Raw genomic sequence first — 55,344 nt, 5'->3', positions numbered from 1 at the left:
ATCGCCGATCGTGAACACGCTCCTGCCCGCCTCGATCGTCGGCAGCCTGCCCAAGCCCTCCTGGCTCGCGCAGCCGGAGACCCTCTGGTCTCCCTGGAAACTGGAGGGCGAGGCACTGGCCGAGGGCAGGCAGGATGCGCTGCGCATCGCCGTCCAGGAGCAGCGACTCGCGGGCCTCGACATCATCAGCGACGGGGAGCAGACCCGTCAGCACTTCGTCACGACCTTCATCGAGCATCTGTCCGGCGTCGACTTCGACCAGCGGGAGACAGCCCGGATCCGCGACCGCTACGACGCCAGCGTGCCGACGGTCGTCGGTGCCGTGGGCCGGGAGAAGCCCGTGTTCGTGGAGGACGCGAAGTTCCTCCGCCAGCAGACCGATCAGCCGATCAAGTGGGCACTGCCCGGTCCGATGACGATGATCGACACGCTCTACGACCGCCACTACAAGAGCCGCGAGAAGCTGGCCTGGGAGTTCGCGACGATCCTCAACCAGGAGGCGAGGGAACTCGAGGCGGCGGGCGTCGACATCATCCAGTTCGACGAGCCGGCTTTCAACGTGTTCTTCGACGACGTGCGGGACTGGGGAGTCGCGGCACTCGAGAGGGCGGCCGAGGGACTGCGCGCGGAAACCGTGGTGCACATCTGCTACGGCTACGGGATCAAGGCGAACACCGACTGGAAGGCGACGCTCGGGGCGGAGTGGCGGCAGTACGAGACGTCGTTCCCGCTGCTGCAGCGCTCGAGCATCGACACCATCTCGCTGGAGAGCCACCACTCCCACGTTCCCCTCGACCTCGTCGAGCTCATCCGGGGCAAGAAGGTCATGCTCGGAGCCATCGACGTCGCCAGCCAGACGATCGAGACCCCGGAAGAGGTCGCGGACACTCTCCGCAATGCTCTCCGCTTCGTCGATGCCGACAAGCTCGTGCCGAGCACGAACTGCGGTTTGGCGCCGTTGCCGCGTGACGTCGCCCGCGGCAAACTGCGCGCGCTCACCGCGGGCGCTGCTCTTCTTCGCGAAGAGCTCGGTGCCGTCGACAGCTGACTGCCGCTAGCACCCGTCGGATGAGCGGGCAAGGGGCGCGGGGATACGGCCCACGTGGCGTAGAACGGCAGTATGCGAGCGATCCTGTATGGCGGCGAGGTGTTCCTGACCGGCGACGACATCGCGGATGCCCTGCTGGCGTACGGACGTGCGCTGGGGGAGGACGAGCGCGCGGAGATCATCGAGATACCGGTGCGGGAGCAGGACGGCACCGTCGTGTCGGCGAAGTTCCTGATCGGTCCGGCCAGCCAGATCGTGGCGAAGGCGATCAGCAGCAGCGCACCGGAGTTGAAGGATCCCGAACTGGTCCGTCACCTGCAGGCGCTCACCCGCGGCGTCGAGTCTCCGTCGGGGCCGCCCCTGGACCCACCCGAAACCCCGGAGTACGAACTCGGCTGAAGGTGTCACTGCGGCCGTGTAGCGGCCGCTCCATACGCTGTCACCATCCGAGGAGGGCGAGTGCGCCCGTCGCCGCGACGGCGATCAGACTCGTCCACAAGACGATCGCGACGACCTGCCACAGAATCACCCAGCGTCTGCTGACGCCGGATCCCACGAAGAACGCGGCCGTCAGCATCGTGGGAAGGGCAAGCGGAGCCAGGATGCTCGCGCCGGGAACGCCGAAGCGCACCAGCCAGCGTCGAAGCCTGGCCCGTCCTTTGGTCTTCCGTGAGGGCTTCTCCGGATCCCCGTCTCCCGGCGAAGTTCCGCCGGCATCCGTCCCCGAGCCTGCGCCGCCGACGAGCGAGGGCTCGAGACGATGCGCTTCGGTCCGAGCGGCTTTCCGCGCCACGACGCCCTCTCGTACGCGCGAGCCGAGGAAGACCACTCCGATCACGCACAGGATGTTCCCCGCCGCTCCCGCGACGGCGGCGACGATCGGGTCGATGCCCGCGAGGATGCCGAGGCCGGCGGCGCCCTCACCCTCGATGTAGGGGATCGCGCCCGCCAGCATGACGAGAAGCGGCTGCAGGAACTCCGGAAGCTGGTCGATGGCGTTCTGCAGCCATTCGTAGGGGTTGTCCACCATGGCGGTCTCTCTTTCTCTGTTCAGGCGCGGGCTCTTCAGCGCGGGCTCGCGGCCGCGGGGTGCGAGAAGCAGTACAGACCCTGTTCACAGCACAGGGTCAAGCGCCTCGGAAGACCGACTGCGGGGTATTGACCCTGTTGTGAGAACAGGGTCTTGAATGGGGTGGAACGCCGCGGCCGAGGCCCGGCCATGAACGTCGACAGAAGGGATGGGCGATGCCCTGGAGCACGAGTGAACTCGCCGAGCTGGCGGGGACGACCGTGAACACGGTGCGTCACTACCACCGCTCCGGCCTGCTCGAGGAGCCGGAGCGGATGTCGAACGGCTACAAGCAGTACCGCGCCCGACACCTCGTCCGGCTGCTGCAGATCCGCCGGCTCCGCGACCTCGGCGTCCCGTTGGCCCAGATCGAGTCGGTCGGCGCCGGCGGTGACACCCCGAAAGCGGCGCTGCTGGCGATCGATGCCGATCTCGCCGCGAGCATCGAGCGGTTGCAGCGTGCCCGGGCAGAGATCCGCGCCATCGTCGACGGAACGTCCACGACCGACCTGCCCGCGGGCTTCGAGGACGTCGCGGGAAGGCTGTCGACGCCCGAGCGGTCGCTCATGCTCGTGTACGAGCAGCTCTACGATCCGGCGGCGATGGCGGATCTGCGCACGATGGTCGAGACCGAATCCGACGACGGGAGTGCGGAGTTCGAAGCACTCCCGGTCGATGCGGACGAAGAGACCCGTCAACGCATCGCCGAGATGTTCGCGCCGGTGATCGCGCAGCACCTCACCGACTACCCCTGGCTCATTGACCAGAGCGAGCACCTGTCGAAGGGGGCGCACGTCACGGCGCAGGCATTCTTTGAGACCTTCACCGAGCTGTACAACGAGGCGCAACTCGACGTCCTCGGCCGAGCATCCGTGCTCGCGCGGGAGCAGGCGTCGGGGTCGCGCTCCTCACCGAGCGCCGATGCCGCACACGATGCCGCACGCGATGCCGCACACGACGAAAGAGAGTGACCATGACGGACCAGCGCGATGCCCGATCCACGGACGATTCCGCGAGCCCGCACCTCGGTGACCCCCTGTTCGTCGAAGACGTGATGCTCCTGCTCTTCCAACCCGACTCGGGCTCGATCGCGGGGGAGAACATCCTCTTCTATGTGCTCGGCGGCGCCGCTCTGGGCGACCTGGCGCTGCAGGAGCGGATCGAGGTGCGCAAAGAGGGCGCGCTCACGAACCGCATCCACGCGCTCGAATCCCACGCTGCGCCCGACGAGGTGCTCGCGCCCGCGCTCGAGTACATCGAACAGAAGCCGCGGGATGTGCAGACGGTGCTCGCGGCGATCGGCCCGAACCTCCGCGCGCCGGTCCTCGATCGCCTCGTGGAGCGCGGCGACCTCACGAGAGAACAGGGCAGATCGCTCGGCATCTTCCCGACCACGAAGCTCGCCCTGGGAAGCGACCGACGCGCCGCGCTGATCGAGCGGGTGCGCTCCGTCCTCACGGACGGCGAGACACCCGACACCCGGACTGCCGCGAGCATCGCCCTCCTCTCCGCGAGCGGAACACTGCCGCAGTTCAACGGTGAGATCCCGTGGAGCGGAGACGTCTACACCCGCGCCAAGACGATCGAGCGTGGCGACTGGGGTGCGGCCGCAGCCGCGGAGGCCGTGACCCGCACGATGAGCGCCGTCCTCTCGAACGCCCTCATCGCCGCCTTCGCGCTCCCCAGGACGTGAGGCGTCGGCTCACGGCTCACGGCGCACGGCGCTCGGCTGAGCCGTAATGACCTCAGTCGAACTCGTGCAGGTCGGAGGTCATGTCGCCGCCGGCGTCTCCGGTGTTCACTGTGCCCTTTGGCTCGAACAGGATCGCGTGCACCTCGTCCGTCGCCTTCGGGCAGTGCTCGACTCCGCGCGGCACGACGAACACGTCGTTCGGGTTCAGCACGACATCCCGATCACGCAGCTGGATCGTCAGCTGGCCGCTCACGACCATGAACAGCTCGTCGGTGTCGGGGTGGGTGTGCCAGACGAATTCACCCTGCAGCTTGACCACCTTGACGTCGTAGTCGTTGATGCTGGTGAGTCGATGCGGCTGCCAGTGCTCGTCGATGGTGGAGAGGGCTTCGAGCACGTTGCGAACATCGTCTGCCATACGTCTCAGCGTAGTCGCGGCACCTATTGACGGCGTTCCCGATGGCCGCGGCGGCGACGACGTGAGGGGCTGACGACGTCCTGCAGGCGCTGCCGCTCGCGTGCGTCCGTCGCGCGCTGCGCTCGGCGATCAGCCCATGCTCGAACAGTCTCGTCCACGTCACGCGGCATGGTCACCAGTGGCGGGCCATCGGACAGGTCGTATCGGGCGCGGATGACTCGTCGGTTGAATTCCTCGACCTCGCGGCGAACCTCGTTCTCGCCCGAACATAGGTCGAGTCGCGCGTCGAGCGCCGCGTCGTCCTTGCGAAGCTGGATCGATGACGGCAGTACGACGAAGCCCTCTCTCCGCATGAGCCTCTTGAACCACCAATCCGAGTCGTGGCTGTCGGAGAGATCGATCGGGTGGCCGCTGCCGGGGAGGTCGTCGAACTCGCCGCGCTCGATCGCACGACGGATCTGAAGGTCCGCGAGCAGGGCGATGGCGACCTCGGTGTCGATCGGCATCGCATACGGGTTGAAGAAGGCAGCGGGCTGTTGGCGGTACGTCATCGCGTCCTCCCCGTCTTTTGCAGGTCAACTGTATTATGTCATCTGTATTGGAAAGGATGACGGATGCCCAAACAGGTGGACCACGGAGAGCGGCGGCAGCAGATCGCGCACGCTCTCTGGAAGGTCGTCGACGAGCAGGGGTGGGGGCGGGCGACGATGCGGGTGGTGGCGCAGGAGGCCGGAGTCTCGCTCGGGCAGCTCCAGCACTATTTCTCATCGCGCCGCGAGATGCTCACCTTCGCCCGGCAGCTCGCGGCCGAAGGGACGGCCGATCGCGTCGCTCGGGCCTCGAGTTCTCTACCGCGCGCGCCGCATACCCGGGAGGCTCTGGAGATTGCCCTGATCGAGTTACTCCCTCTCCGGGCCGACTCCCGCGCGACGAGTCGCCTGCACGCCGCCTTCGTTCTCGAGGCGCTGCACGACCCGCAGCTGCACGACCAGGCGCGAACCGGCTTGCAGGCCGGACGTGACGGGATCGAACGGATCATCCGGAGCGCGATCGAAGACGGCTCGATCGCGGGCGAGCGCGACGCGGTCGTCGAGACCGATCTGCTGCTCTCGTTGAGCGGCCTCGCGCCCCTGCTTGATCTCGGCGTGATCACTGCGGATGCTGCTCGCACGGCGATCCGCGTCCATCTGGATCGGCTCTTCTCCGCCGGGTGAATGGTTGACGCCCAACTCATCCATCGTGATACTTAGGTGCATGCCTAAGTATCACGATCGGATCGATGCCGTGCTCCGCGCTCTCGCGGACCCCACGCGTCGCGCCATCGTGGAACGGCTGGCGAAATCGCCCGCTGTCGTCTCCGATCTCGCGGCTCCGTTCGACATGGCATTGCCGTCGTTCATGCAGCACCTGAGCGTGCTCGAGGGCGCCGGGGTCGTGACGTCGGAGAAGCTCGGGCGGGTGCGCACCGTGAGCCTGCGACCGGGCGCCCTGGACGTGCTGCACCTGTGGCTCGGCGAGCAGCGCACGCCCGCGGAGCACCAGGCCGACCGCCTCGGCATCCACCTCGCTCGCCCGGCCCCGAAGGAGAACTGACATGACCCGTGTCCGCCTGGACCTGTTCACCTCGCTGGACGGCTACACGCCGTCGGACGCGACCCCCGAGAATCCGATGGGCGAGGACTGGGCGCGCCTCACCGCCGCGTACGCCGCCACCCGCACGTTCCGCCGGAACATCTTCGGCGACGCCAGCGGCGCGGGCACGACCGGCATCGACGACCGCTATGCGGCGGCGTTCTTCGACGGCGTCGGCTCCGAGATCATGGGTGCCGGCATGTTCGGACTCCATTCCTTCCCCGACGATCCGGAATGGAAGGGCTGGTGGGGCGACACGCCCCCGTTCGGCACCGCGGTCTACGTGCTCACTCACAGTGCACCCCGCGCGCCGCTTCCGATGAACGGCGGAACCACCTTCCACTTCCGCGACGCCCCGATTGAAGAGGTGCTCGCCGAGGCGAAGGAGGCCGCCGGCGGCCTCGACGTGCGGGTCGGCGGAGGGTACCGAACAGCGCGGGACTTCCTGCGCGCGGGCCTGGTCGACGACCTGCACCTGATGGTCACCCCGATCTTCCTCGGACGCGGGCATCGGCTGTGGGACGATCTGGTCGGCTTCGAGCACACCCACGAGGTGACGAGCGAGGTCGCCGAGAGCGGTGTGATCCACGTCACCCTGGCTCGATAGGAGGCGGCGATGACGATCGAACGCCGACTCGCGCACTCCGGATTCACCCTGACCCGCGACTACCCCGCGCCCCTCGACCGCGTCTGGGCCGCGTTCGCCGACGAGGACAGCAAGCGGAGCTGGTGGGGCGACGCCGACCGAATCCGCACCCGGGAGTGGGTGTTCGACTTCCGGGTCGGCGGACGCGATATCGACGAGGGCAAGTTCCACGGCGGGCCCGTCTCGCGATACGAGGCGACGTACACCGACATCGTCGAGCACGTCCGCATCGTCACGACATACGACATGTGGCTCGACGGGGCGCACATGTCGACGTCCGTGGCTTCCCTGGAGTTCGAGCCGATCGATGCCGGTACGCGCTTCACGCACACGGAGCATGGCGTCTTCTTCGACCAGTTCTGGGCGGACGGGCAGGGTCGTGAGGCGGGGACGCGCGGTCTCCTCGACGCGCTGGGCCGCCACCTCGCATGATCGCGAGGCGGCGGGACGGGATCAGCGGATGAGCAGTGCCACCACGGCGATGATGGCGGCGATCGCCACGACCAGCGCAGCCCAGCCCGCCCAGCTCTCCCGGGGAGGGCGTCCCAGCGCTGCGGGCGTGCCCAGCCGGACGCGGATGGCGTCCGCTTCGGCTTCGAGCTCCTCCTCGCCGTAGTCCGGGGGGAGTGTGGCGAGCGTCCCGCGCAGTCTCTCCCGCGCGATCACCTCGAGGGCGGCCTGGATCTCGGCCAGCCGGCGCTCCAGCTCCGCCCGCTCCCCCCGCTCCGGGGGAGGGTCCTCGCGGTGCTCTTGGTCGCTCACCGGGTCAGCCGTCGGTCTCAGCGCCCCGCGAGCAGCTGATCCCGCACCTGGCGACGCAGCACCTTGCCGATGAGCGACCGGGGCAGGTCGTCGACGGCGGTGATGCGGCGCGGCACCTTGTAGGGCGTGAGCCGGGTGCGGCAGAAGTCGCGCAGCGCATCCACATCGAGGGCGGCGCCCTCGCGGAGCACGACCGCGGCGGCGACATCCTCTCCACCGTGGGGTCTCGGAAGCCCGACGACGGCCGCGGCGGTGACATCCGGGTGCGCGACGAGCGCGTCCTCCACCTCGCTGGGCGACACGTTGAAGCCGCCCGTGATGATGAGCTCCTTGAGGCGGTCGACGATGCTCACGAACCCGTCGGTCGAGACCTCGGCGATGTCCCCGGTGCGGAGCCAGCCGTCGGCCAGCAGCGCATCCGCCGTCTCACCCGGACGCCCCCAATAGCCCTGGAAGACCTGCGGGCCGCGGATGAGGAGCTCCCCGCGCTCGCCGGCCGGCTTGTCGACGTCCGTGTCCTCCGGGTCGACGACGCGGATCTCCGTGCTCGGGAAGGGCACGCCGACGGTGCCCGGGCGACGGGTCGGCCCCATCGGATTGCCGAGCGCCACCGGCGAGCTCTCGGTCATGCCGTAGCCCTCGACGAGCAGGCCCCCGGTCGCCTCTTCCCACGGCTGCACCGTGGCGATCGGAAGGCTCATCGCGCCGGAGATCGCGAAGCGCACCGTCGAGAGGTCGATGGTGCCACGCGCGGCCGCTCGTGCCAGCGCGTCGTAGATGGGCGGTACGGCAGGGAGGAAGGTGGGCGGGGTCGAGCGCGCCGCCGCCGTGACCAGCCCCAGATCGAACGCGGGGAACAGGACGAGCCGTGCGCCGATGCTCATCGCGAACGTGAGGCACAGCGTCATGCCGTAGGCGTGGAACAACGGCAGCACGCCGTAGAACGTCTCCTGTCCGTCGACGAGGCCTGGCACCCACGCTTGTCCCTGCATCGCATTGGCCCGAAGGTTCGAGTGGGTGAGGATCGCCCCCTTCGGGACGCCCGTCGTGCCGCTCGTGTACTGCAGCAGCGCGGTGTCGTCCAACGCGGGACCGGGCACGCGCCGGGAGAGATGTCGGTGGTCGACCAGGCTCTTCCAGGAGACGAGATGTCGTGCCTTCGGTGTGCCGGTCAGCTTCGCCCTCGCCTCACGCGCCTTGGGCAGCGGCAGGCGGAGCGCCACGCGCTTCGACAGCGGCATCGCTGCGGTGATGTCGACGCTCACGATGTGCTCGACCTTGAGATCGGCGGGAAAACCGGCGACCATGTCGGCGGCCTTGTCCCACACGATGGCGACCCGCGCACCGTGATCCTCGAACTGGTGTCGCAACTCGCGGGGTGTGTAGAGAGGGTTGTGCTCGACCACGATCGCACCGAGGCGGAGGGTCGCGTAGAAGGCCACGACGTGCTGCGGGCAGTTGGGCAGCACCAGCGCGACCCGGTCGCCCTTGCCGACCCCGAGCCGCCGCAGACCCTCCGCTGCGCGCGCGACCTGATCTCCGAGGTCCCGGTACGTCGTGACCGCCCCGAAGAAATCGAGTGCCGGACGCCGGCCGAACGCCTTCACGCTCGCCGACAGCATCTGGGGCAGGGTCTGCGTCGGTTCGTCGATCTCTGCGGGGACGCCCGCCGCGTACGAGTCGAGCCAGGGTCGCGATTCCAGGGGATGGGCGCTCATGAGTCCATCCTGCCCGGGAACGACGTCGTCCGCGGTCCCACTTGCAGGACCGATTCACGGATGTCGGGAGATCCGACGGCGATTCGTCCTGCAACCGTGAAACCGTCCTGCATCTGTACCCGAAGGCGACGAACCACGGGCATTTTCGCAGGCCGCCCGCCAGGTGTCCACCACTATCGGGCCTCCTCGTTCGTTGGAAGACTCGGCGCATGGTGTTCATCGGATTCCACGCCTCGCACGAGCAGATCCCGCCGAGCGCGCTCCTCGACGCCGTGATCGGTGCCGAGGGTGCCGGTTTCGACGGGGCGATGTGCTCCGACCACCTCGCGCCGTGGACTCCGGGCCAAGGCGAGTCCGGGTTCGCGCTGAGCTGGATCGCGGCAGCGCTCGCGCGCACGCGGTTCTCGATCGGCATGGTCAATGCGCCGGGGCAGCGATACCACCCGGTGATGATCGCGCAGGCCTTCGCGACCCTGGAGGAGATGTTCCCCGGACGATTCTGGGCGGCGATGGGGAGCGGCGAAGCCGTCAACGAGCACGTGACCGGAGAAGGATGGCCGCCGAAGCCCGTCCGCAACGAACGCCTGCGGGAGAGCGTCGACGTGATCCGGCGTCTGATGGACGGCGAAGAGGTCGACCACGACGGCCTCGTGCGCGTGCATCGAGCCAGGGTCTGGAGCCGGCCGGCAGAGCCACCGCCGCTGTTCGCGACCGCGGTGAGCGCCGAGACCGCCGCCTGGGCGGCGTCGTGGGCGGATGGCCTCGCGACGGTCATCCAAGATCCGGCGGCCCTGCACCGCGTCGTGCGGAGTTACCGCGACGCGGGCGGCACGGGCCCCTGCATCCTGCAGGTGCATCTCAGCCTGGCTCAGAGTGACGACGCCGCGTTCGCGATCGCCCGCGAGGAGTGGAAGAACGGCCTGCTCTCGCCCCCGGTCACCTGGGATCTCGAGCAGCCGGAGGACTTCGAGGCCGCCGTGGCAGGGCTCGACGAGCAGGGGCTGCGGAAGTCCGTCCTGATCGACCATGACGCGTCGTCGCTGGCCGGCCGCATCGCCGACCTGGCGGGGATCGGCTTCGACCGCGTGTATCTGCACCACGTCGGCACCGACCAGTCGCGGTTCCTCGAGGTCGCGGCATCCGAACTGATCCCCGACCTGAAGGAGCGACTGTGAAGATCACCGACACCAGCGACCTGTGGTGGAAGACCGCCGTGGTCTACTGCCTCGATGTCGAGACCTTCCTCGACTCCGACGGCGACGGCGTCGGCGACCTGCAGGGGCTCGCGCGGCGGATCGACTACCTCTCGCAACTGGGTGTGACCTGCCTCTGGCTGATGCCGTTCTACCCGACGCCGGATCGCGACGATGGCTACGACGTCAGCGACTTCTACGGAGTCGACCCCCGCCTCGGCACCCACGGCGACCTCGTCGAGGTGATCCGCACCGCACGCGACCGCGGGATGCGGGTGATCGTCGACCTGGTGATCAACCACACATCCGACCGGCATCCCTGGTTCCTCGCCGCCAAGCGCAGCGTCGACTCGCCGTACCGCGACTATTACGTGTGGCGCAGCGACCCGCCTCCGAAAGGGCAGAAGAACGCGGTGTTCCCCGGGCAGGCGAACGGCATCTGGGGAAAGGACGAGAAATCCGGCCAGTGGTACCAGCACAGCTTCTACGAACACCAGCCCGACCTCAACATCGCGAACCCGCGCGTGCGCGACGAGATCGCGAAGGTCATCGGATTCTGGCTGCAGCTGGGCATCTCCGGTTTCCGGGTCGATGCGGTGCCGTTCCTGCTGGAGATCCCGGAGGGGGCCGACATCCCCGAGCCGCACGACCTGCTGCGCGACATCCGTCGCTTCCTGCAGCGTCGGTCGAGCGAAGCCATCCTGCTGGGAGAGGTGAACCTGCCGTACGAGGAGCAGCTGAAGTACTTCGGGGGCGATGAGGGTGACGAGCTCACCATGCAGTTCGACTTCGTGGGGATGCAGGCGCTGTACCTGTCGTTCGCCCGCAAGGATCCTGCCCCGCTGATCGCCGCGCTGCGTGCGCGCCCCGCACTCGGATCGGAGGTGCAGTGGGCGAACTTCCTGCGCAACCACGACGAGCTGACCCTCGACAAGCTCGGCGACGCCGAACGGCAGGAGGTGTTCGAGGCCTTCGCCCCGGACGAACGGCAGCGCGTGTTCGGGCGAGGGATCACACGCCGTCTCCCGCCCATGTTCGAAGGCGATCCGCGCCGGATCCGCATGGCGTACAGCCTGCTCTTCACGCTGCCCGGCACTCCCGTGCTGTTCTACGGCGAGGAGATCGGCATGGGCGAGAACATCGAGATCGCCGGCCGTGAATCCGTGCGCACCCCGATGCAGTGGTCCACGGACCGCAACGGAGGATTCTCGGATGCCGCGCCCCGGCGGCTCGTCTCCCCGCCGCCCGCGGACGGCTACGCGCCGGAGCACGTCAACGTGGCCGACCAGCTCGAGGACAGCGGGTCGCTGTTGTCCTTCATCCGTGCCCTCACCTCGCGCTACCGCATCTCGCCGGAGCTGGGGTGGGGCACGCTCGAGGTGATCGATCAGCCTGCCGAGTCTCTCCTGGTGCACTCGCTCGCCGCCGACGTCGGTCGTGTCATCGCGGTGCACAACTTCGCCGAGGTGCCGGTGACGACGACCTTCTCGCTGTCCGACGAGCCCGAGGGCGCGACCCTCCTCGACCTTCTCGAGCCCTCGCATCTGCCGCTCGGCCCCGGTGGCACGGCCGAGCTCGAAGTACCGGCCTACGGGTATCGGTGGCTTCGCGTCTCGCGGCCCGGCGACGGACGAGTGATCTGACGGGCGAGACGAGGCCTACGAGCGGAATGCCTCGGCAGCCGGGCGGGGCTCGCGACCCCGGGGCTGCGACGGTCGTGGTCCGGCACTCGTGGCTTCGGGGATCTCGAGCGTGACGGGGTCGCCGGCCCGGAGGTCCACCCGGTCGTCGAAGTGACCGACGGTCACCGATGGCCCATCCTTCAGCAGGTACGTCGCCGTGTTCGCGGTGACGTCCACGCGGAGGGTCTGTCCGTGGATGCGCACGCCGAAGCTCAGTCGGCTCACGCGCTTCGGCAGTCGCGGGGCGAATCGCAACCCGTCGTCGGAGTCCCGCATGCCCGCGAAGCCGGCGGTGATCGCCGTCCACACTCCCGCCAGCGCCGCGATGTGCGGGCCTTCGCTCGCGTTCTCGTGGAGGTCGTCGAGGTCGAGGGTGGCGGCTTCCGCGAGGTAGTCGTATGCGAGGTCGAGGTGCCCGACTTCGGCGGCGATGATCGCCTGGACGGCGGCGGAGAGCGAGGAGTCGCGCACGGTGATCGCCTCGTAGTAGGCGAAGGCCCGCTCCTTCTCGCGCGTCGTGAAAGCCTCATGCGCGAAGAACAGCGCGAGGACGAGATCGGCCTGCTTCACGACCTGCTTCCGGTACAGGTCGAAGTAGGGGAAGTGCTCTTGCAGCGGGTACTGCTCGGGGGTCGTGTTCTCGAGATCCCACAGGTCCTGGTCCGTGAAGCCGGCGGACTGCGGGTGCACTCCACGAATCTCGTCGAAGGGTATCGACATCGCCGCGGCCGCGCTCAGCCAGTCGTCGAGCTCCGCTTCGTCGACGCCGAGTGTGCGGGCGACCTCCGGATGCCGCCGGGCGGAAGCCGCGGCGCCTCGGAGGTTCAGACGGGCCATGAGGTTCGTGTACACGTTGTCGTCGGCGACCGCGGAGTACTCGTCGGGTCCGGTAACGCCGTCGATGTGGAAGGCGCCGGCCGCGTCCCGACGGCCGAGCGACATCCACAGCCGAGCGGTCTCGACGAGCATCTCGAGGCCCGCCTCGCGTTCGAAGGCGTGGTCGCCCGTCGCGCGCACGTAGTGGAGCACGGCGCCGGCGATGTCGGCGTTGATGTGGAATGCGGCGGTGCTCGCCGGCCAGTACCCCGAACTCTCCCTGCCGTCGATCGTGCGCCAGGGGAACGTCGCGCCGCGGAGGTGCAGCTGCTCCGCCCGCTCGCGCGCATGGGGGAGTGTCGAATGCCGCCACCGGAGCGCCTGTTCGGCTGCATGCGGCGCGGTGGAGGTGAGAACGGGCAGCACGAACGCCTCGAAGTCCCAGAAGGTGTGCCCCTCGTATCCGGAACCGGTCAGGCCCTTGCCGGGAACCGACCGGAGTTCGGCTCGGACGGATGCCTGGAAGACCTGGAAGAGCGCGTACCGCACCGCCTGCTGCAGTCGCGGCTCGCCCTCGACCTCCACATCGGCGCATGCCCAGTACTCGTCCAGGCGCGCGCGCTGCTCGTCCACGAGTCGGTCCCAGCCGGCGCGCCCGGCATCGGCCACGGCCGCCTCGGTGCGATCCCGCAGTGCGGAGGCAGAAGTCGTCGACGACCAGTCGTGGCCGACGAGCTTGATCAGCTCGACATGCTCGCCGGGCGCGAGGACGACGCGGACGGTGGTGCGCGAGAGGTCCGGAGACGCTTCGGTGACCAGGGTCGGCGGGAAGGGACCGGACGCAGTCGCGGAATGGTCCATGCTGACTGCGACCGACAGACCGCTCTCCCTCGTCCGGTGGATGAGGGTCGCGGCAGTGCCGATCACGGCGGCATCGACGCCGACCAGCGGCGCCGTGAGCAGTTCCTGCACGCGCGGGTCGGAGTGGGTGATCGGGAGCGGCTCATTCGGCAGTGCTTCGGACTGGATCGTGATCGCGATCTCGTGGGAGACGGCGTGCACGCGGTAGCGCACGGCGGCGATCGAGCGGCGCGAGAACGAGACGATGCGGGTGGACTCGACCCGGATGTGCCGGTCGGTCGGCGAGATCCACTCGGCTCCGCGGTGCACGGTGCCGTCCCGGAGGTCGAGGTTCCGCCGGTGGTGGAGGAGCTCACCCCGCTGCACGTCGAACGGCTCATCATCGACCAGGAGACGGATGATCTGCCCGTTCGGCACGTTGATCACGGTCTGGCCGGACTGGGGATAGCCGTATCCCTCTTCCGCGTAGGGCATCGGGTGCTCCTCGAACACGCCGTTCAGATAGCTGCCGGCGACCCCGCGTGGATCGCCCTCGTCGAGGTTGCCCCGCCAGCCGACGTGTCCGTTCGACAACCCGAAGACCGACTCGTCATGCGCGAGACGCGCGGGATCCAGCCCCTCCCGTGCGATGCTCCACGGTGCGACCTCGAAGCGCGGACCGGCAGAACTGCGGGATCCGATGTCGTTCATATGAGCCCTTCGACGACGACCATTCGTTACCGACGATATCGGCGGCGGCCGCTTCCCCGGCCCTTCGTGGCCGGTTCCGGAGATCTGATCCCGGGCGTCGCGAGCACGTGCGTGTCAAGCCCGCTTCGTTCCGCGGCCGTCTCGGGCAGAGTCGTCGTCAGCCGCCGCAAGAGCTGCGCGGCGGGAGGGACACCATGTCGGATGATCGAGCGCGCGACCCCGCAGACGTCCCGGTCGACCGTCCCCTGGACTCGTGGCTGGAGGCTCTCGGCCGCCCCACCGGCTCCCCGGGCGGCGGCGCGGCATCCGGAGTGATGCTCGGTATCGCGGCGTCGCTGATGGGCATGGTCGCGGGCTACACCTCAGACAGCGCTGACGCCGAGGAATCCGCGGACAGGCTGGCCCGTCGACGGAGCGAGGCACTGCAGGCCGTCGAGGAGGACGGCATCGTGTCGGCGCGCTTCGGAGCCGCGTTGGCCCTGCCCGCAGACGACCCCGATCGTGATCACCGCGTCGGAGTGGCCGCGATCGAAGCTGCGGAATCGGTCGCGAAGCTCGGCACGATCGGGCTGACGCTCCTCACCGAGGCGCGGCTGCTCGCCGTGATCGGCAACCCTTCCCTCGCCGTGGACCTCGCGGTCGCCGTCGAAGCGCTCGGAGCCGGACTGTCGGGCGCGTCTCTGAATCTTCGCGCGAACCTCAAGCTCGCTCGCGATCATCACGCTCCCGCATCGCGGATGGCCGACCTCGATCCGAACATCGTTCGTCTCTCCGACGCCGGGCGGATCATCGCGCAGCTGGCCGAGGAGCTCTCGTCGCGCCTGGATTGAGAGGCGCGCGGAAGCCCTTCACCCGACGAACAGCAGGATGATCGAGAGCGCGACCGCCGCCGCACCGACGCTGGCGAGGGTGACCCCGAGCACCTGAACGGCATGGAGAAGGGGACGGCGGGGTTCGAAGCGCATCAGTTTCGGATGGTGCTCGCTGACGAACGCGTCGACCTCTTCCCGTCCCTGCCAGTGACCGGATTCGTCCGCCCGGAGCGGGCGCTCCCAGAAGTCTCCGGCGGTGAACCAACGGGCCCGTGATCGACCGTCCTCCTCGAGGATGAAAACCTCTTGTGGCAGCCAGCGCCCATCGTGCACCTTCACCAGCAGGACGATGAGCAGGAGGGGGAGACCGATCCCGAGGCCGATCCACGAGAGGATCTCGGCGATGGTCCCCACCGCATCGGCAGCATTCATGGCCGGCTCCGTTCTCCTGAGAAAACAGTACCGGGGGCTTGCGGCCTCCGATCTCTCCAGTACCCGTGCTGGAGAGGTGCACTCTGCGCCGCTCGGCGATGACCCGGCAGTATAATATGTCTCAAAAGACATTTTCTTGAAGGGTGGCGATATGACCAACGCATCAGTACTCGTGCGTGCCGCCAGAAAGAGCCGCGGCCTCACCCAGCGTGATCTCGCGCAACGAGCCAACGTCGACCAGGGCAGAGTCTCGCGGGTGGAAGGCGGTCGCGAGGCCGAGTTCAGCACCATCGAACGGTTTCTCGGCGGCGCCGGCCACCGGCTGTATTCCGCGCCCACCCGGCGGGATGACGCGGCGACCATCGCCGCGACGATCCGCGGTTATCTTCGGGCCGGCGACAAGTACAGCGCTCTCCGTGAACTCATCCAGCTGAACGACAACCTGGTCGCCGAGCATGGACTCGTTCGTGGCATTCTCGGCCTCGCTGAGCCGGAGCCGACCGGCGACCGTGCCTGGGATGCTGCCCTCGCAGCCCTCGTGGATCTCCGTCTCAGGGAAGAAGGGATTCCCGCGCCCGCATGGGTTGACGCCCCGAAACGACGCCTCGCGGTGCCGCGTACCCTCGATGTCGATCCTGCAGACCCGACCCCGTCACCCGTGGATGTACCAGTTGAGTTCTTCCAACGCGGCGTCCTCGTCTGGCGTGACACGCTCGCGAGCGTCTGATGGGCGACGCGCTGAATCGCGACGACATCCTCTCCGGGCTTCGGGAGCTCGTAGGGGAGCTTCACGCAGCGGGTGAATCTGCCGGCATCCGTCTCGTCGGCGGTGCCGCGCTTGCCATCAGATACTTCAACAGGCGCACCACCGGCGACCTCGACTCTCTTCACATCCAGCCAGGAAGCGATGACGCCGTTCTCGCAGCGGCCTCACGCGTCGGCGATCGACGGGACTGGAGCGATGGCTGGTTCAATTTCGCCGTGGAACATGCGGATTCCGTGCCAACGTTCGGTCGGCCAGTGGAGTGGGAGACGATCTACGACCGAGCAGGTGTCGTCATCCAAGTCGCTTCGAAGGAGGCGCTCCTCGCGATGAAACTCCGGGCCAACCGGCCGGGACGCGATGTGGACGACATCCGTCAGCTTCTCTCCCTCTGCGGGATCGCGGAGGTGGAGGAGGCAGAGGAGCTTTACGGAGACTTCTACCCCGGTGACGGGCTCACCGATCGCGCCATGGCCATGGTCCAGCGGATTCTTGACGGCGGACTGCCGATGCGAGTGCCGTCCGCCGGCGCGATCGTCATCTGACGTCAGGGTGCTGCCGCGTCGCCTCCCGATCGGGTCTCTTCCCACGAGTTGCGGAGGCGGGGATGGTTCCGGCTCGTGTCAAGGCCCGGGCCTCGAGCGCGCCGAGACCGTATCGTGGGCCTTCGCCGCCCGATACCCGACGGGCGTCAGGAGGATTCGACGATGACCGATGACTCGCTTCCTACCGAAGCGCTGCTCGATGGGCGCTATCAGCTGCACGAGTGCGTCGGGCAGGGCGGGATGGCGCGCGTGTATCGCGCGGACGACGTCCTCCTCGGTCGCACGGTGGCGATCAAGATGCTGCGCGATGAGATGGACGATGCGCAGCCCCCCAGCCGTGCGCGCAGCGAGATGACGGTCCTCGCTTCCCTCAACCACCCCGGCCTGGTCACGCTGTACGACGCTCTGCTCGTTCCGGGGCGCGCCGAATACCTGGTGATGGAGTTCGTCGACGGGCCGACGCTGTCCGCCCGCATCGCCCAGGGGCCGATGGCGCCGCCGGAGGTCGCCCGGCTCGCTGCCGACCTGGCCGAGGCGCTGCACGTCGTGCACAGCGCGGGCATCGTGCATCGCGACATCAAGCCGTCGAACGTGTTGATGTCGCGGACTCCGCTCCCCGGCAGTCGGTCCGGGGCGAAGCTCGCGGACTTCGGCATCTCCGTCCTCGTCGATGCGGCACGGCTCACCACCCCCGGACTCGTCATCGGAACCGCGGCGTATCTCGCCCCGGAGCAGCTGCGAGGTGAGCCTCCCGCTCCGCCCGCTGACATCTATTCGCTGGGCCTGGTGCTGCTGGAGGCACTCACCGGCACGCGAGCCTTCCCGGAGGCCGAGGGCATCGGCGCCGCGATGGCCAGACTCATCGAGACCCCGGAGGTGCCGGCAACGCTGGGGGCCGAATGGTCCACCCTCCTGACCCGTATGCTGGCGGCGGACCCCGTCGATCGCCCTCATGCCGCGGAGGTGTTCGCCGCCTCGTCACGACTCGCGACGTCGCCGACCGCGCCTCCTCGACCTGCCGTCCCGCCTCGTCCCCCCGTCCCGGCAGCGGTGGCCGCGGGAGTGGCGTCCGCGGGAGGGGCGGGCGCGGCGATGGCCGCGACGGGCACGGCGTCATCGCCGGCGACCACCCCGACTCTCCTCCTTCCCGCCGGAGCCGTGCGCCCGCGCGGTCAGGCGGAACGCAGAGCCCGGAGGCGTCGCCGGGGGATCATCGGCGGCGCGGTGGCCGCGGCGGTGGTCGGGGCATCCGTGCTGACCGGAGTGTGGCTTTCGGGACTCAACGCCGTCGACCCGGACGTGACCGACACCGTGGATACCGAGCAGACTCCCGCGCCGACGCCGGAACCGTCGACGACACCCGCGAACGCTCCCGAGCAACCCGCCGTGCCCGTCGTGCCGGTCGAGGACACCGAGCCCGATGTCGACGAACCGAACGACGAGCAGTCGGAGGATGAGCAGAAGGCGGCCGAGAAAGCGGCCGAAGAGGCGGCGAAGGCGCAGCAGAAGGCCGAGGAAGAGGCCAGGAAGCAGGCGGAGAAGGCGCAGAAGGAGGCGGAGAAGCGGGGAGACGGATAGATCCTCTGGCCGCAAGACTGTTCCGCGACACGATGGGCCCCGCCTCAGGAGGCGGGGCCCATCGTTGACGAGACGTCAGGGGAGATCGGCGACGTCGATGCCGTCGTCGTCGTCCTCGTCCTCGTCGTCGTCTTCGCTGTCATCGGTGGACGGCATGTCCGGGTCGATGCCCACGGCATCGACGAGCGGAGCGTCATCGGGGTTCTTCTGCGGTTCTGACATGGGAGGCTCCGTTCGGCTGAGGGGTAGGGCGATCAGTCTCGCCCCGTCGGCCGGTGCACGCGTGCCCATTGACAGACCCGTGCACCGGGCCGGACAATCCCGGGCGCCGGCGGCTCGTCCGCCGGCGACCTCAGGCGGTTGCCAGCGGAGGCAGGTGCGGGATCGGGACCGGGCGTGTGGAACGGCTCGGCGAGTGGAACCGCTGCACGTCCTCCAGCACGTCCGCCGCAGACATGTAGTACGTCGCGAGCGGCAGGTCGCGTAGCCAGACGGCCTCGACCTCGACCGTGTCGACCTGATAGATGCAGGCGACGGTGCGGCGCGAGTCATCTGCGGCGTAGCGGTGGTCGAGGATCAGCCATTCGGTATCGGTGATCTTCCGCAGCTCGAATCGGGGATCGGGCATCGTGAACATCTCAACACTCCAATCAGTCGGCCGGCTTCGGCTGGCGAGGAGCGCACCGCATCGGATTCCTGCATCGTGCGGTCGAACGGGCGCCTCTTCAGCCCGCCGGAATTCACGGAAATTATACGTCGCAGCCAATATGTTGCTCAAGTTCCGGTGCCTCTGCTGCCGGTGGTTCGCCGACTGCACGGCCTGCCCGCGAGTGCACGGCCTGACGACGCGGATACCCCGTGCATTCGGCGCGAAGCCGTGCACTCGGGGAGGTGAGAGGGGGGGTGAGGGGCGGGGGAGGTGAGAAGGGGGAGGTGAGGGGGAGGTGAGGGGGGGTGAGAGGGGGGAGAGGCGGGGTGAGAGATGCGGGGGAGGGGTGTGCTCAGCGCCGCACGCGAGCGCGGGTCTTGGCCACGCTCGCGAGAGTCGCCCGTACGGGAGTGCCGAGGTAGAGACCGAGCGACGCACCCGACGCCAGCCCGATGCCGATCACCGCGGCGTCGATGAGCGATCCGCCGGCGACCAGCATCCCCGTGGAGGTTCCGGTGGCGTGCACCATCTCCAACAGTCCCTGGAACACCGCGACACCGGGAACGAGGGGGACGATGGCCGCGGTCGTCACGGCGACGGAGGGCACATGCAGGTTGCGCGCGATCAGCATCCCGAGGAAGCTCGCGAGCAGAGCGCCGACCGCGCTCGCCGCGGCCGGGTGCAGGTTCAGAGCCACCGACGCCGAGTAGCCCGCAAGGGTCACCGCACTGAGCAGGGCGCTCACCAGGATGATGCGGATGCCGGCGCCGTTGAACACCGCCACGGCGACCGCGATGATGATCGCGCCGACGAACTGGTTCAGGACCGGACCGAACGGCGCCGGGTCGTCGGGCAGGTCCATGGTGAACCCCAGGACGCTCCCGAGCTCCAGGCCGACGAGGATGCCGATCACCACGCCGAGCGTCTGCATCGTGAGATCGAGGATGCGCCCGCCGGCGGTGAGCGCGAAGCCGTCGATCGCGTCCTGCGCTGCGCCGACCACGGTGAGCCCGGCCAGCATCAGCACGATGCCCGAGGCCACGATGATGGAAGGGCGGATGCCGACGAACGGCTCGATCCCCGCTGAACCCAGCGCCGACACCACCACCGCCACGACGGTGGTCACGAACCCTCCCGCGATCTGGCTGAAGAACAGCGGCACCCGCAGCCGCGCGAGACCCGCCTGGGTGAGTGCCGCGCACAGGGCGGCCACGAACGTGAGACCGACGATGATCGGGGAGGCGCCGAGCATGATGCTGACACCGACCGCGAGCAGGGCGCGCGCGACGATCACGACCGGCTGCTGGTAGCGGAACGGAACCCGCCGGATCGCCCGGAACGCCGTGCGCGCGGATTCGAGGTCGAGCCCGTCGTCGATGTCGGCGACGAGTGCCTGCACGCGCTGCAGCTTGGCGTGATCGGGGGCCGTGACCCGCACGACGCGCACCAGGGTCTCCGGCCAGACCTCGCCGCTCAGGTGGAACGACACGGTGATCGAGTTGTAGGTGACGTCGACCTGCACGCCCTTCATCCCGTACGCGTCGCACACGCGGGTGATCGCGAGGGTCACCTCATGGGCGGAAGCGCCGACCGCGAACATCGACTCGCCGATGCGCGTCGCGAGGTCGAGCACCCGGGGGACCGTGCGCTCGTCGATGACGGGCAGGACCTCGGTGTGCGCGACCGTGGAGGGGTCGGTGTGCAGCAGGCGGCGCACGGAGGAGAGCAGCGGCCGGCGGGGTGTCGCGGACATATCGTCCATTCTCCCGGACGCGGACCGCCCGCCGCGGCCTCAGTCCTGCGCGAAGATCTCAGGGTGCGCGCCGATGAGCTCGGCCTGCTCCGTCCACGACAGGCCCACGATGCTCAGCACCACGCGGACGACCGTCGAGTCGGCATCGGTCGTGGTGAGCCGCAGCTCGCGCAGGGTCGCCCGCGCCGTCTCCTCGATGAGGAAGGCGAGCAGCTCGGCCGGCATGTCTCCACGGAACGCCCCGGATTCCACTCCGGCCCTCGTCAGGTCGCGGATTCGTCGGCGCAGCGGTGCCAGGGCGAGCACGGTGTCGGTCAGATGCGCATCATCGAGGGCGATGTTGGCCGACGCGCGCACGGCCGAGGCCTCCCGCCACAGTCGCGTCGCCATCCGCGCCAGCGTGACCCGGGGGTCGGATTCGTCGGTGGCCTCGGCGATCGCGTTGAACCGCTGCGCACCGACGGCGATCACCTCGCGCAGCAGGCTGTCGCGGTCGGCGAAGTGGCCGTAGACGGACCGCCGCGTGAGGCCGGCGGCCTGGGCGATCACGTCAAGCGATGCCGTCGGGTTGGTCGCGAGCACAGACTGCGCCGCGCGCAGCAGGGCCTCGCGGTTGGCGAGCGCATCGCGACGACGTCGGGGATTCGGTGCGGTCACTTCGGGGTCCTTTCGCGGAGACACAGGAATCACGACATCAACTTGGTCGACGCGAGCGCGTCGACGAGCTTGCGGTTGTACGTCATCAGAGGGCGCCGGAGCACGAGACCGAGGAGCAGCGCGGGGATGATGAACACTGCGAGCGCGCCCAGCGACCACCAGAAGTCGCCCTGGTAGACGCCGGCGATCGCCGATCTCACCATGTTGACGGCGTAGGTCGCGGGCAGGAACGGGCTGATGCTCTGGAACCAGTCGGGGAGCAGCTGCAGCGGGTACGCGCCGCCCGACCCCGAGATCTGGATCACCAGGAGCAGCACCGAGAGCGCCTTGCCCGCGTTGCCGAACGCGACCACGGCCGTGTAGACGATGAGCGTGAACACGGTCGAGATCGCCCACCCCGCCAGGATCAGCAGGAGCGGATGCGCGGGTTCGACCTGCACGAAGAGGATCAGCCCGAGGGTCAGCAGCGTGCTCTGTGCGAGCCCGACGAGGCCGAAGATGCCGTAGCGGCCGAGGTACTTCTGCGTCGGAGTGAGTTCGGCCCGGTCGGGGAGCGTTTCGGCGTTCACGTCGACGCGGATCGTCACGGTCATCAGCAGGGCACCCACCCAGAGGGCCAGGATCATGTACAGCGGAGCCATGGCCGCGCCGAAACCGGCCACCGGGAACACCGCGGTGCGGTCCACGCGCACGGGCTCGGCGAGGGAGGTGGCGAGCACGCCGGGATCGGCGCCCGTCAGCTCGCTGAGATCGCCTGTGTCGGCGGCCTTCGTCATCGCCTGCTGCACGGCGTCGAACCGGTCGGCCAGCGTGTTCAGCGATGCCGACAGCTGCGTGGTGGCCTCCTGCGCGCGCGACAGGGTCGACTGCACGGAATCGGACGCTCCGGAGAGACCGGTCGTGATGCCGGAGAGGTCGGAGCGGATCGCCGACACGTCGGAGCCGATCTGCGTGAGGGTCGACGCGAGGGAGTTCAGCTGGGCTTTCAGCCCGTTGTCGTACGTGCTCCGTGCGTCCGTGATCGCCTTCTTCGCCGCGGCGATCGCGGCGGTGATCTCCTGGTGCGAGCTCTGCGCCGAATCATTGCCGGCCGCGATCTCGGTCGCCGCGGTCTGGAGGCGCTCCTGCAGTGCCTGCTGCCGCGCGATGGCCTCGTCGAGCCGGCTGATCACGGCGTCGAAGTCGGGCTGCGCGGATTCGGGAAGGTTCGGTCCGACCTCGGTCTCCAGGGTGTTCTTGACCGCGGAGTACTGATCGATCTGCTGCTGCACGCGCTCGGCGAGCGTGGTGATCGCCTGCACCTGACTGCCGCTGAGCGAGTCGGCGCCGGCGTACAGCTCGTCGATGCGCTGGCCGACCGCGTCGTAGCTGCTCGACGTCGCCGCGAGCGCATCCGCCAGGGACTGCGATGCCGTCTGCAGGGTCGACTTCAGCGTGCCCGCCGCGTCCACCCCGCTGCCGAGCGCGCCGGAGGTGTCGGTGAACGCGTCACCGGCCGAGCCGACCAGGCCCGAGGCGCTGTCGAGCAGCGGCCGACTCGCCTCCAGCAGAGCCGTGAAGCTGTCGGCCGTGCGCGCCCCGGACCGCAGCTGATCTCCCACGCTCCCGAGGCGCGCCTCGATGCGGGTGAGTGCGGCCTGCGTGTCCTCATCGGTGAGATAGTCCGACATCGACGAGACGAGGCCGAGAGCCACGTCGCCGAGCGTCTCGGCGAAGGTGCTGCTGATCGCGGACGAGACCCCTTCCGCACCCTGCCCGGTGATCTTCGGCGCCAGGGCGTTCTTCTTCTCGTTCGTGTAGAGCGCGATGTGCGTGCGGTCGCCGCCGTCGGCGTAGAACGTCAGCATGTCGGCGCTGAACGTCTCGGGCAGCACGATGGCGGCGTAGTACTCGCCCGACTTCGTCCCGTCGATCGCGTCGTGCTCATCGGTGATGACCCAGTCGAGCTGGTCGTTCCCGCGGAGCTGGGCGAGGACCTGTTCGCCGACGTTCACGCGGATCGGCACGAGGTCGCTCTCGTACCCGGCGTCGGTGCTCGCGACCGCGATCTTCAGGTCTTTCGTGTTCGCGAACGGATCCCAGCTGGCGATGACGTTGAACCAGGTGAACAGCGACGGGATGACGACGAGTCCGAACAGGACGATGCACGCCATCACGTTCTGGGTCGCGTGCCGCACGTCGCGGGCCGTCAGGTGCAGGATGTCCCTCATGCGCGGTCCTCTCCTTCTGCGGTCCGGTGTTCGTCGTCCGTGCGCTCGTCTTCGTCCGCGAGTGCTTCTCCGGTCTGCTGGGCGGTGGTCGGCGCGGTGTCCGGCTCGGCATCCTGCTCGTCGGCGGTCTGCCCGGCATCCTGCTCGTCGGTGGTCTGCTCGGCGGCATCCGGCTCGGCGTCCGGTCCGATACGGGCCTCCGCCTCCGCCTCCGTCTCCGGGTACGGCTGCGTGTCCGGCTCCGGCTCGAACCACTCGGTGAGCAGGGCATCGGCTTCCGCGCCGGCGACCGGGGCATCCGGGGCATCCGGGGCGTCCGGGGCATCCGCGGCCCCGGCCGTCTCCGTCGCGGTCGTGGCGACCGGTGCGTACCCGACCGTGTCGAGCGACGCGTCCGCCGAGGCGGGCATGACCGCGTCACGGCCGGCGGGCCCGACGAGGGCGAGCTCACGCAACTCGGCGTCGTCGAGAGCCGCGACCTCCGCGCCGTTCTCGAAGCTGTGCTTGATGTACTCGATGGCCACGAGGAATCCGATGACGAGCAGGATCCAGAGCGTCCACAGGCCCAGCAGCAGGGGCTTCGATCCGGGGAGTGCCCAGGTGATGACCCCGAGCACGACGAGCCCGGCGACCCCCGTGAGCACCGTCGCCTTCAGCAGGGTCGGGTAGCGGCGGGTGAACGGCTCGGCGCGTCGAGCGAGGTCTTCGCGGTACTCGCGGCGGTTCGAGAGCGCGCGGATCACGTCGGTGAGCCGGTACCCGCTGCCGACGACCTGCACCTTCTCGCCGATCAGGAGATCGGTCGCGAGCACCTGCCGGTTGAAGAGCAGGGTGAAGTTCGCGAGCCGGCGGCGGAGCACGAGCCCGATGAGGAACGCCAGGGCGACGAACACGGCGAGGGCGCCCAGGTACCGCCAGTAGTGGCCGTCGTAGAACCCTCCGATCGTCTCGCGCATCGCGTCGATGCCGTACGAGAACGGGAGGAGCGGATAGATCGCCCGGAAGAATCCGGGCATCAGCTCGATCGGGTACAGGCCGGATGCTCCGGGGATCTGCATGATCACGAGCAGGATGCACAGGCCACGGCCGACGTGACCGAACGCGACGCAGAGGGCGTAGATGATGCTCACGTACGCGAGGGCGATGAGCACTCCGGTGCCGACGAAGGCGGCAGCGCTGACGGTCTGCACGCCGATGATGAGGTTTCCGGTGCACACGATCAGCGCCTGGCCGACGGCGAGCGTCGCGAAGAGGAAGAAGCGGCCGAAGTAGGCCTCGCGCACGGTGACCCCCTCGACGCCCTCGGTGTCGACCTCGACGCGGAAGATCACCATGAGCACGAAGGCGCCGATCCACAGCGACAGGTTCGTGAAGAGTGCGGCCATCGCCGACCCGTAGGTGTCGACGGGGAACACCAGGTGCTCGTCGACCTCGACAGGGGAGGAGATGAACTGGGCGATCTGCTCGGGCTCCAGGTCGGTCAGCGTGCCCAGCAGACCCCATTCGGATGCGGCGTTGAGGGCGACGACGTCGGTGCGCGAGGTCTGCAGGCCCTGCTCGATGCCGGCGAGGTCGCCGTCGAAGCTCTCTAGTGCCGACGAGGTGGCCACGAGCTGAGAGTCCAACCCGGCCAGCAGCTGATCGGCCTCGGCGAGCACGCCCTTCTGCGCATCCAGTGCCGCCGAGAGCGATCCGACGCTCGACGACAGCTGCGACATGGCGCTGTTCAGCGAGGGGACGGTGCGGGTGAGGATGTCGCGCATCGCCGACGACGCATCCCTGGTGTCCTGCATCGCCTTGTCGACCGCGTCGGCCGTCGCTTGAACGGAGCCCACGGTGTCGGACGCGCTGGCCTTGAGGTCCTTCAGGTCTGCGAGCAGCTGCTGGTCGGTGGCGTTGCGCTGCTGCAGCGAGGCGATGACCTCGGTGAGCTGCTGCTTCGTCTCGTCGCTGAGGTCGGTGCCGTCCACGAGCGTCTGCAGACGCGCGGCGGCCGCTTCGTTCGCCTCGAGTACGTTCGAGACGTCGTCGATCCCGGCGTCGATGCGCACGCCCGCCTGCTCGAGGCTCTGGGTGAGACGGGTGATCGAGACGTTCGCCTTCGACGACGCATCGGCGAGCAGCGTGGTGCCCTGGAGGAACGCGGTGGTGGCGCTGTCGGTGAAGGCGATCACCTCCTTCTGCGTCTCGGCGATGATCGACTGCGTCTGGCCGAGCGACTTCTGCACGTCGCCGAGCGTCTTGTCCACGTCGCCGAGTGTGCTCCGGGCGGAGGCGAGCGTGCCGCGAGAAGAGGTGAGCCCGTCCTGCGTCTCGGCGAGGTTCTCCCGCGCCGATGAGATGGTCTGCGCCGCCTGGTCGAACGCGTTGAGGGTGTTGTCCCTGGCGTTCAGCAGCCGCAGCTCGGTGGAGTCGCCGACGTCTTTGAGGGCGTTCGTCGCGGCGAGAGCCACCTGCTCCTTGAAGGCGGTGGTGACCTGCTTGTCGAGTTCGGATGCGCCGACGTCGGTGATCTTGGGCGCGATCGCCCCGGCCTTCTCATTGACGTAGTACTCCAGCGCCGGCTGGGTGAAGTCGCCGCTGGTGATGCTGAGCAGGTCTTCGCTGAACTGTGCCGGGATGACGATGGCGGCGTAGACGTCGCCCTTCTTCACGGCCTCCTGCGCCTCGTCCTCGCCCATGAAGGTCCAGCCGAGCTGGTCATTGTCTTCGAGCTGAGCGGTCACCTGCTCGCCGATGTCGATGTGACCGGTGAGGTCGGAGGTGGCGCCCTCGTCGAGATCGACCACCGCGACGCGGATGTTCGCGGTGTTGGCGTAGGGGTCCCAGAAGGCGTTGATGTTGAACCACGCGTACAGGGCCGGGGTGATGAGCACCCCGATGATGATGATCCACGCTTTGGGTACGCGGGAGAGTCTCTTGACGTCGCGCTTGTAGACCCGCCAGCTCTGTTTCACAGGACGAGTTTACACAATACGTGCACACGAGCGTGCAAGTTAGCTGAATGCGCCGGACGGGTGTGCGCGTCAGTTCAGGGTCGTGACCGTCAGCTCGTTGGTGGCGGTGTCGCACATGGTGAGCTGCCACACGGGCGAGCCGTCGTCCATCACTCGCGCCATCTCGACGATGAGCGGACTCGGGTACTCCTCGCCCGAGAGCTGGGCCGCGCTGTAGGCGCTGCTGCCGTTCAGCTGCTGCTCCGCCTCGGTGAGCTCCGTCTCGCCGGTCGAGAGAACCTCCAGGGTGCGGACGTCCACCAGCGACTCCCGGCCGAAGCTCGGGTCGTCGACGCGCTCGCCGAATCCGTCTTCACGGGTGTCGGCGCTGCGCAGTCGCCACGCGAAGTCGTCGTCGACCCACTCGAGGCGCAGGCCCACGATGGTGCCGCCGATCGCCTCGGACTCCCCGGGCAGGGATTCGAGGAAGTCGGAGGGCCAGGAGACCTCTGCGGGCAGGCAGGTGCCGGGGAAGTCGTCGCCGACGGCCGCCGGCGGGCTGGGGACGCTCGCCGCGGAGCAGCCGGCGCAGGCCAGGACCCCGGCGAGGACGAGTGCGCTCGCGCGCAGCCTGAGGGGAGTGGGCATCGGTGCCTCCGTGGTCGTCGACGGCTTCTGGGAGCCTAGCCGGGCCGTCGCCTCCGTCCCTCCCGACCGGGCCGTCAGCGCGTCGCGCTCCGCGAGGCGATTCCGATCAGTCCGCGCAGCTCGTCGGCGGTGACGTCGGCTCCGAACGCCGGGTTCCCGGGCTGGAGCACCGCTCCGCCCGCCAGGGTGTCGATGACCACGGCGTCGAAACCGAGCCTGTTGATCACCTCCGCGACGCGGGCGAGGTCGGCGGACTCGTCACCCGCGACCGCGATGGCCTTGCGCCCGGCTGCTCCGGCCGGTCGGGACTCGTCTTCGAGGTCGTGATAGCCCATGTGGTTCAGGGCCTTCACGACCCGCGACTCCGGCAGGAACTCCTGCACGAGCTCGCTGGTCGAGGTGCGCGGATCGCTCAGATCGTCTCGGATCCCGTCGGTCTCCCACCAGTAGTTCATGGCGTCGAGCACCAACGTCCCGCGCAGCTGGTCGACCGGGAGTGTCCGGTACTTGCCGAGCGGGAGAGCCAGGATGACGGCATCCGCGTCGGCTGCCGCCTCTTCGGCCGTCACCGCGGTCGCGCCGGGCGCGAAGACGTCGATGGTGAGCGCGATCCGCTCCGGAGTGCCCGAGCCGGCGATGAGCACGCGGTATCCCGCGGCGAGGGCGAGGCGGGCGATCGTGGTGCCCACCTTGCCCGCGCCGAGGATGCCGATTGTCGTGATGGTGTCGTTCATGTCGTTCTCCTTCACGCGTGGACGGCCTTGCCGTCTTTCGTGATCCGGGCCACACCGGGGTCGCCGAATGCGCCTTCGCCCGGGTCGTCGGCGAGCAGCTCGCGCACGCGCGGGGCGACCTTCTCTCCGAAGAGGCGGATGCTGCGCTCGCGCACGTCCTTCGGCAGGTGCATGATGTCGTACTTCAGGTCGAACCGGGACAGGTGGTTGCTCCGCACGGCGGCCGCGAGCTTGTGCGCGACGGTCTCGGGGGAGCCGACGTACAGCGCGCCGGTGTCGACCTCCTCCTCGTAGCGCTCGAGGGTGGGTGCGTAGAAGCCGCGCTCCTTGCTCATCTGCGTCACGACCGGCTCCCAGTGCTTCCAGTGCACGTTCTTCGCCTCGTCGTCGGTGTCGGCGATGAGGCCGAGCGAGTGCTGCCCGATCGGCAGCTCCGCCCGCCCGAACTGCTCCAGTGCACGCAGGTACAGGCGCGCGTGGCCGGCGAAACGTTCGGGGCGTCCGCCGATGATCGCCATCATCAACGGCAGTCCGTTCTCGGCGGCGCGGATGACGGAGTCGGGGCTGCCGCCGATCCCGATCCACGCCGGGATGCCGCCCTCCGGCATACGCGGCTGCAGTCGCACGTTCTCGAGAGGGCTGCGGTAGGAGCCGCTCCAGGTGACGCGCTCCTCGCGCATCAGGCGGAGGAACAGGTCGAGCTTCTCCTCGAAGATCCGCTCGTACTCGGCGATGTCGTATCCGAAGAGCGGGAACGACTCGATCGCCGACGCCCGTCCGAGGATGAGCTGAGCACGACCGTTCGAGAGTCCGTCGACGGTCGCGAACTCCTGGTACAGCCGCACCGGGTCCTGCGTCGAGAGCACCGTGACCGACGAGCCGAGCCCGATCGTCGACGTGGCCTGTGCCGCGGCAGCCAGCAGAACGGGGGTCGCGGAGTCCATGTGCCCCTCGCGGTAGTGCTCGCCGACGCTGAACACGTCGAGGCCCACCGACTCGGCGAGCTGCGCCTCTTCGACGAGCAGCCGCAGCGTCTCGCCGTCCGACAGGATGCGACCGCCGTCCGTCGCCACCTCGCCGAAGGAGTTCAGCCCGAACTCGAGTTCCGTCATGTCCATCACGACCCTTCTCCACGGCACCGGTCCCTCCGGATTGACGTGTCAACTGCATGCAACCGTATGATTGACGTATCAATTCCCGGAAGGCGCCATGACCGAAGAACGACGTCGCCGCACGCCGACGCCCGAGCAGCTGCGCATCTGGCGGGGCTTCGTCGAGACGAGTGAGATCCTCCGCTCTCGTCTCGCGGCGCAGCTGCAGAGCGAGTCGGCGCTCTCCTCCGGCGACTACCAGGTGCTGCTCGCGCTGAGCGAGGCCGACGGACGCACGGCCCGCTCGTCCGAGCTCGCGGCCCTCATCGACTGGGAGCGCAGTCGGCTGTCACACCACCTCGGGCGGATGGAGAAGCGTGGGCTGGTCCGACGCGTCCCGTGCGCCGACGGCGTTCACGGTGTCGACGTGCTTCTCACCGAGACCGGAGCCGACGCGTTCCGAGCTGCGAACGTGCCGCATCTGCACGCCATCCGCTCCCTGTTCGTCGATGCGCTCTCCCCGGAGCAGCTCGCCCAGGTCGACGGCATCACCTCCGCGCTGCAGCGGCACCTCGGGCTCGACCCCATCGGCAGCGGGGGCGACGGGGCCTCGCGTGATGGCGACCCGAGCTCACCTCACTCGAAGACGGGGCTCAGGAAGCGGCGCTCGTAGCGGCGGATGCACTGCGTCCTGCGCGCGAAGTCGAACGCCTCGACGCACTCCGGGTCGGTCTTCGAGGCGGTCCGGTAGACCTCGTACTCGGCGAGGGAGGGGAACGTGAACAGCGCGAACGCCTCGTCGCTGTCGCCCTCGCTCGGCATGAAGTAGCCGTGGTGGGTGCCGCCGTGCTGGGCCACGAGTCGGATCCAGGTGCGACCGTACTCGGTGAAGTCGTCGAGCTTGTCGGGGTCGATCTCATAGCGCAGGTGAACGGTGATCATGCCCCGATCCTGTCAGAGCACCGAGGCCGCCTGACGCGCCATGCCGACGGCGACATACTCGGCGGGCTCCGGAACCTCGACCGGGAGTCCGAAGACCAGCGGGGCGATCTCGCGCACGGCCTGCGACTGAGCGCCCCCGCCCACGAGCAGCACACGTCCGAGCGGGATGCCGAGTTCTCGCAGCGCGTCGAGCCCGAAGCGGAGCCCGCCGAGCATCCCCTCGACCGCGGCCCTGGCGAGGTTCTCGCGGGTGGTCGAGGCGAGCGTCATGGCGTTCAGGCTCGCAGTGGCGTCGGGCAGGTTGGGGGAGCGCTCACCCTCGAAGTACGGGATGAGCTCGAGTCCGCCCGCGCCCGGTTCCGCGGTCAGCGCCAGCGCGCTCAGCCCGTCGTGATCCACTCCGAGCAGGCGGGCGATCACGTCGAGCACGCGCGCGGCGTTGAGCGTGCAGACCAGCGGCAGGTAGCCGCCGTCGGCATCCGCGAATCCCGCGACGATGCCGGTCGGCTCGGCGACCGGGCGGTCGGTCACGGCGAAGATCGTGCCCGAGGTGCCGATCGAGACGACCACGTCGCCCGTCCGCGCACCGAGGCCCAGTGCGACGGCGGCGTTGTCGCCCGCACCAGGGGCGACGCGTCGTCCCGCAGCATCCGTCACGGATTCGCGGGCCCCGAGCACTCGGGGCAGCGCCGCCTCATGGCCGAGGGCGGCGATGAGCAGCTCGCGGTCGTACTCGCCGGTGGTCGGATTCCAGTAGCCGGTGCCCGAGGCGTCCGACCGGTCGGTCACCAGCTCGTCGAAGTCGGGACGCTCGGGGCCGAACCCGCGCAGCCGCCAGGTCAGCCAGTCGTGCGGCAGGGCGACGGCCGCGACACGAGCCGCGTTCTCGGGCTCGTGGTCGCGTAGCCAGCGCAGCTTCGTGATGGTGAACGAGGCGACCGGCACGAGCCCGGTGCGGTCGGCGAGGGCTGCGGCCCCGAACTCGCCGATCAGGTCTTCCGCCGCCTGCGCGGAACGGGTGTCGTTCCACAGCAGGGCGTCGCGGATGACGCGGCCCTGTGCGTCGAGGGCGACCAGGCCATGCTGCTGCCCGCCGATCGCCCAGGCTGCGACGTCGTCGAGGCCTCCGGCTTCCGCGATCGCTGCCTGAAGCGCGACCCACCACGCCCCGGGATCGACTGAGGTGCCATCCGGATGCGGAGCGCGTCCGGAGCGCACGACGGCACCCGTCTCGGAGTCGACGACGACGACCTTGCAGGACTGGGTCGAGGAGTCGACCCCGAGGACGAGTGCCATCGCCGGACTCAGCGCGCGCCGAGCAGGTGCTCGGTGGCGAGCTGCTGCAGGCGCACGAAGCCGAAGCCCTTGCCGCCGAGGTACGCGTCCGCGTCGAAGTCCTCGTAGGCGGAGCGGTCGGCGAGGAAGTCGTCGTACGACTCGCCCTCGTTCAGCGTCGGGGTGGAGAGCTCGGCGACCTTCGCGGCGGCCAGCGCCTCCTGCACCTCGGGGTCGGCGCGGAAGGCCGCGGCGCGCTCCTTCAGCAGCAGGTACGTGCGCATGTTGGCCGCGGCGGAAGCCCAGACGCCGGCCTCGTCCTCGGTGCGCGAGGGCTTGTAGTCGAAGTGGCGGGGGCCGTCGTAGGCGGGAATCGGGGTGGTCCCTGAGCCTGTCGAAGGGCCGCCGTTCTCCAGCAGGTCGACGAGCGAGAACGCGTTGTGCAGGTCGCCGTGGCCGAACACCAGGTCCTGGTCGTACTTGATGCCGCGCTGACCGTTCAGGTCGATGTGGAAGAGCTTGCCGTGGAACAGCGCCTGGGCGATGCCGGCCGTGAAGTTGAGGCCGGCCATCTGCTCGTGCCCGACCTCGGGGTTCACGCCCACGAGCTCGGGGCGTTCGAGCGAGTCGATGAACGCGATCGCGTGGCCGAGCGTCGGCAGCAGGATGTCGCCGCGGGGCTCGTTGGGCTTCGGCTCGATCGCGAAGCGGATGTCGTAGCCCTTGTCGGTCACGTAGTCGCCGAGCAGGTTCACGGCTTCGCGGTAGCGCTCGAGGGCCGCGCGCACGTCCTTGGCGGAGTCGTACTCGGCGCCCTCACGCCCACCCCACATGACGAAGGTCTTGGCGCCGAGCTCGGCTCCGAGGTCGAGCTGGCGGAACACCTTGCGCAGGGCGAAGCGGCGCACCTGGCGGTCGTTCGAGGTGAAGCCGCCGTCCTTGAAGACGGGCGCGCTGAAGAGGTTGGTGGTGACCATCGGCACGATCAGGCCCGTGTCGGCGAGTGCGCCCTTGAGGCGGTCGATCTGGGTCTGGCGCTCGGCATCCGTCGATCCGAACGCGAAGAGGTCGTCGTCGTGGAAGGTGAGGCCGTAGGCACCGAGCTCGGCGAGCTTCTCGACCGCGTGCACGACGTCGAGCGCCGGACGGGTCGGGCCGCCGAACGGGTCGGTGCCGTTGTAGCCGACGGTCCAGAGCCCGAAGGAGAACTTGTCGTCGCGGGTGGGGTTGGGCATGATCGCTCCTCTGCGAATGCTGCGGGCGCGCGGGATGCACGGACGCAATAAGTTGTGCTTCACAACATAACCGATGACAGCAGGCATCCGCACCCCTAAAGTGGGAACGTGCCCCCTGAATCCGCTGCCCCGCGCTCCCGCGAAGCGAACCTGGCGTGGATCCTCTCGATCGTCCACCACGAAGGTCCCCGCTCTCGCTCGGCCCTGACCGAGGCGACGGGGCTCAACCGCTCGACCATCGCCGCGCTGGTGGCCGAGCTCGTGGGCGCCGGCCTCGTCGATGAGCGGCCGCCGGAATCCTCGGCGCGGGCGGGTCGGCCCTCTCCTGTGGTCGCACCCTCCGCCGACGTCGTCGCGATCAGCGTGCACCCCGAGGTCGACGCGGTCGAGATCGCCGCCGTCGCCCTGGACCGCAGCATCCGCGTGCGCGAGCGCATCGTCAACACCGCGACACCGACCACGGCCGATGTCGCCGCACTCGTCGGCGAGCGTGTCGACAGCTGGCGGGCGGATGCCCTCGCAGACTGCGCCGTCATCGGCATCGGTGTCGCGGTGCCGGGGCTCGTGCGCTCGGCCGACGGCGTGGTGCGCAACGCCCCGCACCTCGGCTGGATCGACGAGCCGCTGGCCGCGATGATCCAGGAGGCGACGGGCATCCGCACCGCCGTCGACAACGACGCGACCCTCGGCGCGCTCGCCGAGCACCTCTTCGGCGCCGGCCGCGGCATCGACGAGCTCGTGTACCTCAACGGCGGCGCCTCCGGCATCGGCGGCGGACTCGTGATCCACGGTCTGGCCGCCACCGGCGCGAGCGGCTACGCGGGAGAGTTCGGGCACAACCGGCCCGGCATCGACGGCGCCGACCGTCGCACCGACGACGGGGTGCTGGAAGACGAGGTGAATCGCCGGCATCTGCTCGACCTCCTCGGGCTCGACGACGCCGACGACGACGAGCTCGCCGCAGCCCTCGCCGCTGCCGAGGCGCCCGAGGTGCAGGCGGAACTCGTGCGGCAGGCGAAGATCCTCGGAAGCGCGCTGGCGAACGCGGTCAACGTGCTCAATCCGGCTCTCGTGATCCTCGGGGGCTTCCTGGCGCTGGTCGACGAGGGGGCACACGACCGGCTGGTCGACGAGGTCTCGCGACTGGCGATGCCCGAGAGCGCCGCGGCTGTCGCGATCCGCGCCGCTGAACTCGGCTCCGATCGGCTGCTCGTCGGTGCGGCCGAGCTGGCGTTCCGTCCGCTGTGGGGGAGCACCCGGACGTTCGACGCGTCCCGCTGAGCGCAGGGTCCACCGGCCGGAATACTCCCGGTCCCCCCGATGCGGCCGGACACTACGCTGAGTCTCGTGACGAACTCGCGCGACATGGTCCACATCCCCGGCGGCACGTTCCTGATGGGGTCCGACGACTTCTATCCCGATGAGCGGCCGGCGCACCAGCGCGAGGTCGCGTCGTTCTTCATCGATCGCTACCAGGTCACCAACGAGCAGTACGCCGAGTTCGTCGACGCGACCGGGTACGTCACGGTGGCCGAGCGCCCGCTCGATCCTGCGGCCTTCGCGGGTGCCGATCCTGCCGATCTCGTCCCGGGAGCGATGGTGTTCACCCCGACTGCCGGTCCGACGAATCTGGGTGACTGGCGAAACTGGTGGCGCTGGCAGCCCGGGGCGTTCTGGCGCAAGCCGTTCGGCCCTGACTCGTCGATCGACGATCGGCTGCAGCATCCGGTCGTCCACATCGCGTTCGAGGATGCCGTCGCCTACGCCGACTGGGTGGGGATGCGGCTGCCCACCGAGGCCGAACACGAGTACGCAGCGCGTGGGGGACTGGACGGCGCGGCATTCGCCTGGGGCGACGAGGCCTACCCCGACGGGGTCGCGCAGGCGAACTCCTGGCTCGGACGCTTCCCCTACGACAATCAGGGTGTCGGCGGCACGGCGCCCGTCGGCTCCTACCCGCCCAACGGCTACGGCCTCTACGACATGATCGCCAACGTCTGGGAGTGGACGACCGACTTCTACACGCCGCGTCACCTGCGGCTCTCGGACACCCCGGTCGATGCGGGCAAGCGGACGAACCTGCTCGCCGCAGCCAGCGCGCAGGACGGCTTCCCCGACATCCCCCGGCGCGTCCTCAAGGGCGGGTCGCACCTCTGCTCCCCGGACTACTGCCTGCGATTCCGGCCTGCCGCGCGCTCGCCGCAGGCCGAGGACACCGGGATGTCGCACATCGGATTCCGCCTCACCCGCTCCGAGTGACCCGCCCCTGGGCCCAGGCCCGGGGGAGTGCTTGGCTACGACCGAGGGCACCCGCCCGTCTCACCGGTTGAAGCAAGGAGTCACCCATGGCTGAGAAGCCCAACATCCTCATCATCTGGGGCGATGACATCGGCATCAGCAACCTCAGCACGTATTCCGACGGTCTCATGGGCTACCGGACGCCGAACATCGACCGGATCGCCGACGAGGGCGTGAAGTTCACCGACTACTACGGCGAGCAGAGCTGCACCGCGGGACGTGCGGCGTTCATCACCGGGCAGAACCCGTATCGCACGGGCTTGACGAAGGTGGGGATGCCGGGGGCCCCGCTGGGGCTACAGCCGGAGGACCCCACGATCGCGGATGCACTCAAGCACCACGGCTACGCGACCGGCCAGTTCGGAAAGAACCACCTCGGCGACCGCGACGAGCACCTGCCGACCGCCCACGGCTTCGACGAGTTCTTCGGCAACCTCTACCACCTCAACGCGGAGGAGGAGCCGGAGCACCCGGACTACCCGACCGACGAGGAGTACCCCGGGTTCAGCGAGAAGTTCCGTCCGCGCGGCGTGCTCCACACGTGGGCGAACGGCGACGGCACTCAGCGCATCGAAGACACCGGTCCGCTGACGAAGAAGCGCATGGAGACGGTCGACGAGGAGTTCCGCGACGCCGCCGCCGACTTCATCCGCACGCAGGCCGCCGACGACACCCCGTTCTTCGTCTGGTTCAACTCCACCCACATGCACTTCCGCACCCACACCAAGGAAGAGAGCAAGGGGCGCGCGGGGCGCTGGCAGTCGAACTACCACGACACGATGCTCGACCACGATGATGTGGTGGGCAGCCTGCTCGACCTGCTCGACGAGCTCGGGCTGGCCGAGAACACGATCGTCATGTACTCCACAGACAACGGCCCGCACATGAACAGCTGGCCGGATGCCGGTATGACCCCGTTCCGCAACGAGAAGAACTCGAACTGGGAGGGCGCGTATCGGGTGCCCGCGATGGTCCGCTGGCCCGGACACATTCCCGCGGGGACGACGCTGAACGGCATGGTGAGCCACAACGACTGGTTCGTCACACTGCTCGCGGCGGTCGGAGACGGTGACATTTCCGATCGCCTCAAGTCGGGCACCGACCTGCACGGCACCGAGTACAAAGTGCACCTCGACGGGCACAACCAGCTCGACTACATCACGGGCGCCGTCGAGCACAGTCCGCGTCGACACTTCTTCTACGTCTCGGACGACGGCGACCTCACGGCGCTGCGCTTCGAGAACTGGAAGCTCGTGTTCCTCGAGCAGCGCGCCGTGGGAACCCTGCTGGTGTGGCAGGAGCCGTACATCGAGCTGCGCTTCCCGAAGCTGTTCAACCTGCGCACCGATCCGTACGAGCGGGCCGACATCACCTCGAACACCTATTGGGACTGGGTGCTCGACCACGTGTTCCTGTTCGTGCCGGCGCAGGCCTACGTCGCCAAGATGCTCGGCACGCTCGCCGAGTTCCCGGCGCGGCAGGAGTCGGCGTCCTTCACGATCAATCAGGTGATGAAGAAGCTGGTCTCGACCGTCGGCAGCTCCTGAGCACCGCACCGTTTTAGACAGAAGATCCGTCGAAACGGGGTACTTGTCCCGCCGCTATTGGCGGCTCGATGAAACTCAGGAGAGTCCGTACCGGGCCCGCACCCGATCCACGAGCTCATCCGAGTCGATGATGCCTGCCATGGACGAGTCGGCGTCAGCGCGCGTTTCGGGCGTGACCCCCAGGCCCTCGATCTCGGCGCTTCGGATCGTGTCTTCAACCCGTCGCGATCGGGTTCGAGCGGTCGTCATGGCCCTGCTCAGCCGCGCGGCGGCCCGGACGACTGCCGGATGATGAGCTCGTGCGCGGTCTCGATCGTCCGCGCCTCATCGCTCGCGGGGCGGAGGATGAGCGAGACGGCGTGCTGCCCCATCTCGAACATCGGGATGCGCGCTGTGGTGAGCGCCGGCGCCACATCCGGGGCGACGGAGATGTCGTCGAAGCCGACGACCGACATCTCCTCCGGCACACGGATGCCGTGCTGTCGCAGCTCGCTGAGGATGCCGATGGCCATGGCGTCGTTGAGGCCGACGATGGCGGTGACGTCGCGGTCGAGCAGCTCGCGCGCCCCCGCGATGCCGCCCTCGCGGGTGAACTCGTGCGAGACGACGACGAGCTCCAGGTCCGGGTCGCTCGTTCCCTCTCGCAGCCCGGCTATGCGGTCGGCGACGGTGTTGAGTTCGAGCGGGCCGGCGACGACGCCGATCCGGCGGTGCCCCAGCTCGGCCAGGTGGCGTCCGACCGAGATGCCCGCCCGATGGTTGTCGGGGAGGACGGCATCGACGGGAAGGTGGTGGCGGCCGATGACCGCCGCGCGGCCTCCGGAGAGCGTGAAGTCGAGCAGCGCTTCGGTCATGCCCTGCTCGCGCCCGGGGTCGGCGTACCCGGAGCCGGCGATGATGATCGAGCCGACGCGCTGGCGCAGCAGCGACTTGACCTGCGCGAGCTCGCTGTCGGGAGTGCGGTCGGCCTGGGCGATCTGCACGGATCGGTGCTCGAGGGTCGCGCTGCGGATCACGCCGCTCGCGATGTCGGAGAAGTAGGGGTCGCCGATCTCGTGCACCACGAGTCCGATGGTCGGAACGAGCCCGCCGGCGAGCCCGCGCGCGTGCATGTTGGGTTCGTAGCCGAGCTGCTTGGCGATGACGCGCACGTGCGCTGCCACTTCCGGAGAGATGCCGGAGCCGCCGCTCATGGCCCGCGATGCGCTCGCCAGGGAGACCCCTGCGGTTTCGGCCACATCGATGAGTCGTGGCGCGCCTTCACGCTTCACGAAACCTCCCCCTGTGGAGCAAGATCAACGCTGATTGCGAGGTAGGTTGCTCTTCGTTCTTCCGTCCCACTATAGTGGCGGAAGCGCTTACGAAAGCGCTTTCGCTACGATGACGTAGGAGACTCGGATGACTGCACCCAGACACGGTCGACGGATCGCGGCAGCGATCGGAACGCTGTCGATCGCCGCGCTCACGGTTTCGGCCTGCTCGGCCCCCGGCGATGAGGCGGAAGGGGGTGGATCCGACGATCCGATCGTCATCGGCATCTCGCTGCCGCTCACCGGCGACTTCTCCGAACCCGGCAAGGGCGTCGAGCGGGGCTATGAGGCCTGGCGCGACATCGTCAACGAGAACGGCGGCCTCCTCGGACGCCAGGTCGAGTTGAAGATCCTCGACGACCAGTCGAACGCCGACCGCGTCGTCTCCGACTACGAGTCGCTGATCGCGCAGGACGGCGTCGACCTCGTGTTCGGCCCGTTCTCGACCCGCCTCGTCGTGCCCTCGGCTCGCGTCGCGCAGGAGTACGGCATGCTCTTCGTCGAGCCGGCCGGTGCGGCGGAAGAGGTCTTCGAGCAGGGCTTCGACAACCTCTTCTACGCGGCCCCCGCGATCGCGAACGACCACTACAACAACCTCGCGGAATACCTGCTCGCGCTTCCCGAAGAAGAGCGCCCCGAGACGGTCGCCGTCGCCGCGATGGACGACCCCTTCGCGCAGGGCACCGCCTACGGCCTCCGCGACAAGCTCGAAGAGGGCGGCGTCGAGGTCGTGGTGGACGAGGTCTACCCGCCGAACACCACCGACTTCTCCACCATCGCGGCCAAGATCGCGCAGTCGGATGCCGACATGGTGATCGGCGGCACGCAGTACCAGGACGCCGTCAACCTGATCATCGCGCTCCAGCAGCTGAACTATCAGCCCGAGCTCGCGGCGTTCTCGACCGCACCGACCAACCCGGAGTTCGCCGCTGCGATCGGCGGTGCGACCGAGGGCATCCTCGCCCCCACCGGCTACTCGCCGAAGTCGCAGTTCCCCAGCAACATCGAGTTCGTCGAGAAGTACACCGAGATGCACGGCAACCCGCCCTCGGAGGACGAGGCCAACGCTTACACGACCGGTCAGGTCGTCGCCGCGGCGGTCGAGGCCGCGGGCTGCGCCGAGCAGGGCGAGTGCCAGCAGGAGCTCATCGACTGGCTGCGCGAGAACGAGGTCGAGACCGTCGTCGGGCCGCTCAGCTGGGACGAGACGGGCAAGCCCACCGGCGCGCACCTCATCCAGCAGTGGATCGACGGCGAGATCCTGATCGTCCTCCCGGACGACGTCAAGGAAGCCGACTTCCTCTTCCCGAAGCCGACGTGGTGATCCGCACATCGTGAGTGGAGCACTGCTGCTGCAAAGCCTGATCCTCGGCATCCTGCTGGGAGGGCTCTACGCCCTCCTGGCGGCCGGGCTCACGCTGTACTTCGGAATCATGCGCGTCGTCATGATCGCGCACTCCGCCTTCCTGATCCTGGCCGCGTACCTCGCGTGGTGGTTCAACCGGGAGACCGGCATCGACCCCCTCGTGTCGCTCGTCGTCACGGTGCCCCTGTTCTTCCTGACGGGTGTCGTGATGCAGCGACTGCTCGTCTCGAGGCTCAAGCCGCTGACCCTGACCATGATGTCGGTGCTGCTCACGTTCGCCGTGGCGCTGATCATCGAGGGGGCGCTCGGGTTCTTCTTCACCGGCACCCAGCGCCGCATCCCCCTTCCGTATGCGAGTGCGAGCCTCGACTTCTTCGGCGCGCAGGTGCCGGTGGTCAAGCTCATCGCCTTCGGGCTGGCGGCGGTGGCCCTCGCACTCCTGTTCGTGCTGCTGAAGTACACGAAGTTCGGGCAGGCGCTGCGGGCGACGATCCAGCACCCCGAGGCCGCGCGACTGGTCGGCATCAACACCGACCGCGTCGCCGGCTACGGGTTCGGTCTCGGCCTCGCCACGGCGGCGATCGGCGGCACCGCGCTCTCGCTCGACGCCACGATCTACCCGTCGCTGCACTGGCACTGGATCGGACCGCTCATGGCGATCATCGTCGTCGGCGGACTCGGCAGCATCCCGGGCGCCGCCATCGCGGCTGTCGTCCTCGGCGTCGCACAGAGCCTGCTCCAGCTCCCGCTGGGGCCGACCTGGGCACAGACGGTGTTCTACGTCGCCCTGTTCGCCACGCTCATGTTCCGTCCGCAAGGATTCTTCGGAGGTCGTCTTGCCCAGCGTTTCTAGCAGAGAGCCGATCGCCACCGAGACGGTCGTGATCGCTCCCCCCGCCCCCGTGCGGCGCTCGTCGTCGAAGTGGGTGCGGATCGTCCTCCTCGTGGTGGGCGCAGCCCTCGTCCTCTCGTTCCCGACCATCGCCCCGAACCCGTACATCCTGTCGGCGGGCGTCGTCATCCTGAACTACGCCGTGCTGTCGACGGGGTGGAACTTCATGGGCGGGTTCACGGGATACATCTCGCTCGGGCACGCCGCCTACTTCGGACTCGGCGCCTACGGCACCGGCCTCCTCATCAAGTACCTGGCGCTGCCCGGCTTCGTCGCCTGGATCCTCGCGGCCGTGCTCGTCTCGATCATCGCGATCCCGATCGGCATCGCCGCCCTCCGGGTGCGCGGCGCCTCGTTCGTGATCGTGTCGATCGCCTTCGTGCTGATCATGCTGCTGGTGTTCCAGAGCTGGCGCGAGGTCACCGGCGGCTCCGAGGGGCTCAACGTCCCGCGTCCGTTCGACGTGCTGCGGCCCGAGCACCACCGCATCTTCTACTACCTGTTCGCGGGCCTCCTGGCCGTAGCTCTGGTGGTCTGGTGGATCATCGACCGGTCCAAGTTCGGCACCGCGCTCAAGTCGGTCCGCGAAGACGAAGACAAGGCGCAGGCCCTCGGCGTGCCCACCACGCGGTACAAGCTGATCGCCTACGTGCTGTCGGCGCTGTTCGTGTCGTTGGGCGGCGGACTCTACGCGCTGTGGTTCGGCGACCTGGATCCCATCTTCCAGTTCTCGATCCTCATCGGCTCCTACATGGTGCTGATGGCCCTGCTCGGGGGAGTGCGGAACCTTTTCGGCCCGCTGCTCGGAGCCGTTGTCGTCGGCATCGCGCTCGAGTACTTCAAGCTCGAGTTCGGCGACACGCAGTTCCACCTCATCGCCACCGGCATCCTGCTCGGCATCGTCGTGCTCTTCATGCCCGACGGCATCATCCCCGCTGTGAAGGGACTGTTCACGCGCTCCTCGAACGCCGCGTCGATCCGCGAGGTCACCGCCGGCGAGCTCCTGGAGCAGAACAAGGCCCGAACAGCGGATGCCTCGAAGAAGGAGACGTCGTCATGAACGCCCCCACGGCACAGCCCACGACGCTCGAGAGCCTGAGCACGGTCGAGATGACCAAGTCCTTCGGTGGCGTCACCGCCGTCGACGGTGCGACGGTCACGTTCCAGGAGGGCAAGGTCAACGGCCTGATCGGGCCCAACGGCTCGGGCAAGACCACCTTCTTCAACTGCGTCACCGGCATGATCAAGCCCGACTCGGGCGAGGTGCGGTACCGGGGGCAGGCGATCACCCGCAAGTCGCCCGACCGCATCGCCCGCGCCGGCATCGGCCGCAGCTTCCAGCTGTGCCGGGTCTTCCCGCGCATGACCGTGATGGAGAACCTGCTCGTGGCGGTGCGCAGCACGAGTATCCGCCAGCAGCTGCGCTCCGCGCACGATCCGGACGAGCTGGAGCGGGCGCGCGGCTGGCTGCGGCGCGTCGGCATCGACCACCTCGAACACGCCGAGGCCCGCAACCTCAGCTACGGCCAGCAGAAGCTGCTGGAGCTTGCGGGCGTGCTCATGGGGGAGCCCGACACGATCATGCTCGACGAGCCCGCTGGTGGGGTGAACCCCGCCCTCATCGGACGAATCGCCACCCTGGTGCGCGAGCTCAACGAAGAGGGCAAGACGTTCATCATCGTCGAGCACAACATGGAGATGGTCATGAGCCTGTGCGACCACGTCGTGGTGTTCGACCGCGGCCGCCAGATCGCCGAGGGAACACCGGAGATCATCCAGCAAGACCCGCGAGTCCTGGAGGCCTACCTTGGAGTCTGAAGCGAAGAACCTGCTCGAGCTGCGCGACATCGAAGCCGGCTACGGCCGGGCGGCGCTCGTGCTCCGCGGCCTCACGGTCGAGGTGCCGCCCAGTTCGGTGGTCTGCCTCGTCGGGCCCAACGGCGCCGGTAAGTCGACCGTGCTCAAGGTGGCCAGCGGCATGCTCAAGCCCCGATCGGGCAGCATCCGCGTCGACGGCCGCGACATCACCGGAGAGGGACCGCAGTCGATGCTGCGGCACGGGCTCGCGCACGTGCTGCAGGGGCACAGTGTGTTCCGCGAGATGACGGTCGGCGAGAACGTGATGCTCGGCGCCTTCACCCTCAAGGATCAGAAGGTCATCCAGGAGCGCGTCGAATTCGTGCAGAACCTCTTCCCGATCGTGGGGGAGCGGTGGAAGCAGCTCGCCGGTCTGCTCTCGGGCGGTCAGCAGAAGCAGGTCGAGTTCGCTCGGTCGCTCATGGTGAGCCCGAAGGTCGTGCTCCTCGACGAACCGTCGATGGGCCTCGACCCCAAGACGACCGAGAAGGTCTTCGAGCAGATCGTGCGCATGCGAGACGCCGGCACCGCGGTGCTGCTCGTCGAGCAGAACGCGCGCCGGGCGCTCGAGACCGCCGACATCGGATGCGTGCTCGACCTCGGTCGGGTGCACATCTCGGGCCCGGCATCCGAGCTCCTTGCGGATCCGACCCTCGCCGCGCTGTATCTCGGCGGCAAGCCCGCCGTCCCCGACGCGGGATGAAACCCGGCGGGAGGAGGCGATCGATGCCTCCTCCCGCCTTTCTCGTCCATTCGGCGAAAGCGCTTGCGAAAGCGTTTACGCCCTGAGCCGCAGTACCGCTGAGCCCTCTCCGCTGCAGTGCCGCCCCGGAGAGGGGCACGACCATCGGCACGACACCCACGACGACGACGTTGAGAGGTTTCTGATGCACGAACGAATCATGCGACCCGCGAGCTCGAGCACCCGATCGGCCGCACCGCCTCCTCGATCCTTCGGCATACGACGAACGGGTGCGGTGGTCGCCGCGGCGGCTGTCGTCGGAGCGCTGCTGACCGCGAGCCCCGCCGCCGCGGCGGAACCGTTCACCGAGCTGGTCGACTTCGAGGCGTATGAGCGCGTCGCGCTGAACGGTCAGGACGGATGGACGTCATCCGCGGCTCCCCGTGTGATCGCCGATCCCCTCAACGGCAACAACCAGGTCGTCGAGTCCGTCGGGGGCACACAGCAGTCGTATCGCGCGATCCCGGCCATCGCCGAGGGCACCACCGGCACGCTGTTCTTCCGCTTCCTGCGCACCGGCAGCGTCGACACCTCCTTCGGGATCACCGATGTGGATGCGCCGAACGACTACGTGAACAGCCGCGCCTACGTGAACAACCAGAACGACGACGTGCTGCGCGTCCGCGACGGCGGCGCGTTCAAGCCGGCCGGCGTGTGGTCGAAGGATGCCTGGCAGTGCGTGTGGATCGTCGCCGACAACGCGGCCGACAAGGTCACCGTGTACAGCCAGGGCGGCGCCTACGAGGAGCAGACCCGCCTCCCCGAGGGCACCGAGCAGCAGTTCGGCTTCCGCCAGGCGGTGAACGGCGCGCTCGACCGGTTCTTCTGGAAGAACGGCGCCACCAGCACGGGACGCCTGCTGCTCGACGACGTCGCCGTCGACAACACGGGCGAGAACCTCGCGATCGCGACGGGCAACCCCGGCGACTGCGCACCGGGCGGCACGGCGAACGAGCCGCTGCTGAACCCGCTGCCCGACCCCGCGCTGGCCGACCTCGGCATCGAGGTGACCGAGCTCGCGCAGCTGCCGAAGTCGCAGACCACCCCGGCCACGCAGGACCAGCGCCTCGTGCGCCACAACCGGATCACGCACCTCGACGAGGTGCCCGATGACTCCGGCCGGCTGATGGTGCCCGACAACAACGACATCCTCTATCTGGTCGACAAGGAGTCGGGCGAGTACGTCCCGTACCTCAACGTCCGGAACGAGTTCATCGACAACTTCCACAACAGCGCAGGGCTCGGAACGGGTCTCGGCTCCGCGGAGTTCCACCCCGACTTCGCCGAGAACGGGCTGTTCTACACCGTCCACACCGAGGGCGGCACCGCGCTGACCGAAGACACCCCGGACTTCCCGGCCTTCGGCACCACCGCGTTCCACAGCGTGATCACCGAGTGGAAGGCCGATGACCCCTCGGCGGCGACCTTCGCCGGCACGCACCGTGAGGTCATGCGCATCCCGTTCGCCGGTCGCGTGCACACCGTGCAGCAGATCGCGTTCAACCCGACGGTGTCGGAGGGCGACGCCGACTACGGCAACCTCTACATCCTGGTCGGAGACGGCGGCAACGGCGTCGGCAACGGCAACCCGCAGGATCTGGCCACTCCGCAGGGCAAGATCCTGCGCGTGAACCCCACGGGCGACGACAGCGAGAACGGCGAGTACGGCGTTCCGGCCGACAACCCGTTCGTCGATGACGCCGATGCGCTGCCGGAGATCTACGCCGTCGGCATGCGCGACCCGCACCGCATCAGCTGGGACACCGAGGGCGACCACACCATGTATCTCGCGCACATCGGCGAGTGGCAGGTCGAGTCGGTCTACGCCGTCGAGCCGGGGGACAACTTCGGCTGGTCGGTGCGCGAGGGCTCGTTCCTGGCCGAGAACCGGCAGATCTTCCCGCTGCCGAAGGACGATGCCGAGAACGGATTCACCTACCCGGTGGCCGCCTACGACCACAACCGCGACCCCGGCCAGACCGGTGATGCGGGAGTGGCCGTGAACGGTGGATTCGTCTACCGCGGCGACATCCCCGAGCTCCAGGGACGCTACCTCTTCACGGACCTGGTGCGCGGTTGGGTGCTGTCCACGGATGCCGAGGAGATGGTGCGCAACGACGGCGACATCGACGACCTCGCGACGATCGAGGAGCTGCGGGTCTTCGCCGAAGGCGAGGAGACCACGTTCCAGGAGCTGGTCGGCGACAAGCGCGTCGACCTGCGGTTCGGCTCAGACGCCGACGGCGAGCTCTACCTCGTCTCCAAGGCGAACGGCAAGATCTGGAAGGTCACGGGGGCGCGTTCGGTCGATGAGCCGACCAACCCGTTCGTCCTTCCCGCACTCGCCCCGAACCTGGTCACGCACCACGACTTCGACCACCCGGATGCGGCGAAGCCGACGGTCGAGGTCGATCAGGGACGCTCCGGCACCGACATCTCGCTCATCAACGGCGGGGTCGAGATGCGGGTCGCCGACCGGGCGTACCCGGGTGCGGGCGAGGCGCTGCAGACGCAGCAGATGAGTCCGCGGACCGCGTCGAACGACGACTGGAAGGCGGGCATCTACGACGCGAACGGCGTCGATTCGCTCGACGCGTTCGCCGGCACGGACAAGGCCTCCGTCATGGGATGGTTCAAGCCGACCGGCGATCACCCGGCCCTGAACTCGGGCACCGCGAATCCTGACGACGTGTACAACGCGATCGGTCTCGCGGGCGTGCTCACCGGCACATCCGACGGTCATGCGGTGCGGGCGCTGCTCGAGGTCATCACGGTCGACGGGGAACTCAAGCTCGTCGCTCTCGGGCGTCGCGTCGACGGCGCAGGCTCCTGGACGTTCGCGGCCGACCTGCCGTGGAACGAGATCCTCAAGAAGGGGCAGTGGGTGCACCTCGCCGCGACCTTCGACTTCGCGGCGGGCGAGATGAAGCTGTTCATGAACGGTGAAGAGCTCGCGGGGAAGTACACCGCGTCCAACCCGTGGGGTGGCGGATCCACGTCCGACACCGCACCGGCCGGCATCAAGATCGGCGGCAGCTTCCCGCAGAACACGCGTGAGGCTAACCCGTTCAACGGTCGGATGGACGACATCATGCTGCTCGACACGGTTCCGACCGCCGAGCAGGTCGCCGCGCAGTACGCGCTGTACGCCGTGCCGCCGGTCGAACCGCCGACGCCGCCCACCTGCACGCCGGACGGCGAGGTCATCACGGATGTGATGGCGGAGGGCGACTGGGCGCCGCGGACCCCGGCCAAGTGGGACTTCCCCGGTGACGAGGTCGTGCTCACCGAGGCGGGCACCAACCCGAACGACGGGATCCGCCGGCCGTTCGAGTACGCCGTGCTCACCGAGGGGCCGGAGCTCGGATCGTTCGACCTCACCGGCCAGGTGCGGCTCGACGAGAAGGCATCGGTGAACAACCGCGACGTCATCATCGTCTTCGGCTGGAAGTCGGACACGGAGTACTACTACGCGCACCTCTCGCAGGACAACTCGATCTACCCGCACAACGGCATCTTCAAGGTGAACAAGGCCGACCGCGAGCGGATCGACGACCAGTGGGACGGTGCGGTCGGTGCTCCTCCGGCGGTCACCGACGAGGAGTGGCACGACGTGCGCGTGGTCCGGTGCGTCGACAGCGGTGACATCGCCGTGTACGTCGACGGACTCGACACCCCGCTGATGACCGCGAACGACAAGACGTTCCCCGAGGGCCGGGTGGGCTTCGGCTCCTTCGACAACTTCGGGCGTCTCCGCGACCTCTCGGTCACGGCGGCGGCGACGGACACCACGGCTCCCGCGGCGACCGTCAAGAGCGGCGCGGAGTTCACGGTCGGTCGCGACGGTGTCTACAGCAAGGTGTCGTTCAAGCTCCACGACGAGGGGAAGATCGATCGGCTGACCCTCAACGGCGTCGAGAAGGATCTGACCGACAACGTCTGGTCCGACCTGAATCACGTGAAGCCGGGAGTGTTCGGTGCCGTCGCCGGGGCGAACACGCTGGTCGTGTACGACGTGGCGGGCAACGCCACCACGGTGAAGTTCACCCTCGACGTCTCGGCCCCCGCCGTGACGGTCAAGGAGGGCAGTCAGTACACCGTGGGCGCGAACGGCTCCTACAGCCTGGTGTCGTACAAGCTCAACGACGGCGGCAAGGTGGACCGGCTGACGGTCAACGGAGTGGCGAAGGATGTGACGGACAACGTCTGGTCCGACCTCAACTTCGTGAAGCCGGGGGCCTTCGGTGCCAAGGCCGGCGCGAACACGCTGGTCGTGTACGACGTGGCGGGCAACGCCACGACCGTGCCGTTCACGCTGGTCGGCGCCGGCGGGTAGCAGCGGGCGAAGTCAGGGCGGCCCCCGGGACGGATTCCGTTCCGGGGCCGCTCTGTGCGTCAGCGTCAGACGACGGCCGAGCTCGCGCGGGCGAAGAGCGTGGGCGTCATCGTGATCGTGCGGTGCGCATGGCCGACGGGATCCGCGATCTCTTCATAGAGCACCTGGGCGGCAGTGCGCCCCATCTCGTGTCCCGGCTGCCCCACGCTGGTGATCGGGATCGAGCTGTCCTGCGCGAAATGGTTGTTGTCGTAGCCGACCACGGCGATGTCCGAGGGGACGTGCATGCCGGCCAGCTGCATGGTCTGGATCGCCCCCGCGGCCAGGGCGTCGGCGGCGGCGAAGAGCCCCTCGGGGCGCTCGCCGATGGGGCGAGAGCTGAGCATCTCGCCGAGCGCGTAGCCGCCGCGGACCGTGATGCTGCGGGTCTCGATCGTCTCGAGCCGGGCATCGGCGACCTCGGCGACCGCCCGCTGCGCCCCGATGTGGCGCTGTGCGATCGCGGAGAGTGAGAACGGGCCGCCGGCGAACGCCAACCGTCGCAGACCCTGGTCGAGCAGGTGACGGGTGGCGAGGTAGCCGCCGAGCTCCTCGTCCACGACCACGCCGCAGGCGTCGTCGTCGCCCGGCCAGTTCACGTGCACGACGGGCATGCCCCGGTGGCGGGCGGCGCGAGCGGCATCGAGCGGTGCGTCGAGCGGGGCGAGGAGGATGCCCGCCACCTTCGCCTCCTCGAACACGCTGATGTAGGAGTCCTGCTTCGCGAGGTTCACGTCGCTGTTGGCGAGCAGGAGACGGATGTTGTGTGTATCGAGCTCCTCCTCCACGCCGCGCGCCATGTCGACGAAGAACGAGTTGCCGACATCGACGACCACGAATCCGACGGTGTCCGCGCGCCCGGTGACGAGCGAGCGGGCTGCGTTGTTGCGCACGAAGCCGAGTTCGTCGATGGCGCTCAGCACCCGCTCGCGCGTCTCCTTCGCGACGATCTGCGGATTGTTCAGCACGTTCGACACGGTGCCGAGCGCCACGCCCGCATGCCGGGCGACGTCGGCCATCACCGGGCGGGGCCGGCCCGCATCGGAGGAAGTGGTCATGATTCGTCGTCCGTTCACTGAAATGGCATTTGCTTCTTGGAGCGCTTCAAGCGTACTATCTGAAGCGCTTCAAGTGTGTGATCAACGCGGCTCGCCCGTTTCAAGGAGGAATCATGAAGCTGACCACAGCACGGCTCTGGAGACGCGGTGCGATCACCGTCATCGCCGGAGCATCTGCCCTCGCACTCACCGCATGCGGTGGCGGCGGGGGATCGACGGCGGGCACGGATTCGCTGTCCCTGTTCGTGAACGTCGAGAACACCGAGGTCCCCGCCATCCTGGAGACGCTCGCCGGTGATGCCTGCTCCGCCGAGGCCGACACCCTTCCGCTCGATGTCGAGACGGTCCCGCAGTCGAACCTCGACCAGCAGCTGCAGCTCAAGGCCGGTCAGGGCGACCTGCCGGTGCTCTTCAGTGCCGGCAACGCCCCTGCACTGACCAAGACCCTCGCCGATTCGGGCAACGTCGCCGACTTCGAGGAGATCCTCACCGACCTCGACGTGATCGACAACATCGAGCCGGCGGCGATCTCGACCATCGAGAACCTCTACGGCGGCTTCCGCGTGCTGCCCTTCGAATACAACGTCGAGGGCATTTGGTACAACAAAGCGATCTTCGCCGATCAGGGCATCGACGAGCCGCAGACGTTCGACGAGCTGGTCGCCGCCGCCGCGAAGCTCGAGGCGGCCGGCATCCAGCCGTTCTCCGCGAGCGGCGAGCAGGGCTGGCCGATCACCCGCCTGATCTCCGGCTACCTCTTCCGCGACCTCGGACCGGACGCGCTTCAGAAGGTCGCCGACGGCGAGGCGAAGCTCACCGATCCCGAGTACGTGGCCGCCGCGCAGGCGATCGCCGACCTCGGCGCCGAGGGCTACTTCGGCCAGGGCGTGGGCTCCATCGACATGGCGACCAGCGAGAACCAGTTCCTCAACGGCTCGGCCGCGATGTTCTACATGGGCTCGTGGTTCCTGAGCCAGGCGAACGACCCCGAGGTCAACCAGATCGGCGCCGAGAACGTCGGCTTCATGCCGTTCCCGGGCGTCGAGGGCGGTGCGGGCGACCGTTCGCAGCTCGCCGCCAACGTGGGTCTGCCCATCACGATGAACGCCAAGGCCGTGAACGACGACACCGAGGCATGGCTGTCCTGCATCACCGAGAACTACGGCTCCGTGGCTCTCGAGCAGGAGAACCGGGTATCCGGCTTCGCGCTCAACACCGAGGTCACCGACGTGCCGCCGCTCACGCAGCTCATCCAGGAGCAGGTCGCCGGCACCGAGACCACCGTCCTCTGGTTCGAGGCGCTGTTCTCTGCCGAGGCCACGACCACGAGCCAGCGCAACGCCGCACCGCTGATCACCGGCAGTGTCTCCGCCGAGGAGTTCATGTCGATGATCCAGGCGGACCTCGACTAGCGAGAAAACGAGAGGGGCGGCGTCCTCGTACGCCGCCCCTCATCCTTCAGGAGAACGTATGCAGAACGTGTTGGGCGACCGCAAGGCGATCGCCATCCTTCTCGGCCCCGCCTTGCTCATCTACTCGGTGGTGATGCTCATCCCCGTGTTCTGGTCGCTGGGCTACACGCTGTTCGAGGGCAACGCCATCGTCGGCTTCGAGTTCGTCGGCCTCGACAACTTCGTCCGGCTGATCGGCGACTCCGAGGTGCACGCCGCGCTGCTGTTCACCCTGAAGTACGCCGCCGTCGTGACCATCGGACAGGTCCTGCTCGGGTACCTGCTCTCGCTGCTCTACGTCTTCGCGCTCAAGCGCGCATCCGGCCTCGTCCGGACCCTGGTCTTCTTCCCCGTCGTGATGCCGACGGTCGCCGTCGCGCTGCTCTTCCAGCAGCTGTTCTCGATCGCGCCGACCGAGGGCGTGGTCAACTCGATCCTGTCGGGCCTGGGCGGTGTGCCGGTGGACTGGTTCGGTGACGGCGCGAGTGCGTTCATCGTCATCGCGATCATGGACATCTGGCGCTCCATGGGCTTCTACGGTGTGCTGCTCTACGCCGGGCTGATCGACATCCCCGAGGATGTGCTGGAATCAGCCCGCCTTGACGGCGCCAGCGGATGGAAGCTCGTCCGCCACGTGGTGCTGCCGCTCTCCGCCCCGGTGCTGATCTCGTCGTTGATCTTCTCGATCAACGGAACCCTGAAGGTCTTCGACAGTGTGCTCGCGCTGACCAACGGCGGCCCTGGCACCTCGACCAGTCCCCTCACGATCTCGATGTTCGACAACGCGTTCACCTACGGCAACTACGGCTACGGCTCGACCATCGCGATGCTGCTCACCATCATCTGCCTCGTCGTGACCGTGTTCATCTTCCGTGCCAATGCCGGCTCGGCGAAGAAGGGAGGCGTGGCATGAGCGCGTCGACACCCGTATCCCGCCGCGCGACCAGGATGCTCCGTCGCGCACCCATCTGGCTGCTCGTCGCCGTGCTCCTGGTCATCGTCGGCTACCCGCTGATCTGGCTGCTGCTGGGCTCGTTCAAGAGCCAGCGGGAGTTCCTGGAGGCACCCACCTGGGCGCTTCCGGAGCAGTGGAACTTCGACAACTACATCGTCGCCTGGGACACGGCCGGTCTCGGCCAGTCCCTCTTCAACAGCGCCATCACGGTGCTGCCGTCGCTCTTCCTCATGCTGCTCCTGGGCACCGCGGCGGCGTTCGCACTCGAGGTGCTCGTCTGGAAGGGACGCAGCGGGGTGCTCATCATCTTCCTCGCCGGCATCATGGTGCCGACGCAGATGATCCTGCTCCCGCTGTTCAGCACCTACTTCCAGCTCGGGCTCACCGGCTCGCTCTGGCCGCTGATCATCACCTACACGGCCACGGGTCTGCCGCTGACCGTCTTCCTGATGGCGACATACTTCCGTGCGATCCCGCGTGAGGTGTTCGAGGCGGCGACGCTCGACGGCGCCAGCATCTACCGGCAGTTCTTCTCCATCGCGCTGCCGATGATGAAGAACGGACTGTTCACGGTCGGCCTCGTGCAGTTCTTCTTCTTCTGGAACGACCTGCTCATCGCGCTGACCTTCGCCAACTCCGGCAACCTGCGCACCCTGCAGGTCGGACTGCTCAACTTCAACGGCCAGTTCGGCACGACCCAATACGGTCCGCTGTTCGCCGCCATCAGCATCAACGTGTTCGCGCTCCTGATCATCTACCTGGTGCTCAACCAGCGCATCCAGAAGGGCCTCACGGCCGGAGCGGTCAAGGGATGAGCGCGCCCACCACTGAAAGGACGTTCGTGAAGGTCTCCGCTCCCCGGTTCGAGCACATCGACGACACGCTCGGGCTGGGGGCCCGCACGCCGCGGCTCTCCTGGAAGACCGAGGCCCCGGAGGGCTGGACCCAGCACGGGTGGCAGCTCGAGTGCGAGCGCGCGGGTGGCACGGTCGTCGCATCCGGCACGAACGCCGATCAGGTGCTCGTCGACTGGCCGTTCGAACCGCTCTCCTCCCGCGAGCAGGTGCGGGTGCGCGTGCGCGTCCGCGGCGAGGATGAGCGCTGGTCGTCCTGGAGCGAGCAGACGACCGCCGAGGCGGGACTGCTGGATGCCGCGGACTGGGTCGCCGCACCGGTCGGCGCGTCGTGGCCCGAGACTCCCGACACCGAACGCCGTCCCGCACTCGTGCGGCGGACCTTCCGTCTCGATCGTCCGGTCGCGAGCGCACGCCTGTACGTCACGGCGCACGGGCTCTACGAGGCGGAGATCAACGGTGCGCGCATCGGCGACCACGAGTTCTCGCCGGGGTGGACGAAGTACGACGAGCGTCTCGTGTACTGGACCTTCGATGTCACCGACCAGCTCGTCGAGGGTGAGAACACCGTCGGCGCCTGGCTGGGCGACGGCTGGTATCGCGGACGGCTCGGCTTCAACGGCGGCTACCGCGACCTGTACGGCACCGACCAGGCCCTCATCGCTCAGCTCGAGGTCACGCACGACGACGGGACGAAGACGGTCATCGCGACGGATGAGAGCTGGTCGACCGCCCCGAGCCCGATCCTGGTGTCCGGCCTGTACGACGGCGAGAAGCACGATGCCCGCGAGGAGCAGCTCGGATGGTCGCGCCCCGGAGGCGCCGGCGACGGGTGGAGCCCCGTGCGCGTCGGCCATCGCGATCCGGCGACGCTGGTCGCCCCGACGCTGCCGCCGGTGCGCTGCACCGAGGAACTCGCCCCCGTCACCGTCACCCGGGTCGACGAGACGACCCACCTCCTCGACTTCGGTCAGAACCTCGTCGGGCGGCTTCGCGTGCGGGTGCACGGGCCGGCGGGGCATGTGATCGCCCTGCGCCACGCCGAGGTGCTGGAGCACGGAGAGCTCGGCATCCGACCGCTGCGCCTGGCCGACGCCCACGACCTCATCACGCTCGACGGCGGGGAGCCGCGGTTCTGGGAGCCCAAATTCACCTTCCACGGCTTCCGCTACGCGACGGTCACCGGCCTCGAGGAGATCGGGGAGGGGGACGTGGTCGCGCGCGTCATCCACAGCGACATGCGCCGCACCGGATGGCTGGAGACGTCGAACCCCGACCTGAACCGCCTGCACGAGAACGTCCGCTGGGGCATGCGCGGCAACTTCCTCAGCATCCCCACCGACTGCCCGCAGCGCGACGAGCGCCTCGGCTGGACCGGCGATGTGCAGGTCTTCGCGCCCACGGCATCCTTCCTCTACGACTCGGCCGGCTTCCTCGAGAACTGGCTCACCGACGTGGCTCTCGAACAGCTCCCCGACGGCACCATCCCGTGGTTCGTGCCGGTCATCCCCGGCGGTCCCACCTGGAACCCGATCCGGACCGGGGCCGTGTGGGGAGACGTCTCGGTGCTGACGCCCTGGACGCTCCACGAGCGGTTCGGTGACCGCGAGGTGCTGCGCCGCCAGTACGACAGCGGCCGCAAGTGGGTCGAGCGCATGATCACGCAGTCCGGATCCGCGCGTCTCTGGCGTGACGGTCACCAGCTGGGTGACTGGCTCGACCCGGCGGCACCGCCGCACGATCCGGCCGATGCGCGTACCGACAGGTATCTGGTCGCCTCTGCGTACTTCGCCTTCTCGACGCGACGGCTGGCCGACACTGCCAGGCTCCTCGGCCTCGCGGCCGATGCCGACCGGTACGCCCGGATCGCCGAGGAGGCGCGCGATGCCTTCCGCGCGGAATACGTGCGACCGGACGGCACACTCACCTCCGACGCGCAGACCGCGTACGCGCTCGCCATCCGCTTCGGACTCCTGAGTGCGACCGAGGAGGCGGCCGCGGGCCGGCGTCTCGCCGCGCTCGTCCGCGAGGCCGGGAACCGCATCGCCACGGGGTTCGCGGGGACTCCGGTCATCAGCGACGCGCTGTCTCAGACCGGACACGTCGACACGGCCTACGACCTGATCCTCGAGACCGAATGCCCGTCGTGGCTCTACACGGTGCGCATGGGCGGGACGACCATCTGGGAGCGCTGGGATTCCATGCTGCCCGACGGATCGATCAACCCCGGCGAGATGACCAGCTTCAACCACTTCGCTCTCGGGAGCGTGGCGGACTGGATGCACCGGGTCATCGGCGGACTCTCGCCGGCGGCCCCCGGGTATCGGAGGATCGAGTGGGCGCCCGAGCCCGGCGGCGGACTGGACCACGCACGCGTTGCGTTCGAGTCGCCGTACGGTCTGATCGAGGGATCCTGGCGGCGATCGGCCGAGGGGATCCGGTACGAGCTCTCCGTTCCGACCGGCGTCGAGGGCACGATCCGCATCGCCGGCCTCGACGAGCAGCGCATCGAGTCGGGTGGGCGGTTCGAGGCGTTCGTCTCGTCGTCGGAGGCCGTCGCCGCATGATCCGCTGAAGCGGGGCCGGTGCGATCACCAGCCCCACTTCAGCATGCCCGGATACCCTCGGGGCATGCGCCGAATCCTCGTCCTCCCGCTCGTGCTCGCCGCCGGCCTCATCCTCGCGGGCTGCTCGCAGGTGACCCAGATGGCGGGCGATGCGCTCGGCGTCGACGTGCAGGCGGCCTGCACCACGATCGACGACGCCTACGGGCAGTACCAGACGCTGCTCGACCAGGGAGAGCTCTCGGCCGAGCAGGCGGATGCCGCGCGCGACGACCTGGTCGCCTCCCTCAACGGACTGGCGGAGAACACCGACGGTCAGCTGGGCGACCTCATCCGCTCGGGTGCGGAGAAGATCGGCGGGATGACCGACCTGCAGGCGCCCGAGACCGTCGAGGCGATCGAGCAGCTCAAGGACTCCGCCTCCGCGTTCTGCGGCTGATCCGCGAGGCTGCTCGCCGTTCGCGGCGGTGTCAAGGGGCGTGCGACCGCACACGCACCGACGTACAGTCGGAACGACACGGACGCCCTCCTGCACACGCGGAGCCTGCGGCGTCCGCCGACGGGAAGGAACGCACATGAGCGGCGGCAACGACGACATCAGCACCGACCGGAACGACATCAGCACCGAACCCGGGCCCGGGACCGAGGGGAACGACAACCTCGGCACCGAAGACGGCAAGGGGAACCCGCCGACGGTGGTGCCGAGCGACGGCGGCGACACGGACGAGGGCGACGTCCTCGCGGAGGACCCGGAAGACGCCTAGCCGCGTTCCTGGCCGACGCCTCAGCTGAGGCGCTCGGTCAGGTGGACGGTGACCTCGTCGCCGTCCGTCCGACTGATCCTCTTGCGGATCGCAGCAGTGACGGGCAGCTTGTGCGTGCCGTCGCCGAGGGCCATGAATGCCCCGCGGAACGGTTCGCCGTCGACGGTCCCCGCGACCTTGACGAGTCCGCGGGTCCCGAAGATGGTCGCCGAGTCGGGGAGTTGGACGCACGTCCAGGTGTCGCCTTCGCGCACCTTTCCGAGGACCGCGGTGAAGGTGATGTCGAGTGGCGTGCTCATGGCTTTCTCCTGTTCCGCGAATTCAGACGAAGAGGCCGACGATGGCCCCGATGATGGTGAGCTTGATCACCCAGTCGAGCAGGTGCACGGCTGCCACGGAAGGTGCGGTGTTCTCGTGCACGACGCCGCCCAGGAGCAGGATCAGCGGCAGCACCGAGAGCGCGAGGCCGAGCAGTGCGCCGGCGGCGGCGCCGTGCCAGCCGGCCGCGGCCATCAGCCCGGCGACGAGGCCGGACGCGAGAAGGCTGCGCATCACGACTGAACCCATCTGCGCGGCGACCGATAGGCCGGGCCGCGGGGTGCTCGTGCGAGTGACCAGGGCCGAGACCGGCGGCAGTGCGTAGAGCAGCGCGCTGGCGATGAACGAGACGACGGTGGCGATGGCGATGCCCCAGACGATCATGGCGACCCCTTCTTTAGTACTGGGTAGTACTTCTGGTGTTCAGCGTAGATCGCGGTTTTAGGACTGTCAAGTACTAAACTCGGATCATGAGCACCGACCTCCCGACCCGCGGGCGTCCATC

General features: G+C 68.6%; 55 protein-coding genes (1 of these 55 running past the window's edge). 31 read left to right on the top strand and 24 right to left on the bottom strand.

Features of this window, described 5'->3' with window-relative positions; genetic code table 11:
• Window positions 1–10 precede the first annotated feature (10 nt).
• Window positions 11–1,048 (top strand): methionine synthase, encoded by a 1,038-nt coding sequence (locus ACWGO6_RS11535; RefSeq protein WP_452326797.1) that lies wholly within the window; start codon window positions 11–13, stop codon window positions 1,046–1,048.
• Between the two features lie 72 nt (window positions 1,049–1,120).
• Complete coding sequence (locus ACWGO6_RS11530) at window positions 1,121–1,447, top strand: hypothetical protein (protein WP_452326774.1); 327 nt, start codon at window positions 1,121–1,123, stop codon at window positions 1,445–1,447.
• A 40-nt stretch (window positions 1,448–1,487) separates the two neighbouring features.
• On the opposite strand, the gene ACWGO6_RS11525 is transcribed toward ACWGO6_RS11530, so the two are convergent.
• Window positions 1,488–2,078 carry a small multidrug efflux protein gene (locus ACWGO6_RS11525; RefSeq protein WP_376101097.1) on the bottom strand — a complete coding sequence of 197 codons (591 nt, stop codon included), beginning with the start codon at window positions 2,076–2,078 and terminating at the stop codon, window positions 1,488–1,490.
• A 215-nt stretch (window positions 2,079–2,293) separates the two neighbouring features.
• Between ACWGO6_RS11525 and ACWGO6_RS11520 the strand changes: the two genes are divergently transcribed.
• Window positions 2,294–3,088 carry a helix-turn-helix domain-containing protein gene (locus ACWGO6_RS11520; RefSeq protein WP_452326773.1) on the top strand — a complete coding sequence of 265 codons (795 nt, stop codon included), beginning with the start codon at window positions 2,294–2,296 and terminating at the stop codon, window positions 3,086–3,088.
• A gap of 2 nt (window positions 3,089–3,090) precedes the next feature.
• Entirely contained in the window at window positions 3,091–3,810 is a 720-nt protein-coding gene (locus ACWGO6_RS11515) for a GOLPH3/VPS74 family protein (RefSeq protein WP_452326772.1), read from the top strand.
• A 52-nt stretch (window positions 3,811–3,862) separates the two neighbouring features.
• On the opposite strand, the gene ACWGO6_RS11510 is transcribed toward ACWGO6_RS11515, so the two are convergent.
• Both ACWGO6_RS11510 and ACWGO6_RS11505 read right to left on the bottom strand, forming a co-directional pair.
• Complete coding sequence (locus ACWGO6_RS11510) at window positions 3,863–4,228, bottom strand: cupin domain-containing protein (RefSeq protein WP_029262391.1); 366 nt, start codon at window positions 4,226–4,228, stop codon at window positions 3,863–3,865.
• A 23-nt stretch (window positions 4,229–4,251) separates the two neighbouring features.
• Window positions 4,252–4,779 (bottom strand): DnaJ family domain-containing protein, encoded by a 528-nt coding sequence (locus tag ACWGO6_RS11505; protein ID WP_452326771.1) that lies wholly within the window; start codon window positions 4,777–4,779, stop codon window positions 4,252–4,254.
• Window positions 4,780–4,842: 63 nt separating this feature from the next.
• On the opposite strand from ACWGO6_RS11505, the gene ACWGO6_RS11500 reads away from it, so the two are divergent.
• From ACWGO6_RS11500 to ACWGO6_RS11485, 4 genes are read left to right on the top strand one after another with little or no spacing between them, the layout of a single operon-like run.
• Entirely contained in the window at window positions 4,843–5,442 is a 600-nt protein-coding gene (locus ACWGO6_RS11500; RefSeq protein ID WP_452326770.1) for a TetR/AcrR family transcriptional regulator, read from the top strand.
• Between the two features lie 40 nt (window positions 5,443–5,482).
• Window positions 5,483–5,821 (top strand): ArsR/SmtB family transcription factor, encoded by a 339-nt coding sequence (locus tag ACWGO6_RS11495; protein ID WP_452326769.1) that lies wholly within the window; start codon window positions 5,483–5,485, stop codon window positions 5,819–5,821.
• Window position 5,822: 1 nt separating this feature from the next.
• On the top strand, window positions 5,823–6,467 hold the full coding sequence (locus tag ACWGO6_RS11490) for a dihydrofolate reductase family protein (protein ID WP_452326768.1): 645 nt from the start codon (window positions 5,823–5,825) through the stop codon (window positions 6,465–6,467).
• A 9-nt stretch (window positions 6,468–6,476) separates the two neighbouring features.
• On the top strand, window positions 6,477–6,938 hold the full coding sequence (locus ACWGO6_RS11485) for an SRPBCC domain-containing protein (RefSeq protein WP_452326767.1): 462 nt from the start codon (window positions 6,477–6,479) through the stop codon (window positions 6,936–6,938).
• A gap of 21 nt (window positions 6,939–6,959) precedes the next feature.
• On the opposite strand, the gene ACWGO6_RS11480 is transcribed toward ACWGO6_RS11485, so the two are convergent.
• Window positions 6,960–7,268: a hypothetical protein gene (locus ACWGO6_RS11480; RefSeq protein ID WP_452326766.1), complete on the bottom strand. Its 309-nt coding sequence runs from the start codon at window positions 7,266–7,268 to the stop codon at window positions 6,960–6,962.
• Between the two features lie 17 nt (window positions 7,269–7,285).
• Complete coding sequence (locus ACWGO6_RS11475) at window positions 7,286–8,986, bottom strand: long-chain-fatty-acid--CoA ligase (RefSeq protein WP_452326765.1); 1,701 nt, start codon at window positions 8,984–8,986, stop codon at window positions 7,286–7,288.
• 209 nt (window positions 8,987–9,195) lie between these two features.
• Here ACWGO6_RS11475 and ACWGO6_RS11470 point away from each other — a divergent pair, with 209 nt between their 5' ends.
• Window positions 9,196–10,161: a TIGR03885 family FMN-dependent LLM class oxidoreductase gene (locus ACWGO6_RS11470; protein ID WP_452326764.1), complete on the top strand. Its 966-nt coding sequence runs from the start codon at window positions 9,196–9,198 to the stop codon at window positions 10,159–10,161.
• Window positions 10,158–11,822, top strand: a complete 1,665-nt coding sequence (locus ACWGO6_RS11465; RefSeq protein WP_452326763.1) for an alpha-amylase family protein — start codon at window positions 10,158–10,160, stop codon at window positions 11,820–11,822. Before ACWGO6_RS11470 ends, ACWGO6_RS11465 begins: the two co-directional genes overlap by 4 nt.
• Before the next feature lie 15 nt (window positions 11,823–11,837).
• On the opposite strand, the gene ACWGO6_RS11460 is transcribed toward ACWGO6_RS11465, so the two are convergent.
• A complete protein-coding gene (locus ACWGO6_RS11460) occupies window positions 11,838–14,228 on the bottom strand; it encodes a glycoside hydrolase family 65 protein (protein ID WP_452326762.1) in 2,391 nt (796 codons plus the stop codon).
• Window positions 14,229–14,422: 194 nt separating this feature from the next.
• On the opposite strand from ACWGO6_RS11460, the gene ACWGO6_RS11455 reads away from it, so the two are divergent.
• Window positions 14,423–15,058, top strand: coding sequence for a cyclodeaminase/cyclohydrolase family protein (locus ACWGO6_RS11455; protein WP_452326761.1), 636 nt, complete (start codon window positions 14,423–14,425; stop codon window positions 15,056–15,058).
• 18 nt (window positions 15,059–15,076) lie between these two features.
• Here ACWGO6_RS11455 and ACWGO6_RS11450 read toward each other — a convergent pair whose 3' ends face one another.
• Window positions 15,077–15,472 (bottom strand): hypothetical protein, encoded by a 396-nt coding sequence (locus ACWGO6_RS11450; protein WP_452326760.1) that lies wholly within the window; start codon window positions 15,470–15,472, stop codon window positions 15,077–15,079.
• Window positions 15,473–15,623: 151 nt separating this feature from the next.
• Here ACWGO6_RS11450 and ACWGO6_RS11445 point away from each other — a divergent pair, with 151 nt between their 5' ends.
• From ACWGO6_RS11445 to ACWGO6_RS11435, 3 genes are all read left to right on the top strand, one after another.
• On the top strand, window positions 15,624–16,199 hold the full coding sequence (locus tag ACWGO6_RS11445; protein ID WP_136041653.1) for a helix-turn-helix domain-containing protein: 576 nt from the start codon (window positions 15,624–15,626) through the stop codon (window positions 16,197–16,199).
• The gene (locus tag ACWGO6_RS11440) at window positions 16,199–16,780 is read left to right on the top strand and encodes a hypothetical protein (protein ID WP_452326759.1); all 582 of its coding nucleotides are present in this window, start codon (window positions 16,199–16,201) and stop codon (window positions 16,778–16,780) included. The genes ACWGO6_RS11445 and ACWGO6_RS11440 overlap by 1 nt, the downstream gene beginning before the upstream one ends.
• 162 nt (window positions 16,781–16,942) lie before the next feature.
• Window positions 16,943–18,358, top strand: a complete 1,416-nt coding sequence (locus ACWGO6_RS11435) for a serine/threonine-protein kinase (protein ID WP_452326758.1) — start codon at window positions 16,943–16,945, stop codon at window positions 18,356–18,358.
• 75 nt (window positions 18,359–18,433) lie between these two features.
• Here ACWGO6_RS11435 and ACWGO6_RS11430 read toward each other — a convergent pair whose 3' ends face one another.
• The 9 genes from ACWGO6_RS11430 to ACWGO6_RS11390 all read right to left on the bottom strand — a co-directional run bounded on the left by ACWGO6_RS11430 (window position 18,434) and on the right by ACWGO6_RS11390 (window position 29,063).
• Window positions 18,434–18,580, bottom strand: coding sequence for a hypothetical protein (locus tag ACWGO6_RS11430; protein WP_452326757.1), 147 nt, complete (start codon window positions 18,578–18,580; stop codon window positions 18,434–18,436).
• A gap of 130 nt (window positions 18,581–18,710) precedes the next feature.
• The gene (locus ACWGO6_RS11425; protein ID WP_342589079.1) at window positions 18,711–18,986 is read right to left on the bottom strand and encodes a hypothetical protein; all 276 of its coding nucleotides are present in this window, start codon (window positions 18,984–18,986) and stop codon (window positions 18,711–18,713) included.
• Between the two features lie 373 nt (window positions 18,987–19,359).
• Entirely contained in the window at window positions 19,360–20,760 is a 1,401-nt protein-coding gene (locus ACWGO6_RS11420) for a threonine/serine ThrE exporter family protein (protein WP_452326756.1), read from the bottom strand.
• A gap of 39 nt (window positions 20,761–20,799) precedes the next feature.
• Window positions 20,800–21,417, bottom strand: a complete 618-nt coding sequence (locus ACWGO6_RS11415; RefSeq protein ID WP_215070173.1) for a TetR/AcrR family transcriptional regulator — start codon at window positions 21,415–21,417, stop codon at window positions 20,800–20,802.
• A gap of 29 nt (window positions 21,418–21,446) precedes the next feature.
• Window positions 21,447–23,627 (bottom strand): YhgE/Pip family protein, encoded by a 2,181-nt coding sequence (locus ACWGO6_RS11410; protein WP_452326755.1) that lies wholly within the window; start codon window positions 23,625–23,627, stop codon window positions 21,447–21,449.
• Window positions 23,624–26,584, bottom strand: a complete 2,961-nt coding sequence (locus tag ACWGO6_RS11405) for a YhgE/Pip family protein (RefSeq protein WP_452326754.1) — start codon at window positions 26,582–26,584, stop codon at window positions 23,624–23,626. The genes ACWGO6_RS11410 and ACWGO6_RS11405 overlap by 4 nt, the downstream gene beginning before the upstream one ends.
• Before the next feature lie 69 nt (window positions 26,585–26,653).
• A complete protein-coding gene (locus ACWGO6_RS11400) occupies window positions 26,654–27,211 on the bottom strand; it encodes a hypothetical protein (RefSeq protein ID WP_452326753.1) in 558 nt (185 codons plus the stop codon).
• A 74-nt stretch (window positions 27,212–27,285) separates the two neighbouring features.
• The gene (locus ACWGO6_RS11395; protein ID WP_452326752.1) at window positions 27,286–27,945 is read right to left on the bottom strand and encodes an NADPH-dependent F420 reductase; all 660 of its coding nucleotides are present in this window, start codon (window positions 27,943–27,945) and stop codon (window positions 27,286–27,288) included.
• An 11-nt stretch (window positions 27,946–27,956) separates the two neighbouring features.
• A complete protein-coding gene (locus ACWGO6_RS11390) occupies window positions 27,957–29,063 on the bottom strand; it encodes an LLM class flavin-dependent oxidoreductase (RefSeq protein WP_342589081.1) in 1,107 nt (368 codons plus the stop codon).
• Between the two features lie 91 nt (window positions 29,064–29,154).
• Here ACWGO6_RS11390 and ACWGO6_RS11385 point away from each other — a divergent pair, with 91 nt between their 5' ends.
• Window positions 29,155–29,709: a MarR family winged helix-turn-helix transcriptional regulator gene (locus tag ACWGO6_RS11385; protein WP_452326751.1), complete on the top strand. Its 555-nt coding sequence runs from the start codon at window positions 29,155–29,157 to the stop codon at window positions 29,707–29,709.
• On the opposite strand, the gene ACWGO6_RS11380 is transcribed toward ACWGO6_RS11385, so the two are convergent.
• The 3 genes from ACWGO6_RS11380 to xylA are packed head-to-tail and all read right to left on the bottom strand — an operon-like array spanning window position 29,673 to window position 32,488.
• The gene (locus ACWGO6_RS11380; protein ID WP_452326750.1) at window positions 29,673–29,978 is read right to left on the bottom strand and encodes an NIPSNAP family protein; all 306 of its coding nucleotides are present in this window, start codon (window positions 29,976–29,978) and stop codon (window positions 29,673–29,675) included. The two genes, ACWGO6_RS11385 and ACWGO6_RS11380, sit on opposite strands and share 37 nt — an antisense overlap.
• Window positions 29,979–29,990: 12 nt before the next feature.
• Window positions 29,991–31,274, bottom strand: a complete 1,284-nt coding sequence (gene xylB / locus ACWGO6_RS11375) for a xylulokinase (RefSeq protein WP_452326749.1) — start codon at window positions 31,272–31,274, stop codon at window positions 29,991–29,993.
• Window positions 31,275–31,282: 8 nt separating this feature from the next.
• Window positions 31,283–32,488 carry a xylose isomerase gene (gene xylA, locus ACWGO6_RS11370; RefSeq protein WP_136043095.1) on the bottom strand — a complete coding sequence of 402 codons (1,206 nt, stop codon included), beginning with the start codon at window positions 32,486–32,488 and terminating at the stop codon, window positions 31,283–31,285.
• 108 nt (window positions 32,489–32,596) lie between these two features.
• On the opposite strand from xylA, the gene ACWGO6_RS11365 reads away from it, so the two are divergent.
• The 3 genes from ACWGO6_RS11365 (at window position 32,597) to ACWGO6_RS11355 (ending at window position 36,333) form a co-directional block, all read left to right on the top strand.
• Window positions 32,597–33,769 (top strand): ROK family transcriptional regulator, encoded by a 1,173-nt coding sequence (locus tag ACWGO6_RS11365; protein ID WP_452326748.1) that lies wholly within the window; start codon window positions 32,597–32,599, stop codon window positions 33,767–33,769.
• An 84-nt stretch (window positions 33,770–33,853) separates the two neighbouring features.
• A complete protein-coding gene (locus tag ACWGO6_RS11360) occupies window positions 33,854–34,747 on the top strand; it encodes a formylglycine-generating enzyme family protein (protein ID WP_452326796.1) in 894 nt (297 codons plus the stop codon).
• Window positions 34,748–34,833: 86 nt separating this feature from the next.
• Window positions 34,834–36,333 carry an arylsulfatase gene (locus ACWGO6_RS11355; protein WP_452326747.1) on the top strand — a complete coding sequence of 500 codons (1,500 nt, stop codon included), beginning with the start codon at window positions 34,834–34,836 and terminating at the stop codon, window positions 36,331–36,333.
• Window positions 36,334–36,408: 75 nt separating this feature from the next.
• On the opposite strand, the gene ACWGO6_RS11350 is transcribed toward ACWGO6_RS11355, so the two are convergent.
• Both ACWGO6_RS11350 and ACWGO6_RS11345 read right to left on the bottom strand, forming a co-directional pair.
• Entirely contained in the window at window positions 36,409–36,582 is a 174-nt protein-coding gene (locus ACWGO6_RS11350; protein WP_452326746.1) for an antitoxin VbhA family protein, read from the bottom strand.
• An 8-nt stretch (window positions 36,583–36,590) separates the two neighbouring features.
• Window positions 36,591–37,604 carry a LacI family DNA-binding transcriptional regulator gene (locus ACWGO6_RS11345; protein WP_136043098.1) on the bottom strand — a complete coding sequence of 338 codons (1,014 nt, stop codon included), beginning with the start codon at window positions 37,602–37,604 and terminating at the stop codon, window positions 36,591–36,593.
• A 127-nt stretch (window positions 37,605–37,731) separates the two neighbouring features.
• Between ACWGO6_RS11345 and ACWGO6_RS11340 the strand changes: the two genes are divergently transcribed.
• The 6 genes from ACWGO6_RS11340 to ACWGO6_RS11315 all read left to right on the top strand — a co-directional run bounded on the left by ACWGO6_RS11340 (window position 37,732) and on the right by ACWGO6_RS11315 (window position 46,836).
• Window positions 37,732–38,967, top strand: a complete 1,236-nt coding sequence (locus ACWGO6_RS11340) for an amino acid ABC transporter substrate-binding protein (protein ID WP_205820379.1) — start codon at window positions 37,732–37,734, stop codon at window positions 38,965–38,967.
• A 10-nt stretch (window positions 38,968–38,977) separates the two neighbouring features.
• A complete protein-coding gene (locus tag ACWGO6_RS11335; protein ID WP_452326745.1) occupies window positions 38,978–39,862 on the top strand; it encodes a branched-chain amino acid ABC transporter permease in 885 nt (294 codons plus the stop codon).
• Window positions 39,846–40,961 carry a branched-chain amino acid ABC transporter permease gene (locus ACWGO6_RS11330; protein WP_240745137.1) on the top strand — a complete coding sequence of 372 codons (1,116 nt, stop codon included), beginning with the start codon at window positions 39,846–39,848 and terminating at the stop codon, window positions 40,959–40,961. The genes ACWGO6_RS11335 and ACWGO6_RS11330 overlap by 17 nt, the downstream gene beginning before the upstream one ends.
• A complete protein-coding gene (locus ACWGO6_RS11325) occupies window positions 40,958–41,719 on the top strand; it encodes an ABC transporter ATP-binding protein (RefSeq protein WP_136043099.1) in 762 nt (253 codons plus the stop codon). The genes ACWGO6_RS11330 and ACWGO6_RS11325 overlap by 4 nt, the downstream gene beginning before the upstream one ends.
• On the top strand, window positions 41,709–42,461 hold the full coding sequence (locus tag ACWGO6_RS11320) for an ABC transporter ATP-binding protein (protein WP_452326744.1): 753 nt from the start codon (window positions 41,709–41,711) through the stop codon (window positions 42,459–42,461). Before ACWGO6_RS11325 ends, ACWGO6_RS11320 begins: the two co-directional genes overlap by 11 nt.
• Before the next feature lie 184 nt (window positions 42,462–42,645).
• On the top strand, window positions 42,646–46,836 hold the full coding sequence (locus tag ACWGO6_RS11315; RefSeq protein WP_452326743.1) for a PQQ-dependent sugar dehydrogenase: 4,191 nt from the start codon (window positions 42,646–42,648) through the stop codon (window positions 46,834–46,836).
• 65 nt (window positions 46,837–46,901) lie between these two features.
• Here ACWGO6_RS11315 and ACWGO6_RS11310 read toward each other — a convergent pair whose 3' ends face one another.
• Window positions 46,902–47,933, bottom strand: a complete 1,032-nt coding sequence (locus ACWGO6_RS11310; protein ID WP_452326742.1) for a LacI family DNA-binding transcriptional regulator — start codon at window positions 47,931–47,933, stop codon at window positions 46,902–46,904.
• Between the two features lie 113 nt (window positions 47,934–48,046).
• On the opposite strand from ACWGO6_RS11310, the gene ACWGO6_RS11305 reads away from it, so the two are divergent.
• The 6 genes from ACWGO6_RS11305 (at window position 48,047) to ACWGO6_RS11280 (ending at window position 54,521) form a co-directional block, all read left to right on the top strand.
• Window positions 48,047–49,345, top strand: coding sequence for an ABC transporter substrate-binding protein (locus ACWGO6_RS11305; protein WP_452326741.1), 1,299 nt, complete (start codon window positions 48,047–48,049; stop codon window positions 49,343–49,345).
• A gap of 58 nt (window positions 49,346–49,403) precedes the next feature.
• A complete protein-coding gene (locus ACWGO6_RS11300) occupies window positions 49,404–50,297 on the top strand; it encodes a carbohydrate ABC transporter permease (RefSeq protein WP_136043103.1) in 894 nt (297 codons plus the stop codon).
• On the top strand, window positions 50,294–51,154 hold the full coding sequence (locus ACWGO6_RS11295; protein ID WP_136043104.1) for a carbohydrate ABC transporter permease: 861 nt from the start codon (window positions 50,294–50,296) through the stop codon (window positions 51,152–51,154). Before ACWGO6_RS11300 ends, ACWGO6_RS11295 begins: the two co-directional genes overlap by 4 nt.
• A complete protein-coding gene (locus ACWGO6_RS11290) occupies window positions 51,151–53,760 on the top strand; it encodes an alpha-L-rhamnosidase (RefSeq protein ID WP_168429573.1) in 2,610 nt (869 codons plus the stop codon). Before ACWGO6_RS11295 ends, ACWGO6_RS11290 begins: the two co-directional genes overlap by 4 nt.
• A gap of 64 nt (window positions 53,761–53,824) precedes the next feature.
• Window positions 53,825–54,196, top strand: coding sequence for a hypothetical protein (locus ACWGO6_RS11285; RefSeq protein WP_136043105.1), 372 nt, complete (start codon window positions 53,825–53,827; stop codon window positions 54,194–54,196).
• A 136-nt stretch (window positions 54,197–54,332) separates the two neighbouring features.
• Window positions 54,333–54,521 (top strand): hypothetical protein, encoded by a 189-nt coding sequence (locus ACWGO6_RS11280; protein ID WP_136043106.1) that lies wholly within the window; start codon window positions 54,333–54,335, stop codon window positions 54,519–54,521.
• A 20-nt stretch (window positions 54,522–54,541) separates the two neighbouring features.
• Here the strand turns inward: ACWGO6_RS11280 and ACWGO6_RS11275 are convergent, their stop codons facing one another.
• Window positions 54,542–54,820 carry a DUF1905 domain-containing protein gene (locus ACWGO6_RS11275; protein WP_136043107.1) on the bottom strand — a complete coding sequence of 93 codons (279 nt, stop codon included), beginning with the start codon at window positions 54,818–54,820 and terminating at the stop codon, window positions 54,542–54,544.
• 22 nt (window positions 54,821–54,842) lie between these two features.
• Complete coding sequence (locus ACWGO6_RS11270) at window positions 54,843–55,223, bottom strand: DUF1761 family protein (RefSeq protein WP_136043108.1); 381 nt, start codon at window positions 55,221–55,223, stop codon at window positions 54,843–54,845.
• Between the two features lie 86 nt (window positions 55,224–55,309).
• Between ACWGO6_RS11270 and ACWGO6_RS11265 the strand changes: the two genes are divergently transcribed.
• Window positions 55,310–55,344, top strand: the beginning of a protein-coding gene (locus tag ACWGO6_RS11265) for a TetR/AcrR family transcriptional regulator (RefSeq protein WP_136043109.1). 613 nt of this gene lie beyond the right edge of the window; only the first 35 of its 648 coding nucleotides appear in the window; it begins with the start codon at window positions 55,310–55,312; the stop codon falls past the right edge of the window.

This window comes from Microbacterium sp. NPDC055665, assembly GCF_053618035.1.
The sequence above is the reverse complement of the archived record's forward strand: the minus strand, read 5'-3'. Positions and strand labels throughout refer to the sequence as shown.

Bases quoted from the DNA above. Each gene is read 5' to 3' on its own strand.
- ACWGO6_RS11530 (WP_452326774.1), top strand. From the start codon at position 1,121: ATGCGAGCGATCCTGTATGGCGGCGAGGTGTTCCTGACCGGCGACGAC.
- ACWGO6_RS11525 (WP_376101097.1), bottom strand. From the start codon at position 2,078: ATGGTGGACAACCCCTACGAATGGCTGCAGAACGCCATCGACCAGCTT.
- ACWGO6_RS11520 (WP_452326773.1), top strand. From the start codon at position 2,294: ATGCCCTGGAGCACGAGTGAACTCGCCGAGCTGGCGGGGACGACCGTG.
- ACWGO6_RS11515 (WP_452326772.1), top strand. From the start codon at position 3,091: ATGACGGACCAGCGCGATGCCCGATCCACGGACGATTCCGCGAGCCCG.
- ACWGO6_RS11510 (WP_029262391.1), bottom strand. From the start codon at position 4,228: ATGGCAGACGATGTTCGCAACGTGCTCGAAGCCCTCTCCACCATCGAC.
- ACWGO6_RS11505 (WP_452326771.1), bottom strand. From the start codon at position 4,779: ATGACGTACCGCCAACAGCCCGCTGCCTTCTTCAACCCGTATGCGATG.
- ACWGO6_RS11500 (WP_452326770.1), top strand. From the start codon at position 4,843: ATGCCCAAACAGGTGGACCACGGAGAGCGGCGGCAGCAGATCGCGCAC.
- ACWGO6_RS11495 (WP_452326769.1), top strand. From the start codon at position 5,483: ATGCCTAAGTATCACGATCGGATCGATGCCGTGCTCCGCGCTCTCGCG.
- ACWGO6_RS11490 (WP_452326768.1), top strand. From the start codon at position 5,823: ATGACCCGTGTCCGCCTGGACCTGTTCACCTCGCTGGACGGCTACACG.
- ACWGO6_RS11485 (WP_452326767.1), top strand. From the start codon at position 6,477: ATGACGATCGAACGCCGACTCGCGCACTCCGGATTCACCCTGACCCGC.
- ACWGO6_RS11475 (WP_452326765.1), bottom strand. From the start codon at position 8,986: ATGAGCGCCCATCCCCTGGAATCGCGACCCTGGCTCGACTCGTACGCG.
- ACWGO6_RS11470 (WP_452326764.1), top strand. From the start codon at position 9,196: ATGGTGTTCATCGGATTCCACGCCTCGCACGAGCAGATCCCGCCGAGC.
- ACWGO6_RS11460 (WP_452326762.1), bottom strand. From the start codon at position 14,228: ATGAACGACATCGGATCCCGCAGTTCTGCCGGTCCGCGCTTCGAGGTC.
- ACWGO6_RS11455 (WP_452326761.1), top strand. From the start codon at position 14,423: ATGTCGGATGATCGAGCGCGCGACCCCGCAGACGTCCCGGTCGACCGT.
- ACWGO6_RS11450 (WP_452326760.1), bottom strand. From the start codon at position 15,472: ATGAATGCTGCCGATGCGGTGGGGACCATCGCCGAGATCCTCTCGTGG.
- ACWGO6_RS11445 (WP_136041653.1), top strand. From the start codon at position 15,624: ATGACCAACGCATCAGTACTCGTGCGTGCCGCCAGAAAGAGCCGCGGC.
- ACWGO6_RS11440 (WP_452326759.1), top strand. From the start codon at position 16,199: ATGGGCGACGCGCTGAATCGCGACGACATCCTCTCCGGGCTTCGGGAG.
- ACWGO6_RS11435 (WP_452326758.1), top strand. From the start codon at position 16,943: ATGACCGATGACTCGCTTCCTACCGAAGCGCTGCTCGATGGGCGCTAT.
- ACWGO6_RS11430 (WP_452326757.1), bottom strand. From the start codon at position 18,580: ATGTCAGAACCGCAGAAGAACCCCGATGACGCTCCGCTCGTCGATGCC.
- ACWGO6_RS11425 (WP_342589079.1), bottom strand. From the start codon at position 18,986: ATGCCCGATCCCCGATTCGAGCTGCGGAAGATCACCGATACCGAATGG.
- ACWGO6_RS11420 (WP_452326756.1), bottom strand. From the start codon at position 20,760: ATGTCCGCGACACCCCGCCGGCCGCTGCTCTCCTCCGTGCGCCGCCTG.
- ACWGO6_RS11410 (WP_452326755.1), bottom strand. From the start codon at position 23,627: ATGAGGGACATCCTGCACCTGACGGCCCGCGACGTGCGGCACGCGACC.
- ACWGO6_RS11400 (WP_452326753.1), bottom strand. From the start codon at position 27,211: ATGCCCACTCCCCTCAGGCTGCGCGCGAGCGCACTCGTCCTCGCCGGG.
- ACWGO6_RS11395 (WP_452326752.1), bottom strand. From the start codon at position 27,945: ATGAACGACACCATCACGACAATCGGCATCCTCGGCGCGGGCAAGGTG.
- ACWGO6_RS11390 (WP_342589081.1), bottom strand. From the start codon at position 29,063: ATGGACATGACGGAACTCGAGTTCGGGCTGAACTCCTTCGGCGAGGTG.
- ACWGO6_RS11385 (WP_452326751.1), top strand. From the start codon at position 29,155: ATGACCGAAGAACGACGTCGCCGCACGCCGACGCCCGAGCAGCTGCGC.
- ACWGO6_RS11380 (WP_452326750.1), bottom strand. From the start codon at position 29,978: ATGATCACCGTTCACCTGCGCTATGAGATCGACCCCGACAAGCTCGAC.
- xylB (WP_452326749.1), bottom strand. From the start codon at position 31,274: ATGGCACTCGTCCTCGGGGTCGACTCCTCGACCCAGTCCTGCAAGGTC.
- xylA (WP_136043095.1), bottom strand. From the start codon at position 32,488: ATGCCCAACCCCACCCGCGACGACAAGTTCTCCTTCGGGCTCTGGACC.
- ACWGO6_RS11360 (WP_452326796.1), top strand. From the start codon at position 33,854: ATGGTCCACATCCCCGGCGGCACGTTCCTGATGGGGTCCGACGACTTC.
- ACWGO6_RS11355 (WP_452326747.1), top strand. From the start codon at position 34,834: ATGGCTGAGAAGCCCAACATCCTCATCATCTGGGGCGATGACATCGGC.
- ACWGO6_RS11350 (WP_452326746.1), bottom strand. From the start codon at position 36,582: ATGACGACCGCTCGAACCCGATCGCGACGGGTTGAAGACACGATCCGA.
- ACWGO6_RS11340 (WP_205820379.1), top strand. From the start codon at position 37,732: ATGACTGCACCCAGACACGGTCGACGGATCGCGGCAGCGATCGGAACG.
- ACWGO6_RS11325 (WP_136043099.1), top strand. From the start codon at position 40,958: ATGAACGCCCCCACGGCACAGCCCACGACGCTCGAGAGCCTGAGCACG.
- ACWGO6_RS11315 (WP_452326743.1), top strand. From the start codon at position 42,646: ATGCACGAACGAATCATGCGACCCGCGAGCTCGAGCACCCGATCGGCC.
- ACWGO6_RS11310 (WP_452326742.1), bottom strand. From the start codon at position 47,933: ATGACCACTTCCTCCGATGCGGGCCGGCCCCGCCCGGTGATGGCCGAC.
- ACWGO6_RS11305 (WP_452326741.1), top strand. From the start codon at position 48,047: ATGAAGCTGACCACAGCACGGCTCTGGAGACGCGGTGCGATCACCGTC.
- ACWGO6_RS11300 (WP_136043103.1), top strand. From the start codon at position 49,404: ATGCAGAACGTGTTGGGCGACCGCAAGGCGATCGCCATCCTTCTCGGC.
- ACWGO6_RS11295 (WP_136043104.1), top strand. From the start codon at position 50,294: ATGAGCGCGTCGACACCCGTATCCCGCCGCGCGACCAGGATGCTCCGT.
- ACWGO6_RS11290 (WP_168429573.1), top strand. From the start codon at position 51,151: ATGAGCGCGCCCACCACTGAAAGGACGTTCGTGAAGGTCTCCGCTCCC.
- ACWGO6_RS11285 (WP_136043105.1), top strand. From the start codon at position 53,825: ATGCGCCGAATCCTCGTCCTCCCGCTCGTGCTCGCCGCCGGCCTCATC.
- ACWGO6_RS11280 (WP_136043106.1), top strand. From the start codon at position 54,333: ATGAGCGGCGGCAACGACGACATCAGCACCGACCGGAACGACATCAGC.
- ACWGO6_RS11275 (WP_136043107.1), bottom strand. From the start codon at position 54,820: ATGAGCACGCCACTCGACATCACCTTCACCGCGGTCCTCGGAAAGGTG.
- ACWGO6_RS11270 (WP_136043108.1), bottom strand. From the start codon at position 55,223: ATGATCGTCTGGGGCATCGCCATCGCCACCGTCGTCTCGTTCATCGCC.